Origin of the sequence: Ottowia sp., assembly GCF_016703145.1 — a bacterium.
In the GTDB taxonomy this organism is placed as follows: domain Bacteria; phylum Pseudomonadota; class Gammaproteobacteria; order Burkholderiales; family Burkholderiaceae_C; genus Ottowia.
This window is the reverse complement of sequence record NZ_JADJCO010000003.1, coordinates 1,124,304-1,178,806: the sequence shown is the minus strand read 5'-3', so window position 1 is coordinate 1,178,806 and position 54,503 is coordinate 1,124,304. Positions and strand designations below refer to the sequence as shown.

Genomic DNA, 54,503 nt, shown 5'->3' with positions numbered 1-54,503 from the left:
CTGTCGCAGGCTCTGCGCGCCCTGGCCGACGCCGCCTCGGCGGCCCCCGACCTGCCCGCGCGGTGCGCCGGGCTGGAGCAGCACGCCCTGCAGGCGCTCGCCGCGCTGGGCTGGCAGCCCGACTACCTGGCCGTGCGCCGCCGCGCCGACCTGCGGCCGCCCGCGCCCGGCGACGCCCCCGGCCACCTGGTGGCCCTGGGCGCCGCGCGCCTCGGCGGCACGCGGCTGATCGACAACCTGGAGTTCTGACAGCGCCTACAACCCGCGCCGCACGCCCCCATCAAAAGGCCGCGGAGCAGGCCATGCCAGCGACCGCCGCGGCCCGGCTTGGCCGGGCCGCTGGCGCTGCCCCTCGAGGGGGTGGCGCAACAACGCGGAGCGTGTGGAGCCTGGGGGTGGGCTATTTCACGAAGCAGTACATCAACCCGGCGCTGCCGCTCTGCGCCAGTTGCGGCAGGCTGCAGCCGCGCGTGCCGTGCGAGGCGTTCCACGACGCGTTGGCCACCGGGTCGGGGTTGAGGCCCTTGAGGTCGTGGTGGCCGACGATGGCCGAGCCGCCTTCGCCGCGCGTCCAGTTGCCGCAGGTGGTGTCCTTGCCAGGCTCGGGCACGGCCACGGTGCCGTCGGGGCGCGAGCCGGTGAGGATGTCGTGCCGGTTGACCGCGTCGCCGTAGCCGGGGACAGCCTCGCCCTTCTCCGTCAGCGAGGTGTCCTTGCCCAGCCTGGCGCCCGCGCTGTGCAGGTCGGCCACACTGGTGGCCACCGTCACGCCCTTGGCGTTGACCCACGGGCCGGGGCCGATGCGGTCGCGCGCGTTGACGGCCGGCCGGCCGGCCGCCGCCGTGGTGGACAGGTAGGCGCGCCAAGTCCTGCCGCCAGCGCCGACGCCACCGGCCAGCCGCTGGCACTGGGCGTCGGCCCCCGCCAGCCCGCCCAGGTTGCCGCCTTGGCCGGGGTTGGCGCTGGTGATGAAAAAGCTCATCGGGTGACCGCCGCCGGACGGCACCGAGGAGCAGGCGGCCAGCAGGGCCGCGGCCGTGCAGGCGGGCCAGAGCAGGGGTCGGGTGAAGCGCATGGAAGTCTCCTGGGATCGGGTTGAGCGTGCCGCGCTCAGGGCGCGACACGCCCGAGTGTGGGGAGGGATGCACGCCGGCGTCAACCTTCGGCGCGGGGCGGTGGTATCGTGCGGGCGCCTTGCCGTCGTGGCACCAGGGGCTTCTTGATGACTTCACTGATCCTGACACTGCTGAGGCTGCTGCGCGCCATTCGGGGCGCGTGGGCGCTGCCGGACTTCCGCAACGTGCTGCTGTTGGTGGCCCTGACGCTGACCTCGGGCACGATCTTCTTTCACACCGTCGAGGGGTGGAGCTGGGTGGACGCCTTCTACTTCAGCGCCACCACCATCGCCACCGTGGGCCACGGCGACCTGGCGCCGCGCACCGACTTCGGCAAGCTGTTCACGGTGCTGTACATCGTCGTGGGCGTGGGCTTGTTCATCACCCTGGCGACTCTCCTGTCGCGCGGCCTGGTCAACGGCGACCGGAACAAGGACACCGCCGAAAGCCGGAATTCGAAGCGTGGCTCCAGGCGCGAATCCATCAAAAAGTAGAGCAGCCTGTGCAATACCGGCGCGGGCTGGAGGCCAAAAAGACCTAAAGAATCTCGCCCTTCGGGTCGCGCCCCATGAGCGCGGCGACGGCTTCGACGGGCTTGAGCTGGCCATCCAGCAGGCCGACCACGCAGTCGGTGATGGGCATGTCCACCCCCAGGTGGCGGGCGCGCCGCGCCACGGTGCGGGCGCTGTACACGCCCTCGGCCACGTGGCCGAGCGACTGCACGGCGTCCTGCAGGCTCTTGCCCTGCGCCAGCAGCAGGCCGACCTGGCGGTTGCGGCTGAGGTCGCCCGTGGCGGTAAGCACCAGGTCGCCCAAGCCCGACAGGCCCATGAAGGTCTCGGCGCGCGCGCCCAGCGCCAGCCCCAGGCGCGAGATCTCGGTCAGGCCGCGCGTGATGAGCGCGGCGCGCGCGTTCAGCCCCAGGTTCAGGCCGTCGGCCAAGCCGGTGGCGATGGCCAGCACGTTCTTGACCGCGCCGCCCACCTCGACGCCCACCAGGTCGTCGTTGCCGTACACCCTCAGCGTGGGGCCGTGAAAGGCGTCCACCAGCGCTTGCACCACCCGCGGATGGCGGCTGGCCGCGACCAGCGCGGTGGGCTGGCCGCGCGCCACTTCCTGCGCGAAGCTGGGGCCGCTGAGTGCGCCGGCCAGCAGCCGCGGCGCCACCTGGCGCTGGATTTCGTGCGGCATCAGGCCGGTGGCGCCGGCCGGCGCGCCCTCCGGCACCGCCTCGAAGCCCTTGCACAGCCAGCCGACGGGCACCGGCGCGTCGTGCAGCAGCGCCAGCGTGGCGCGCAGGCCGGCCACGGGCGTGGCGATGACCAGCAGGTCGGCCTGCGGCACGGCCTCCAGCAGCTCCTGCACCTGGCCGCTGCGCACCGCCAGCTCGCGCGGCAGCGGGATACCCGGCAGGTAGCGCGCGTTCTCGCGCTGCGCGGCCATGGCCTGCGCCTGGGCGCCGTCGCGCGCCCACAGCACCACCTGGTTGCCGGCCGGATTGCGCACGGCGCTGACGGCCAGCGCCGTGCCCCAGGCACCGGCACCGATTACTATGATTTTCATAGCTTATGGCGCAATACTGGCACGGGCTTTCGGCCTATTTGGCTTGAAACTACTGCGTGACGGCCGGGGTCCCAGCCTGGGCCGCCTGCTGCTGCTCGTACATAGCCTGGAAGTTGATCTCCGCCATGTGCACGGGCGGAAAGCCGGCGCGCTGGATCAGGTCGGCCACGTTGCCGCGCAGGTAGGGGTAGACGATCTGCGGGCAAGCGACGCCGATGACGCCGCCCATCTGCTCCTCGGGCAGGTTGCGGATTTCGAAGATGCCGGCCTGCTTGCACTCGACCAGGAACACGGTGCGGTCCTGGATCTTGGTCTGCACGGTGGCGGTGATGCTGACTTCGAACACGCCCTCGGCCACGTTCTCGGCGTTCACGCCCAGGTTGATGTCCAGCGACGGCTGCTCCTGCTCCAGCAGGATGGCGGGCGAATTGGGCTGCTCCAGCGACGCTTCCTTCAGGTAGACGCGCTGGATGTTGAACACGGGATCCTGGTCGGCCATGTGATGTCTCGGTTGGGGAAAGAAAAAATGGAAAGGCGCGCGCTACCCGCAGGGCGCCGGCAGCGCGATCGCCGGGATTATCTCAGGCGGCCGACAGCAGGGGATCGAGGGCGCCCTGCTGATCCAGCGCGACCAGGTCGTCGCAACCGCCGACGTGCGTTTGGCCGATGAAGATCTGCGGCACCGTGCGGCGGCCCGTGAGTTCCATCATGTGCTGGCGCTCGGCCGGGTCGAGGTCGACGCGGATCTCCTCGATCTCGGCCACGCCCTTGGCCTTGAGCACCTGCTTGGCGCGGATGCAGTAGGGGCAGGTGGCGGTGGTGTACATGGTCACGGCGGGCATGGAGAGGGATTCCTTCTCAGCTGGCCACGGCGCCGCGCGCCACCCGCCACCCATCCAACCCAAAGGATCGAAAGGCCGCGGAGCAGGCCACGCCAGTGCACCCGTGGCCGGGCTCTGCCCGGCCAGTGGGTGCACCCCCTTGAGGGGAAAGGCGCAACATCGCGCAGCGAGTGGAGCCACGGGGGTGGGTCATTTCTCGATGGGAAGATTGGCCTGGCGCCAGCTCTTGAGGCCGCCGGCCAGCGAATCCGCCTGCTCGTAGCCCAGCTTGCGGGCGATGGCCACCGCGCGCCCGGAGCGCATGCCCGAGGCGCACACCAGCACCAGCGGCGTGGCCTTGTTCTTGACCACGCCCGGCAGCTTGGCCTGCAGCTCGCCCAGCGGGATACTGCGCGCGCCGACGATGTGGCCGGCGGCGTATTCTGCCGGCTCGCAGATGTCGATCACCACCGCTTTCTCGCGGTTGATGCGCTGCACCGCCGCCTCCGGCGAGAGGCCGCCCCCGCCGCCACCGCGCAGCATGGGCCAGAACAACATGCTGCCCGACACCAGGGCCAGCAGGACGAGCGTCCAGTTCGCGATCACGAAATCCACGTCGAAAATCCTTTGCTTGCGATGCGTCGCGCGGCCTGATCGGACCCGAATGGGCCGGCCGCCGCCGCGCGGAATTCTAGAATGTCCGGTTGGCGCCCACCGCGAAGGCGGGTATTGCCGCCGCCAGGCCCCTTTTTTTCCAACTCTCCGCCCCATGCACAAGCTCGTCCTCATCCGCCACGGCGAATCCACCTGGAACCTCGAAAACCGCTTCACCGGCTGGACCGACGTGGATCTCACGCCCACCGGCGTCGAACAGGCCCGCAACGCCGGCCGGCTGCTCAAGGCCGAGGGCTACGAGTTCGACCTGGCCTACACCAGCGTGCTCAAGCGCGCCATCCGCACCCTGTGGCACTGCCTCGACGAGATGGACCGGATGTGGCTGCCCACCCTCAAGCACTGGCGCCTGAACGAGCGCCACTACGGCGCCCTGCAGGGCCTGAACAAGGCCGACACGGCGGCCAAGTTCGGCGACGAGCAGGTGCTGGTCTGGCGCCGCAGCTACGACACCCCGCCGCCCGCGCTGGAGCGCGGCGACCCGCGCGGCGAGCGGGGCGATCCGCGCTACGCCAGGCTCCGGCCCGAGGACGTCCCGCTCACCGAATGCCTGAAGGACACGGTGGCGCGCGTGATGCCGTTCTGGACCGAATCCATGGCGCCCGCCATCTCGGCCGGCAAGCGCCTGGTGGTGTCGGCGCACGGCAACTCGATCCGCGCGCTGATGAAATACCTGGACGGCGTCTCCGACGGCGACATCGTCGGCCTGAACATCCCCAACGGCATTCCGCTGGTGTACGAGTTGGACGCTGGCCTCAAGCCGATCCGCCACTACTACCTGGGCGACGCCGAGGCCGCCGCCCGCGCCGCCGCGGCGGTGGCCAGCCAAGGCAAGGGCTGAGGGCGCACTCTTTCTGCGGAACTTCGGCGCGCCGGCGCACCCGAAAGCTGCAGGCCATGTATATTGACCGCCCATTTCCAGGATGTCCCGCACCATGAGTCAGAAAACCAAGATCGCCGGATGGATTGCCGTGGGCGCGCTCGCCGGCGCGCTGACCACGGTGTCGCTGCAGACGGTGGCGCGGGGCACGCTCGCGCCACTGCCGCTGGAAGAGCTGCAGCAACTGGCCGCCGTGTTCGGGATGATCAAGTCGGACTACGTGGAGCCGGTGGACGAGAAGAAGCTCATCACCGACGCCATCTCCGGCATGGTGGCCAGCCTGGACCCGCACTCGCAGTACTTCGACAAAAAGACCTTCAAGGAATTCCGCGAGGGCACGACCGGCCGCTTCGTCGGCGTGGGCATCGAGATCACGCAGGAAGATGGCCTGGTCCGCGTGGTCTCGCCCATCGAGGGCTCGCCCGCCGACCGCGCCGGCCTCAAGCCGGGTGACCTGATCACCCGGGTGGACGACACGGCCGTCAAGGGCCTGTCGCTGAACGAGGCCGTCAAGCGCATGCGCGGCGAGCCCGGCACCAAGGTGCTGCTCACCATCCTGCGGCGCGACGAGGACAACCGCACCTTCCCCGTGAGCATCACGCGCGAGGAAATCCGCACCCAGTCGGTCAAGAGCAAAATCATCGAGCCCGGCTACGCTTGGCTGCGCCTGTCGCAATTCCAGGAGCGCACGGTGGACGACTTCGTCGCCAAGGTGGAAGACATCTACAAGCGCGAGCCCAACCTGAAGGGCTTGGTGCTCGACCTGCGCAACGACCCGGGCGGCCTGCTGGACGCGGCGGTGGCCGTGTCGGCCGCCTTCCTGCCCGAGAACGTGACCGTCGTGTCCACCAACGGCCAGATCGAGGAAAGCAAGTCGATCTACAAGACCCGGCCCGAGGACTACCTGCGCCGCCGCGGCAGCGACCCGCTCAAGCGCCTGCCGGCAGCGCTCAAGACGGTGCCAATGGTGGTGCTGGTCAACGAGGGATCGGCCTCGGCCAGCGAGATCGTCGCCGGCGCGCTGCAGGACCACAAGCGCGCCGTGGTGATGGGCAGCCAGACCTTCGGCAAGGGCTCGGTGCAGACCGTGCGTCCGCTCGGCCCGGACACGGCGCTCAAGATCACCACCGCGCGCTACTACACGCCCAGCGGCAAGACCATCCAGGCCAAGGGCATCGTGCCCGACATCATGATCGACGACACCGCCGAGGGCAGCCCCTTCGCGGTGCTGCGCATGCGCGAGGCCGACCTCGACAAGCACCTGGGCGGCAGCGAGCCCGAGGTCAAGGACCCGGCGCTGAGCAAGGAGCGCGAGGCCGCCCTCCAACGCCTGGAGGAAGAGTCGCGCAAGCCCGCCTCGCAGCGTCGCCCGCCGGAATACGGCAGCGACAAGGACTTCCCGCTGCTGCAGGCGCTGGCCAAGCTCAAGGGGCAGCCGGTCAAGGTCAGCAAGACCCTGGTGGAACGCAAGGACGAGCCCAAGGCCGAGTGAGCGGGGGCGCCCACGCGCCCGCGCGATGCAGCGATGGATGACCGGCAACTGCTGCGCTATTCGCGCCACCTGCTGCTCGACGACCTGGGCGTCGAGGGCCAGGAGAAGCTGCTTGCCGCGCACGCCCTGATCCTGGGCGCCGGCGGCCTGGGCTCGCCGGTGGCGCTGTACCTGGCCAGCGCCGGCGTGGGTCGCCTCACGATCGTGGACGACGACACGGTCGACCTGACCAACCTGCAGCGCCAGATCATGCACACCGAGGCGCGCATCGGCCAGCCCAAGGTCGATTCCGCGCGGCAGGCCATCGCGGCCATCAATCCCGGCGTGCAGGTGCGCGCGCTGGCGCGGCGCGCCGATGAGGCGCTGCTCCAGGGACTGGTGGCCGATGCCGACGTGGTGCTGGACTGCGGCGACAATTTCGCCACCCGGCAGGCCCTGAACGCCGCCTGCGTGCACCACCGCCGGCCGCTGGTGTCCGGCGCGGCCATCGGCTTCGACGGCCAGGTGTCGGTGTTCGATCTGCGGCGGGACGATTCGCCGTGCTACGCCTGCGTCTTTCCGCCTTCGCAGGCCGTGGAAGAAGCGCGCTGCGCCACGATGGGCGTGTTCGCGCCGCTGGTGGGGCTGGTGGGCGCGCTGCAGGCCATCGAGGCGCTCAAGCTGCTGTGCGGCATCGGCCAGCCGCTGACGGGCCGCCTGCTGATGGTTGATGCGCGGCGCACTGAATTCACCGAGGTGCGCGTGCGGCGGCAGCACGACTGCCCGACCTGTGCCGCGATGTAGGATGTGTCCTACACGGACGTGGAGCGGGCTCTGGCACGATCAACCCTCCCCGCCCCCTAGACTCGAAGCTGTCACAGAACGTCCTTGCGCGCTCCGCGGAACCCGCCTCCGCGACCCTTCTCCTCCCCTCGCCCACCCCATGTCCGGCCGCCACCCCGTGCGAACCTACATCGTCGAAGACAACGCGACGATCCGCGAGAACCTCATCGCGACGCTGGAGGAACTGGGGGGCGTCGCCTCGATCGGCTATGCAGAGACCGAACAGCAGGGCAGCGACTGGCTGACCGGCCAGGACGCGCCCTGGGACCTGGCCATCGTCGATCTGTTCCTCAAGCAGGGCAGCGGCCTCGGCGTGCTGCAGGCCTGCCAGGGACGCACGCCGCGGCAGAAGATCGTCGTCCTCACCAACTACGCCACGCCGGACATCCGCTCGCGCTGCCGGCAACTGGGGGTGGACGCGGTGTTCGACAAATCCACCGACATCGACGCGCTGATCGCCTACTGCCTCAAGTTGCGCGGCAACGCCGGGCACTGACCTCCGGCAGCCATGGCCCACTCCTCGCCCGGCCGTGTCGCGGAATCAATCGATCAGCTTGTTCTTGAGCGCGTAGTAGGTCAGGTCGCTGTTCGAACTGAGCGCCATCTTCTCCATCAGGCGCGTGCGGTAGGTGCTCACGGTCTTCACCGACAGCGACAGCGCTTCGGCGATGTCGCCCGCCGTCTGGCCCCGGGCCAGCTTCAGGAACACCTGGAACTCGCGCTCGGACAGTTGCTCGTGGGGCGGCGCGTCGCTCTTGCGGCCCAGTTGCTGGGCCAGCAGTTGGGCCACCGACGGGGTGATGTAGCGCTTGCCCAGCGCGATGGTGCGGATGGCCTCGACGATCTCCAGGGGCTCGCACTCCTTGTTCAGGTAGCCGCTGGCGCCCTGGCGGATCAGGTTCATGGCGTAGTGCGCCTCGGGGTAGCCCGACAGGATCAGCACGCCCACGTCCGGCGCCTTGGCGCGGATCATGGCCAGCGCGTCGATCCCGCTCTGACCCGGCATGGACAGGTCCATCACCAGCACGTCCATCTCGGTCGTGCGCACCAAGTCGATGGCCTCGCGGCCGCTGGCCGCCTCGCCCACCACGCGCAGATCGACGTGCTCGGAGAAATACTGCTTGAGCCCCGACCGCACGATGGCATGGTCATCCACAATACCGATTCTGATCATCGCGCGCCCTCTTCTCCTGGCCTGAAGGCCGCCGCGCACGGCGGCGGGACATGGCCCCCCCATTCTAGGCCCCGCAGCCCATGCCGAACCTGACAGCCGCCACATTTGCCGCCGCTGAGCGGAAGCGGCGCGCGTTGTCGCCGCGCGTGACCCTGATCGTGGCCGCGGCCTGCGCGATCGTCATGGTGTGGCTGAGCGAGAACGCCTACCGGCGCATGACCGACGTCATCGTCGAGCTACAGCACACGCACATCGTCCGCACCTCGATCAACACGCTGGTGCGCGACCTGGTGGTGGCCGAGTCCAGCCAGCGCGGCTTCCTCCTCACGGGCGACAGCCAATACCTGGCGCCATACCAGAAGGCGGTGACCGGCATGATCGGCCTGCTGAAGCAACTGGACGTCCGGACACCGCAGGCCATGCGCGAATCGGACGCCATGGTCAGCTTCAAGACCTTGCTGGCCCAGAAGCTGGGCGAGATGTCGCTGACGCTGCGCATGCGCGAGCAGGACCGGCCCGAGGTGGCCAACTTCGTCATCAGTTCCAACGTCGGGCTCGAACAGATGGAGGCGTTCCGTCAGCAGGGCGACGCGCTGGCCGCCCAGGTCGAGGCGCTGTTGGCAACCAAGCGCGGCGAGCTGTACCGGTTGCTGAACGTGGCGCGCTTCGGCCTGGTGGTCGGCGTGCTGGCGGCGCTGCTGGCCTTCGTCCTGTACGTGCGCCAGGCGCGCGCGCTGCAGCAGGCGGACATCCGCCAGAAGCAGCGGCTGGAGGCCGAGCGCGACGCGCTGGAATCCCAGGTGCGCGAGCGCACGCTGCGCCTGACCGAACTGGCCACCCACCTGCAGCAGGCGGTGGAAGACGAGCGTGCCCACTTGGCGCGCGAGCTGCACGACGAGTTGGGCGCACTGCTGACCGCGGCCAAGCTTGACATCGCGCGCCTGAAGTCCCGCCTGTCCGGCGAAGCGGACGACCTGGGCACCCGCCTCGACCACCTGAACAAGACGCTGAACCAGGTGATCGCGCTCAAGCGCCGCATCATCGAGGATCTGCGCCCCTCCTCGCTGTCCAACCTGGGACTGGTGGCTTCGCTCGAAATCCTGGTGCGCGAGTTCAGCGAGCGCTCGGGCATCGACGTGCAGACGGTCCTGGAGCCGGTGGACCTGGACGCGGCCCGCGAACTGACGATCTTCCGCCTGGTGCAGGAGGCGCTGACCAACATCGGCAAATACGCCAACCCCACCAAGGTCACCGTGACGCTGAAGAACTACGTCTACCACGCCGAGGTCTCGGTGGTGGACGATGGCGTGGGCTTCGATGCCACGCACCTGCCGCAGGCCTCCCACGGGCTGGTGGGCATGCACCACCGGGTCGAGGCCAGCGGCGGGCGGCTCGACCTCACCTCCGCGCCGGGACACGGCACGCGCATCACCGGCACCATCCCGCGCCGCCAAGCCAAGGCACAAAGCGCGCTGGCCGACGCGATGGACGCGGCGACGGTGTCGGCCCCGTCCTACGACGCGCGCAAGCCACCGCTGACACCGCCGGCCGCCGGCCGCTGATGCGCCGCCAGCACGAACTGGCTTTATCCTTGCATCCAAGCCGGCTGGCGATGGCCTCCCTGCCACCGCCCCGGCGACAACCCGCCCTCCACCCCCCATTCGGGCCCACGCGCCCGGCGAGAGAACCCATGAGCACATCGAAGCAGCCGATCGACCAGATCGCCGACAGCGCCACCGCCGCCACCGAGAAGGTCGCCGACCGGGCCGAGCGCGCGGTGGACGCCACCCGCGCCTTCGCCAACGAGGCGTTGGACAAGGCCAATGCCAAGGTCCACAGCCTGCGCGAGGATGTGCAGCCCGCCATCGACGCCCTCTCCGCCCGCGTGCACGACATGGCCGCGCGCGGCAAGGCCGTGGCCGCCGACACCACCGCCCAGACGCGCGAGAAGCTGGGCGAAGTCACCGACAAGACCAGCGCCTACGTGGCCGAGAAACCGCTGCAGTCCATGGCCATCGCCGCCGCCGCCGGCGCCGTTCTGGCCCTGCTGCTGGGCCGCCGCCGCTGAAGGCCGCGCAGACCGTTCACCCCCAAAGAAAGAAGGAGCCCGTACCATGAAACCCGTCCGTACCCTCATCGTGGCCGCCATGACCGGCCTGACTCTCGTCGCCACCGGCTGCGCCGTGGTGCGCGGCCAGCAATCGGCCGGCGCCTATGTGGACGACGCGAGCATCACCACCTCGGTGAAAGCCAAGTTCGTCGAGGACAAGACCGTCGATGCAGGCGCCATCAACGTGCAGACGCTCAACGGCGAGGTCTCTCTCAACGGTTTCGCCAAGAACACCGCCGAGCGCACCCGGGCCGAGCAAATCGCGCGCGGCGTGAACGGCGTACGCAGTGTGCGCAACAACCTCGTCGTGCGCTGAACCCGGCTACCACGGCGCGGCAACCCGGCCCTGCATGCCTGGCATGCAGGGTTTTTTGCTATTATTTATATATCTATCAACATAGTATCCATGCGGGATTCAGCCCATTTTTGCTTGAATTCCTGCTTGTCTGGGCCAGACTTGCCCAAACCGTCAGCCTCGCCCCGCCTACCGCAACGGCATGGGCTCTGTCCCCGGTGCGTCTGGGCGCGCGGTGGCCCTGGCTGGCCGCAGGCCAGGGGCGCGCGGTGCGGATCTGCGCCTCGGTGGCGCCGCGGCAACGGTGGGCTATCGTAGAGTCTCCACCTTTGGAACGCCCGGGACGCCGCCGCGCTGACGTACCATCGCCGCATCATCGTGCGCCCCTCTTTCGCATCATGCCCATGCCGCCCCAACTGATCCGCATCCTGCCCTTCCTGCGCTGGCCGCGCCCCTCGGCCGCGCTGCTGCGCGGCGAGGCGATGGCGGGGCTGACGGTGGGGCTGATGGTCATCCCGCAGGGTGTGGCCTACGCGCAACTGGCGGGCATGCCGCTGGTGACGGGCATCTACGCGTCGATGCTGCCGGCGCTGGTGGCGGTGCTGTTCTCGGCCTCGACGCGGCTGTCGGTCGGGCCAACGGCGCTGTCCAGCCTGTTGATCGCCGCCTCGCTCACGCCACTGGCCACGCCGGGCAGCGCGCAGTGGGTGGCGCTGGCGGTGTGGCTGGCGCTGCTGTCGGGCCTGCTGCAGGTGGTGCTGGGCTGCGCGCGCTTCGGCTGGCTGCTGAACGTGGTTAATTCGCCGGTGCTGATGGCGTTCACGCAGGCCGCGGCGGTGCTGATCCTCGCCTCGCAGTTGCCGGCGTTGCTGGGCTTGCGGGGCAACTGGGCGCAGATGCTGCAGGCGCCGTCGATCCACCTGGGGGCGGCGGCGTTCGGGCTGGTGGCGCTGGCGCTGCTGATGCTGGCGCGGCGCTGGCGGCCGACGTTTCCCACCGTACTGGTGATCGTGCTGGCTGCCGCCGGGCTGGGCTGGGCCACGGGCTTCGAAGGCACGGGCGGCCAAGTGGTGGGGCCGCTGCCGCAGGGCCTGCCGGCGCCCTACCTGCCGGGCTGGCCGGGCTGGGACACGCTGGGGCAACTGGTGCTGCCGACGCTGGTGATCACGCTGGTGAGCTTTCTGGAAACCGCCTCCAGCGCCAAGGTGGACAGCCAGGGCAAGGGCGAGCGCTGGGACCAGGATCAGGATCTGATCGGCCAAGGGCTGGCCAAGATCGCTTCGGGCCTGTCGGGCGCGTTCCCCACCAGCTCGTCGTTCTCTCGCTCGGCGCTGAACCTGTACGCGGGCGCGCAGACGGGCTGGGCGACGATCTTCTCGGTGGCGGTGGTGCTGCTGGCGCTGCTGCTGTTCACGCCGCTGCTGCGCCACGTGCCGCAGTCGGTGCTGGCGGCGATCGTGGTGGCGGCGGTGGTGGGCCTGCTCAAGCCGCGCGAGTTCACGCGGCTGTGGCGCATCTCGCGCGTGGAGGGGGTGATCGCTGCCCTCACCTTCGCCATCACCCTGGCCGCCGCGCCGGCGCTGTACTGGGGCGTGCTGGCGGGCGTGCTGATGTCGCTGTCGTACTTCCTCTACCTGCGCCTGCACCCGCGCATCATCGAGGTCGGCCTGCACGTGGACGGCAGCCTGCGCGACCGCCATCTGTGGCAGTTGCCGCCGTTGGCGCCCGACACCTTCGCGCTGCGCATGGACGCGGCGCTGGACTTCGCCAGCGCCGGCCAGTTCGAGCGCCATGTGGTCGAGCACCTGGCGACGCGCCCCGGCACGCGCCACGTGTGCCTGTTCGCCCAGCCCATCAACCGCATCGACGCCACGGGGGTCGAGGTGTTCGGGCGCGTGCTGGGGCAGTTGCGCCAGCGCGGGGCCGCGCTGCACGTCAGCGGCATGAAGCTGCCGGTGGAGCGGGTGCTGACGTCCGCCGGCATCCTGGCGGCGCACCCACTGCTGCACCTGTACCGCACCGACGCCGAAATCCTGGCCGCGCTGCGCGCCCTGGCCGACGCCGACGAACCGCTGCCCGTGGACATCGCGGCGATGCACATCTGAGCCCGTTACTATCAAAACCGGAGCTATCGGCGCATATCCGGCGCGGACAACTGGCCTATATGACCTGAAACCCGCCCTGCCGCCTCAGGTGTGGCCGACGATGCTGGCCGTGGCCATCAGCTCCTCCAGCAGCGCCATCGACACCTTGCCGGACACGGTGTAAGGGTCGAGCGCCGCGCGCTCGGAGTACTTGAGCACCACGCTGGCGTTGACGCGGTCCAGGTCGACCAGGCCCATGGTCCAGCTGCCGAAGCGGCGCTCCAGGATTTCCTCGTAGTGCAGCAGCGCCACGTCCGTGTGGCGCGGGTCGCGCTGGATGGCGCCGTACAGGTCGCTGACGACCTGACGCCCGCCCTCGATGGCCTGCATGAAGATGCCGCCGCCGTAGACGAGGATGCCGGTCACGCCGAGCTGGTGGTTATGCTGGCGCGCGGAGGAAAGGATGCCTTGGATCACCGGCTGCGCGGAATCGACGGCGCGGCTGGCGTAGAGCAGGCGAACGAGCATGGTGGAGCCCCCGGGCGTTCAGGTTTTTTGCGGGATGAGGGAGAGGAATTCGCGCCGCAGATTGGCGTCCTTGAGGAACACGCCGCGCATGACGGAGTTGATCATCTTGCTGTCCATGTCCTTGACGCCGCGCCAGGCCATGCAGTAATGCGTGGCCTGCATGACCAGCGCCAGCCCGTCGGGCTTGGTCTTGTGCTGGATCAGATCGGCCAGTTGCACGACGGCCTCTTCCTGAATCTGCGGCCGGCCCATGATCCACTCGGCCAGGCGCGCGTACTTGGACAGGCCGATGACGTTGGTGTGCTCGTTGGGCAGCACGCCGATCCACAACTGGCCGATGACGGGGCAGAAATGGTGGCTGCAGGCCGAGCGCACGGTGATCGGGCCGACGATCATCAGCTCGTTCAGCCGCTCGGCGTTGGGAAACTCGGTGATGGCGGGCGGCTTGACGTAGCGGCCCTTGAAGACCTCGCTCACATACATCTTGGCCACGCGCCGGGCGGTGTCGCCGGTGTTGTGGTCGCGCTCGGTGTCGATCACCAGGCTGTCGAGCACGCCCTGCATCTTGCCGGTCACCTCGTCCAGCAGGCGCTCCAGCTCGCCGGGCTGGATGAACTCGGCGATGTTGTCGTTGGCGTTGAAGCGCTGGCCCGCGGCCCGGATCCGCTCGCGGATCTTGACCGAGACGGGCGTGCCTTCGTCGTCGGGCGCGGCGGGAAGGGGAAGGTCGGGTTGGGGTTTCATGGTCTGCCACCGATGGTAGCAGCAAAAGTTTTGAATGATTTCAGGCTGCAGTCCGCGTCCCCATTGCGCCATAAGCTATTTTTTATATAGCAATCAAGGGGCGCGGCGTCATGCCGCCAGCCTGAACTCGGCGATCAGCGGCAGGTGGTCGGACATGCGGCTCCACACCCGCCCGCGCGGCGCCGCCAGGCTGAGCGGCCGCATGCCGCGGGCGTAGATGTGGTCGAGCTGCGCCACCGGGAAGCGCGAGGGGTAGGTGAACGTGCGCGGCCCCTCGAAGGCCTGCAGCGCATCGACGCGCAGCAGCCGGCGCACGCGCGTGCCCCAGTCGTTGAAGTCGCCCGCCACCAGCAGCGGCGCGCCGGGCGGCACCTCGCGCGCGATGTAGCACTTGAGCTGGTCGGTCTGGCGCAGGCGGCTGGCGGGGATGAGGCCGAAGTGGACCACGATGACGTGCATGGGCATCCCCATGGCCAGCACCTCGACGTGCAGCAGCCCACGCTGCTCGAAGCGGTGGTCGGACATGTCCTCGTGCTGGTGGCGGACGATGGGCCAGCGCGACAGCAGCGCGTTGCCGTGCTCGCCGTGGCGGGTGACGGCGTTGGTGCGGTACACGGCCTCGTAGCCCTCGGGCGCCAGGAAGTCGGCCTGCGGCAGCTCGGGCCAGCCGGTGAAATACTCGGCCTCGCGCCGGTCCTCGGCGCGCACCTCCTGCAGGCAGATGATGTCGGCGTCCAGCGTCTCGACGGCCAGCGCGAGGTTGTGGATCTCCAGCCGCCGGCTCGGACCGATGCCTTGCACGCCCTTGTGGATGTTGTAGGTTGCCACCCGCAGCACCTGCGGGTCGCCGGTGTCGTGGCCGTCCGGATTCACCGAGTCACCTTCCGCGCATCCGATTCGGCGGCGAACCGGGGCAGCAGCAGACAGGCCTCGGCGTTGGAGGGGAAAAGCAGCGGTCGGCGGCCTCGCGCCAAGGCAGCCAGACGAGGTCGGTGTGCTCGCGCGGGTTCAGCCGCACGGCGGCACCCGGAGGCACGCGCAGGCCGAACACGCGCTCGACGTTGCGCGTGACGCCGGGGGCGTAGCGCCAGCGCCAGCGCGGGTAGATGTCGTACACGTTCCGCACCCGCCAGTCCGCCAGAAGGCAGCCGGGAGCGGCGGCGTCGAGGCCGGTTTCCTCCCACACCTCGCGCGCGGCGGTGGCGGCGAAGGGCTCGTCCTCGGCGTCCTTGCTGCCGGTGACCGACTGCCAGTGGTCGGCCTCGGCGTCGGCGCGGCGGATCAGCAACACGTCCAGCGCGGCGGTGTGGATCACCACCAGCACGGACTGCGGAATCTTGTGGCGCGGCGGTGAGGGTGGCGCGGCGGCGTCCATGGTTGTCGAAAGCCGCCCGCGGCCCGGAAAAACTAGATCTGGCGCAGCACACTGTTGACCAGCGGCCGCACGCGCTGGAACACCTGCCAGCCGGACCAGACGCGCATGCCCAGGTTGACCATCATGCGCGGACGCACCAGCACGGCGCCGGCCAGGGCGGCCCCGCCCAGCAGCAGGATCGCCCGGTTGTCGCGCACCGACGCGACGCCGCTGCGCACGCGGTCGGCGGCGCTGAACGCCGGCCGCAGCACGGTGGAGCGGGTGGTCAACTGCTCGCGCAACTGAGCCGAGCGCAGCAGCAACTGCTCGCGCCGAACGGCGAGGTCGGCGGTATCCCGCAGGTCGCTGGAGGTCATGAGCGCAGCCGCTCCTGGTCGCGCCGCAACTCGTTCAGGCTGGCGCGGAACAGCCGCAGGCCGCGCCGCACGCGCTGCCAGGCCAGCACGCCCAGCACCAAGCCGCCGACGAGAAACAGCGCGGTGAACACGCCCAGCGCCAGCAGGCGCTGCGACTCCCACAGCAGCACCGTCACGAACACGGACAGGAAGATCAGCCCGAAGCTGGCCAGCACCACGGCCAGCGCGCCCTGCACCGCCATCGTGATGAGCTGGCCCAAGTCCTCGCGCGCCTCGACGGTGAACAACTCCAGCCGCACCTGCGCCAGTTCGAGCAGGTCGGCAAACAGCCCACGCACGCGCGTGGCCGCACCTTCGGGACGCGGATTCACGGCATCCAGTCGGCCGGGCCGGTTCAGCGGCGGCCCAACAGCACGCCGATCAGCATGCCGAGAGCCGCCGCGGCGCCGATCGACGACCAGGGGTTGTCGTGCACGTACTCGTCGGTGACGGTGGCGGCACGACGGGCGCTGGCGCGCAGGGCGGCGTCGGCCTCGGCCAGCTTGTCGCGCGCGACCGACAGGTTCTGGCGCGCGCGGGCGCGCAGTTCGGCGATCTTGCTGTCGGTCTGGCCGGCCGTGGCGGCGAGCAGATCCTCGGCGTCGGAGATCACGCGGCGCAGGTTGACGACGAGTTCTTCCTTGGTTTCAACGGCGGATTCCGCCAGTTCCGAAATGTTCGACATGGGTGCTTCTCCTGGTGGCAAAAAATCATCGTAGCAGAGCGCGCGCCGCCGCCCGCGTAGGACGGTGCCGTCGCCGGCCGTGTGTCATGCGGGTTGCGGGTTGCGCAGGCGAATGTGCAGCTCGCGCAACTGCTTCTCGTCCACCGCGCTCGGCGCCTGGGTGAGCAGGCACTGCGCGCGCTGCGTCTTGGGAAAGGCGATCACGTCGCGGATGGACTCGGCCCGGGTCATCAGCGTGACCAGGCGGTCGAGGCCGAAGGCCAGCCCACCGTGCGGCGGCGCGCCGTACTGCAGCGCGTCCAGCAGAAAGCCGAACTTGAGCTGCGCGTCCTCGGGCCCGATCTTGAGCGCTTCGAAGACCTTGCTCTGGACGTCGGCGCGGTGGATGCGCACCGAGCCGCCGCCCAGCTCCCAGCCATTGAGCACCATGTCGTAGGCCTTGGCGACGCACTTGCCGGGGTCGGAGTCCATGTAGTCCTCGTGCCCGTCCTTCGGCGCCGTGAAGGGGTGGTGCACGGCGTTCCAGCGCAGTTGGTCCTCGTCGTATTCGAACATCGGGAAATCGACCACCCACAGCGGCGCCCAGTGGTCCTCGAACAGGCCGGTCTTGCGGGCGAATTCGCCATGGCCGATCTTCAGGCGCAGCGCGCCGATGGCGTCGTTGACTATTTTTTGCTTGTCGGCGCCGAAGAACAGGATGTCGCCGCTCTGCGCGCCGGTGCGCTCCAGGATGGCGGCGATGGCCGCGTTGTGCAGGTTCTTGACGATGGGCGATTGCAGGCCCTCGCGCCCGGCGGCGGCGTCATTGACCTTGATCCAGGCCAGGCCCTTGGCGCCGTAGATCTTGACGAACTCGGTGTAGCCGTCGATCTCGCCGCGGCTCATCTCGGCGCCGCCGGGCACGCGCAGGGCGACGACGCGGCCGCCCGGCGTGGTGGCGGGGCCGCTGAAGACCTTGAAGTCCACGTCGCGCATCAGGTCGGTGAGTTCGGTGAAGCGCAGCTTCACGCGCAGGTCGGGCTTGTCCGAGCCGTAGACGTGCATCGCCTCGGCGTAGGGCATGACCGGAAAGTCACCCAGATCGACACCCAGCGCCTTCTGGAACACGTGGGTGATCATGCGCTGGAACAGGTCCCGGATCTCCTGCTCGCCCAGGAACGAAGTCTCGATATCGATCTGGGTGAACTCGGGCTGGCGGTCGGCGCGCAGGTCCTCGTCGCGGAAGCACTTGGTGATCTGGTAGTAGCGGTCGTAGCCGGCCACCATCAGCAGTTGCTTGAACAGTTGCGGCGACTGCGGTAGCGCGAAGAACTGGCCGTCGTGCACGCGGCTGGGCACTAGGTAGTCGCGCGCGCCCTCGGGCGTACTCTTGGTGAGCATGGGCGTCTCGATGTCGACGAAGCCGTGCTCGTCCAGGAACTTGCGCACCTCCATCGCCACGCGGTAGCGCAGCATCAAGTTGTTCTGCATGTAGGGGCGGCGCAGGTCGAGCACGCGGTGCGTCAGGCGCGTGGTTTCCGACAGGTTCTCGTCGTCGAGCTGGAATGGGGGCGTGACCGAGGGGTTCAGCACGGTCAGTTCGTGGCACAGCACCTCGATCTTGCCGCTCTTCAGGCCGTCGTTGGTGGTGCCCTCGGGCCGCGCGCGCACCAGGCCCACGACCCGCACGCAGAACTCGTTGCGCAGGTCCTCGGCCACCTTGAACATCTCGGCCCGATCGGGGTCGCACACCACCTGCACGTAGCCCTCGCGATCGCGCAGGTCGACGAAGATCACGCCGCCATGGTCGCGCCGCCGGTTGACCCAGCCGCACAGGCTCACGGTCTGGCCGATCAGGGCCTCGGTAACGAGGCCGCAGTAGTGGGAGCGCAGGGACATACGGAGGTTCGCTTTCAGATCTTCAGAGTTCGGGCCGGGCGGCGGCCGGGTCGGCCAGCGGATGGGTGGCGGGGGCCGGCGCGGCCGGCGGCACTGCGTCGGCCGCGTCCAGCGCCGGTTCGACCGGGTGCGGCTCGCGCGCGGGCGGCACCACCACGCCCATCGAGATGATGTACTTGAGCGCCTCGTCCACGCTCATCTTCAGCTCCACCACGTCGGCGCGCGGCACCATCAGGAAGAAGCCCGAGGTGGGGTTGGGCGTGGTCGGGACATAGACGCTCAGGTAGTCGCCGTCCAGGTGGCGCGCCACCTCGCCGCCAGGCTTGCCGGTCAGGAAGGCGATGGTCCACGCGCCTTGGCGCGGGTACTGGATGAGCAGGGCCTGCGAGAACGCCTGGCCGGAGCCAGAGAACAGCGTGTCCGACACTTGCTTGACGCTCGAATAGATGCTGCGCACCACGGGGATGCGCGTCATCATGCGGTCCCACTGGCGCAGCCACCACTGGCCGAACATGTTGGCCACGAACACGCCCGTGCCGAAGATGCCGATGGCCACCAGGATCACGCCCAGGCCGGGCACGTGGCGCACCTGATCGGCCAGGGGCTGCAGGCCCGGGATCATGGCCTCGGCCGCCGCCAACACGCCCAGGAAGATGGCGTCCAGGATGCCCACCAGCCACAGCAGCACCCAGACCGTCACGCCCATGGGCAGCCACACCACCAAGCCGGTGATGAAGTATTGCCGCAGGCGGGACATCATGGGCGCGGTCTTCGGGCCGGCGTCAGGGAGTCGAGGTGCCGCCGCCGCTCGCCGGGGCGGGCGCGGCCGGCGCCGGCGCGGGGCTGGCGGCGGGCGCAGGAGCCGGCCCATCGCCCTTGGCGCCGCCGTCGGCCGACTCGGGCTTGGCGTCCTTGGCGGCGCCGCTCTTGCCACCGTCGCGGAAATCGGTGGCGTACCAGCCCGAGCCCTTGAGCTGAAAGCCCGCGGCCGTGACCTGCTTGGCGAGCGCGGCTTCGCCGCAGGACGGGCAGACCGTCAGCGGCGCATCGGAGATTTTCTGCAGGACGTCCTTGGCAAAGCCGCAGGATCCGCACTTGTAGGCATAGATGGGCATGGCGTCGCGACCAGAACAGCGCAAAACCCTAAATTATAGGCTGGCATCCTCCGGCGCGCCGGCCGATGGCACGATTGCCTGACTCAGTTCGGGCTGAGTTCGTAGTGGCGCGGGTGCCCCTTGTGGTCGGCCAGCCACTGCGGCACCAGGGAGCCGAAGACCATGCCGGCGACGGCCGCCAGCACGCCGGCGAGCTGCGCGGGGAAGGACTCGCCCCAGGCCATGGCGTGGCCGGCGATCCACACGCCGATGCCCAGCGCCACGGCGCACACGGCGCCCTGGGTGGTGGCCCGGCGCCAGTACAGCCCGAACACCAGCGGAACGAAGGCCCCCACCAGCGGCACCTGGTAGGCGCTCGACACCAGCTCGTAGATCGGCGTGCCTTCCATCCGGATGGCATAGGCCAGCACGGCCGCCGAGAACACCAGCACGCTGATGCGCATGGTCAGCAGGGTCTCGCGGTCGCTGCCGTGGGTGCGGAACTGGCGCCAGATGTTCTCGGTGAAGGTGACGCTGGGCGCCAGCAGCGTGGCCGACGCGCACGACTTGATGGCCGAGAGCAGCGCACCGAAGAACAGCACCTGCATCACGAAAGGCATCTTCTCCATCACCAACGTGGGCAGCACCTTCTGCGGGTCGTCGGCCAGCAGTTCGGCCGCCCGCTCGGGCATGATGAGCAGCGCGCTGGTCACCAGGAACATGGGCACGAAGGCGAAGAGGATGTAGGCGCTGCCGCCGATGACGGTGCCGTGCGTGGCCGCCTTCACGCTGTTGGCCGACATCACGCGCTGGAACACATCCTGCTGCGGGATGGAGCCCAGCATCATGGTGATGGCGGCGGCGAAGAAGAAGACGATGTCGTGCCAGCTCGGCTCGGGCCAGAAGCGGAACAGGTCGCGGCTGGTGGCCAGGTCGATCACCTGCCCCGCCCCGCCCGCCATGCCGCTGGCGAACACCGCCAGCACCAGCAGCCCCACCACCAGGATGATCATCTGCAGGAAGTCGGTGACGGCCACCGACCACATGCCGCCGAAGAGCGTGTAGGCCAGGATGGACACCACGCCGATGGTCATGCCCCAGGGGATGCTCACCGCGCCCCCGGACAGCAGGTTGAACACCAGGCCCAGCGCCGTGACCTGCGCCGAAACCCAGCCCAGGTAGCTGAGCATGATGATCAGCGAGCAGGCGATCTCGATCGAGCGGCCATAGCGTTCGCGGTAGTAGTCGCTGATGGTCAGCAGCGTCATGCGGTAGAGCTTGCCAGCGAAGAACAGGCCGACCAGGATCAGACACATGCCCGCGCCGAAAGGGTCTTCCACCACGTTGCGCAGGCCGCCCTCGATGAACTTGGCGGGCACGCCGAGCACGATCTCGGAACCGAACCACGTCGCGAAGGTGGTCGTGATGATCATGTACATGGGCAGGTGGCGGCCCGCCACCGCGAAGTCGGCCGTGTTCTTCACGCGGCGCGCGGCGATCAGCCCGATGACGATGGTGATCAGCAGATAGAAGATGACCAGGGTCAGCAGCACGATGGTTTTCCTCCTCGTTGGACGGTGTGTTTCTCGTGGTTCAGAACAGGTGCGCCCGGACCAGCGCCTGCATCGCGAGCATTCCCAGGGCGAAGCCCACGCCCGCCCAGGCGATGGCCCGCAGCCCCCGATTGGCGCGCCGCTGCTCGGCCAGCAGCTCCCGCAGCTCGCGCCGCGCATCGCCGGCCGCGTCACGCTGCAGGTAGCCGTGCAGCAGCCTCGGCAGGTCGGGCAGCATGCGGGCGTAGTACGGCGCCTGCGCCTTCATCTCGCGCCACAGCCGCCTGGGGCCGACCTGGTCCAGCATCCACTTCTCCAGGAAGGGCTTGGCCGTGCTCCACAGGTCCAGGTCGGGGTCGAGCTGGCGGCCCAAGCCCTCGATGTTGAGCAAGGTCTTCTGCAGCAGCACCAACTGCGGCTGGATGACGACGTTGAAGCGCCGCGAGGTCTGGAACAGGCGCATCAGCACCATGCCGAGGGAGATCTCCTTCAGCGGGCGGTCGAAGTACGGCTCGCACACGCTGCGGATCGCCGCCTCCAGCTCGTTCACGCGGGTGCTGGCCGGCACCCAGCCGCTTTCGATGTGCAGCTCGGCCACGCGCTTGTAGTCGCGCCGGAAGAAGGCGGTGAAGTTCTGCGCCAGGTATTCCTTGTCGTACTCGGTCAGCGTGCCGACGATGCCGAAGTCCAGCGAGATGTAGCGCCCGAAGGTGGCCGGCTCCACGCTGACCATGATGTTGCCAGGATGCATGTCGGCGTGGAAGAAGCCGTCGCGGAACACCTGGGTGAAGAAGATCGTGACGCCGTCGCGCGCCAGTTGCTTCATGTCCACGCCGGCCGCGCGCAGCCGCTCGGTCTGGCCGATGGGGATGCCCGACATGCGCTCCATCACCATCACGTCGGGGCGGCACAGATCCCAGAACATCTCGGGGATGAGCACCAGATCCAGCCCCTCCATGTTGCGCCGCAGCTGGGCGGCATTGGCCGCCTCGCGCACCAGGTCCAGCTCGTCGTGCAGGTAGTTGTCGAACTCGGCCACCACCTCGCGGGGTTTCAGGCGCTTGCCGTCGGCCGACAGGCGCTCGATCCAACCGGCCATCGTGCGGATCAGGTCCAGATCCTGGTCGATGACCTTGAGCATGCCGGGTCGCAGCACCTTGACCGCCGCCTCGCGCTCGCCCCCGTGCGGCTCGCGCAGCGTGGCGAAGTGCACCTGCGCGATGGAGGCGCTGGCCACCGGCTCGCGCTCGAAGCTGGTGAAGATCTCGCCGATGGGCTTGCGGAACGCGTGCTCGATGGTGGTGATGGCCACCTCGGCCGGGAAAGGCGGCACGCGGTCCTGCAGCAGGGCCAGCTCATCGGCGATGTCGGCCGGCAGCAGGTCGCGCCGGGTAGACAGCACCTGCCCGAACTTGACGAAGATGGGGCCGAGCTGCTGCAGCGCCTCGCGCAAGCGCTGGCCGCGCGGCGCCGACAAGTCGCGCCCCACGGAGGCGATGCGCGCCACCAACCGCACGCCGGGGTGCTGGAAGCTGGTCAGCACCAGCTCGTCCAGCCCGTAGCGCAAGGCCACCCACGCGATGTAGGTGGCGCGCAGCAGGCGCGTCATGGGCGGGCCTTGTCCTGGCCCGGCAGCTTGCCGACGAAGGTCCGCAGCGCCTGCGCCATGCCGCGCCCGATGCCGGCGATGGTGTGCGCCGGCGCGTCGCCGACCAGGCGGGAGAGGTCTTCCTCGGCGTCCCAGCGCACGTGGTCGACCAGCCAGTTGACCTCGGCGGCGAACTGCACGTCGCCCTCGATGCGCACCGCTGGCCGGTCGCCGCGCAGCGCGCCGCGGGCCAGGTCGAGCGGCGAGCTGTCGGTGACGGTCAGCAGCAGATCGGGCTCGGCCACGGGCGCCAGCTCGCACAGCCCCGCCGGCGTGGCGGCCAGTTGCATCGAGAAGCCGCGCCACTGCACGCGCACCACGCGTCCCCGCTGGCGCACCAGCCGGGCCTGGGCCTCGGGCTCCTGCATCAGCACGTGGTTGAGGAACAGCACCAGGCGATGCTGCAGCTCATCCACCAGCCAGGAGGGCGCCTTCAGGCTCCCGGCGAGCTGGCCGAGAGCGCCGGCCAGCAAAGAAAAAGGGGACTGTGTTGCCATAGTCCCCGATTATTGATGACAAACGGCCTGGGCGAAGCCCGGGCCGCCTGGGTCACGGCGTCACTGCAGCGCCTGCACGCCCGCCACCAGCCAGCCGCCGCGGCCGCTCCTGGGCTTGGTCATGTTCCAGACCTCGCGGAAGGGGCTGGGGCCGGCGGACGGCTCCTCGCGGATCATGCCGCTGAACTCGACGCTGGCCATGAACATGTCGTCCTGCTCCTCGATGCCGAGCAACTGGGCTTCCAGCATCACCACCTCGGTCTGGTTCGCCTGGCCGGGGGCTGTGCGCTCGCGCTCGGCCAGTTGGCCGCGGATCTCGTCCAGCATGCTGTCGGTCATCATGGCGCGCAGGGCCGGGATGTCGGAACGGTCCCAGGCCTGCTGCAGGGTGATGAAGTTGCGCTTGGCGGCCTCGGTGAAACCGGCAACGTCGAAGTCGGCCGGGATGCCCCAGTTCTGCGATCCGCGCAGGGCCGAGCCGATCATCGAGCCGCCCTGCGCCGCGCCAGCGTCGAACTGCGCGCCCTGCGCCTCCCAGGGCCGGGCCGAGGCGTCGTTGCCGATCTTGGTGGCGTTGTACTGCCGCGGCGTGACCGGCTGGGCCGCGCCGGCGCCCTGGTAGGCCATGCCGCCCGCGGCCTGCCCGCCCTGGCGCGAGCGCCGAATCAGGCCAACGACCACCAGCACGGCCACCACCAGCAGCCCGATGAGCAGCAGGTTGGCGAAGGCCGGGCCCAGGCCCAGAGAATGCGCCAGCCAAGCAAGCCCCAGGCCCGCCGCCAGGCCGCCCAGCATGCCGGCCCAGGGTTTGCGGGCAGCACCGGCCGCGGCCGTGCCGGCGCCCGCCGCGCCGGCGGTGGCACTGGACTGGCCCGGCGCGGTGGGCGGCGCGGCCTCGCGCTGGGTCACGTTGCTGGACTGGCGGCCCATCGACTTGCCGCCGCCCAGCCGCCGGGCCTCGGCCTCGAACGTGAACATGCCGACCAGCACCACCGACAGCAGCAGGGTGAGGAAGCGCGATCCGATGTGGCTCAGTTTCATCCGGGAAAATCTCCTGATTTGAAGGGTGGGATGTGAAGGAATGCGTACGCGGGACACTAACCGCATTTGATGCCGACGTGAAGAGCAACAACCCCAGCCGTCATGTTGTGATAGTCCACGTGCCCAAACCCATTGATCTTCATGAGGGCCTTGAGTTCCTCTTGATTGGGGTGCATGCGGATCGACTCGGCCAGGTAGCGGTAGCTGCCCTCGTCGCCCGCCACCAGCCGGCCCAGATGCGGCAGCACCTTGAAGGAGTACAGGTCGTAGGCGCCGCGCAGCGGCCGGGCGACCTGCGAGAACTCCAGCACCAGCAGCCGGCCGCCGGCCTTGAGCACGCGGGCCATCTCGCGCAGGGCCGAGTCCTTGTGCGTCATGTTGCGCAGGCCGAAGGCGACGCTGACGAGGTCGAAATGGCCGTCGGGAAACGGCAGCTTCTCGGCGTCGCACACCAGGGTCGGCAGGATGACGCCCGCGTCCAGCAGTCGGTCGCGGCCGGTGCGCAGCATGGCCTCGTTGATGTCGGTGTGCACCACCTGGCCGGTGCGGCCCGCCTTCCTGGCGAAGGCCAGCGCCAGGTCGCCCGTGCCGCCGGCGATGTCGAGCACGCGCTGGCCCTCCTGCACGTTGGCGACCAGGGCGGTGTAGGCCTTCCAGGCGCGGTGCAGGCCGCCCGACATGAGGTCGTTCATCAGGTCGTAGCGCGAGGCGACGGAGTCGAACACGCCGCGCACGCGGCGCGCCTTGTCCTGCTCGTCGACCGATTCGTATCCGAAGTGCGTGGTGACCATGTCGAGGCGCATCCTAGTCGGTTGGGGGAGCGGGTGAACTACCCAAGGTGAGGGGGATGCCGCCGGATTTCAAGAGAAATCACCATCCAGCCCATATGGATATTACGCTGAAAGCTATTAAAATCATAGCTTCCTCGGCCTGGGATCAAGGGTGGCCGCAGGCGCCGCCCGCCTTGGGCGCCATGGGCGCGTCGCGGTCCAGGCCGGCGGCGGCCAGGCGGGCCTCGTAGTCCCGCCACAGCTCGTCCTGCCGCGAGCCCAGGTGGTGCAGGTAGTCCCAGGTGAAGATGCCGCTGTCGTGCCCGTCGGAGAAGGTGGGCTGCACGCCATAGTTGCCCACCGGCGCCAGCGCGGTGATGGCGACCTCGCGCTTGCCGGTCTGCAGCGTCTCCTGGCCGGGGCCGTGGCCCTGCACCTCGGCCGAGGGCGAACACACGCGCAGCAACTCGAACGGCAGCCGGTGCACGGCGCCGCCGGGCCAGGCCAGCTCCAGCACGCGCGATCGGGCGTGCAGCGTCAGGGATTCGGGCGGGGCGCGGGAAGCGGTGGTCGCGGCCATGGCGTGCAAAACAGCGGCAAAGCTGGGGTCGGTCGGGTCAGCGCCCGATTGTGCCCGCGCCGCGCACCCGGCCCGCCGCGCAAGGGTATAGTGGGCGCCCCGTCATGCACACCCCTGCCCTGCAACGCGCCGTCTTCCTGCTGCTGCTGGCCGGCGTGACCGGCGGCGTTCCTGTGGGTGCTGGCGCCCTTCTTCGGCGCGGTGATGTGGGCGGTGACGCTGGCGCTGCTGTTCCACCCACTGCACCAGCGCATCCTGCGCCGCGTGGGCGGGCGCGCCACGCTGGCGGCGCTGCTGACGCTGGCCGTGTGCCTGGTGATCGTGATCCTGCCCATGATCATGGTCGGCACCTCCATGGCGGCCGACGTCACTGTCTTCGTGCAGCGCGTGCGCTCGGGCGACATCAGCTTTCGCACTTACTTCCAGCAGATCGTGGCCGCGCTGCCGGGATGGGTGACCGAATGGCTCAACCGCTTCGGCTTCGTCAACCTCGAAAGCCTGCTGGACAAGCTCTCCAGCGGCCTGCTGCAGGGTGGCCAACTGGTGGCCACGCATGCGCTGGAGCTGGGGCAGAACACCTTCCAGTTCCTGGTCAACTTCGTGGTCATGATGTACCTGCTGTTCTTCCTGCTGCGCGACGGCCTGGCGCTGTCGCGCCTGGTGCGCGAATCGGTGCCGCTGGAGCGCGGCCACACGCATTACCTGCTGAACAAGTTCTCCACCGTGGTGCGCGCCACCGTCAAGGGCAACGTGGTGGTGGCCATCGTGCAGGGCATCCTGGGCGGGGTGGCGCTGTGGGTGCTGGGCATCGGCGGCGCCGTCTTCTGGGGCGTGGTGATGGCGCTGCTGTCGCTGCTGCCGGCCGTGGGCGCCGCCCTGGTGTGGGGGCCGGTGGCCATCTACCTGCTGGCCACCGGCGCCGGCTGGCAGGGCGTGGCGCTCATCGTCTGGGGTGTGGTGGCCATCGGCCTGTCGGACAACGTGCTGCGCCCCATCCTGGTCGGCAAGGACACCAAGCTGCCGGACTACGTGGTGCTGGTGTTCACCATCGGCGGCATGTCGCTGTTCGGCATCAACGGCTTCGTCATCGGGCCGACCATCGCGGCCATGTTCATGGCCTGCTGGGCAGTGTTCAACCGGGACGAGGAAGAGCCCGAGGACGAGGGCGCGCCGCCGGCCAGTTCATAAGAAAAACAGGCTGAAAACCCGCACGAATATTGCGTATACAGCTATAAAAATAGAGGCAAATCAGCGACTCGCCAGCGCCATCTGGTCGAGCCGGCAGCCCGCGTCGGTCACACGATGCGCGGCGTGGGAGTAGGAGAGAATTCTCACCCGACCCGATGTCTCCCCGAGCAGGCAAGTCCGCGCCATGGCCAGCCAACCCCACATTCGCTTCTGCACGTCCTCGGATGGCACCCGGCTCGCTTCGGCGCAGTTCGGCTCCGGGCCCGTCCTGGTGAAGGCGGCCACGTGGCTGACCCATATCGGGCACGCGCCCGCCGGCAGCGTCCACGCCGCGCTGATCGACGAGTTCAGCAGGAATGGCACCTACCTCCACTACGACACCCGCGGATGCGGGCTCTCGCAGCGGCGCGTGCACGACATCTCCTTCGAAGCCTGGGTGAAGGACCTCGAATGCGTCGTGGACACCTACGGGCACGAGCGTTTTGCCTTGCTGGGCTTCACCTGCGCGGCGGGCGTGGCCGTCGAGTACGCGGCGCGCCACCCCGAACGGGTATCCCACCTGATCCTTTTCGGCGGGTTTGCCACCTCGTACCACAGCACGAGCCACCCGGACCCCGCCGTTCGCCGCGAGGGCGACCTCCTGGTCGAACTGGCGGCCGTCGGCTGGGGCAACAGCTCGCCGTCCTTCAGGCAGGTCTTTGCCTCGCGCTTCATGCCCGATGCCACGCCTGCCCAATGGAACTCCTTCGATCAGGCCCAGCGCGAGACCGCCACCCCCGACGTGGCCGTGCGCCAGTTGCAGGCGATGTACGCGGTGAACGTGAAGGACAGCTGCGCGCGGGTTCGCTGCCCCACGCTGGTGCTGCATCGGAAGGGTGACCAGATGGTCCCGTTCAAGCAAGGCCGGCGCCTGGCCAGCCTGATCCCCGGGGCCCGCTTCGTCGCGTTGGAGGGCAACAACCACGTCCCGTTCACGCATGAAGCCGCGTGGACGACATTCGTCGACGAGGCCCTGGCCTTCCTGGACGCGGCGCCCCGCGCGAAGGCCCGAGGCGAGCAGCCCGCGGCCCCGGTTCATCTGACGCCGCGCCAGCACGAGGTGCTGCGGCTCGTGGCCAAGGGCCGGACCAGCAAGCAGATCGCGCAGCAGCTGGGCTTGAGCCCGAGAACGGTGGAAATGCACGTCAATGGCGCGCTGGCCGCGCTGGGATGCAGGACGCGCGCGGAGGCCACGCACCGCGCCGGGCAAGAGGGATTGCTTTAGGCCCAATACTGTTCAGATACGCAGTACTGGCGTGGGCTGATGTCGCTGGTGGAGCAACGCGCCGCGATGGCGGACGGTGAAGCTGCTCATCTTGCGCTTGACTCCGCGCGGGTTGAGGCGTCCGCGGCTACTAACGCAGCGACCACGGGCAATCTCGGCCAGCAGGGACTCACGCCAGCTTTCGAGGCGCTCAGGGGGGAACGGCCGCGGCTTGCGGCATCTTGCGTTTGATCACGCGCCGCGTGGCTGAAGCTCAGGCGATCCGGGTCGAGTGCGCGCTGCCAAGCCGCTTGTGCCATGAGTTGGCGGATGGCGAAGTGCGCCAGCAGCAGCCCCCACGGTTCCTGCTTCACCAGATCGGGCGTCTTGCTGCGCAGCACGGTGCTGCTGGCGCGCAGGTGCGTCTTGAACTCATCGAACACACCTCGATCTCCCAGCGCTCGTGGTACAGCGCCGCCAATTCTTGGCCGGGCGCCTGCTCGGGGTCGAGCAAAGTGGTCACCAGGCGGTAGCTGTCCTTTGTGGGGACGGCCAAGTCGCGCAGCGTGTACTCGATGACGCGCACCGTGCGGCCATGCCGCCGGGCGCTGTCTTCACTGTCGAAGACGGTGCTCAGGTACGAGCCATCGGGCAGGACCTGCTGCGCCGCCAGCTTGATGTTGGAACTCACGCGCCACAGCAGCGTGGCGCCGCTGTCGCAAGCGAGCGCCCAGAGCTTGAAGCTGTAGAAGCCCCGGTCGGCCATTACCAACATGTCCTTGCGCAGCCAGCCCGGCAGCAGTTCCGTGGCCATCGCCTTCTCGCTGCGTGCGTACGCGGCGATGCCGGCGGCCACGATGGCGTGCGTGCCGCACTCGACCAGGCCGAGCAGGCGCGCCTGCGGGAAGGCGCTCTGGCCGCGTACGGCTGTGGGGTAGCCGATTGCGCTGACTGCCTCGCCCTGTCTCGGCCAGCACCTCGTCGATCAGAGGCCTCGAACACACGCTTGCCAGTACACCTGTGCTGATCAGGTGGGCGACATCGACCTGGTGCGGCAGTACCTTGCGCGTTCTTGCCATCGGCTCCGTCCTCCATGGATTGGATGGAGCCGAATTATGCTGGCCATTTGTCTATCTGAACAGTATTGGCTTTAGGCTCCCGCCGGTCCGCGCAGTACCGTCGGACAGCGGTAGGGTGCCCCGCCCCTACCGTAAATCAGCCACTGGTGCGCCCGGGTCGAGCTCAACAGAATCCTTTTTTCGATCAACCAGACGTTGAGGAAAAGGACCCATGGAACTTCAAATCGCGGATTCACCGAGGCCGGGCGCATCCCCTACGGCGCACGATCCCTTCGACGATGGCCGTGCGTTGCAGGACCGCCTGCAGGTGCATTGCTTCGGATGCGGCACGCTCAATGCTCATGGCTTGCACATCAAGAGCCGCTGGAAGGACGACGCGTTCGTCTGTGTCTGGCAACCCAGGGCCGAGCACATCGGATTCCCGGGCTACGTCTACGGCGGCACCATCGCGTCGGTGGTGGATTGCCACGCCATCTGGGCTTCGCTGTCCATGCATTGCCGCGAGGCCGGCCACGACCTGAGCAGCGGCCCGCCCCCTTTCAGCGTGGTGACGGGCAGCCTGCGCGTGACCTACCTCAAGCCGGCCCTCGTCGACTGGGCGCTGGAACTGCGCGCGCGCATGGTCGCGCATGGGGAGCGCAAGTCGGTCGTCGCCTGCAGCGTCAGGCAGGGTCTGGTGGAATGCGCCACGGCCGAAGTCATCACCGTGCGCGTGAAGGCGGTGGGCTGAGATGCGCGCCGTCATTTGCAGAGGCTTCGAGGGCATCGAAGCGCTCGAATTCGGCGAGCTGGCGGACCCCGTCCCCGGCCCGGACCAGGTGCTGATCGACGTCCATGCGGCTGCGTTGAGCTTCATGGACACGCTGATGGTGGCCGGCCGCTACCAGATGAGGCCCGCCCTGCCTTTCGTGCCGGGCAGCGATGCCGCGGGGGTGGTGCTGGCCGTTGGCGAGGACGTCCGGCGTGTGCGCGTGGGCGACCGCGTAGCCTGCAGCCACTGGCACGGCGGCATGGCCGAGCGCATGCTGGCGCCCGAGTCGAACGCCGTGAAACTGCCCGACAGCGTGGGTTTCGAGATCGGCTCGACCATTCGCTACGCCTACGGCACGGCGCACTACGCGCTGGCGACCCGCGCGCGACTGCGCCCGGGCGAAACCGTCTTCGTCAGCGGCGCGGCGGGTGGCGTCGGCCTGGCCGCCGTGGACGTGGCGCGCCAGATGGGCGCGACAGTCATCGGGGGAACCAGCTCGGCAGCAAAGGGTGAAGTGGCGCGCAAGCAGGGCGCGGCCCACGTCATCGACTACGCGCGCGAACCGGTGCGCGACCGCTTGCTCGAACTGACCGAGGGCCGTGGCGTGGACGTGTTCTTCGACAACGTCGGCGGCTCCTTGTTCGGCACCGTGTCGCGGGTGATGGCCTGGGACGGCCGCATGCTGCCGATCGGATTCACGAGCGGCGAGGTCCCGGCCCTCGCCATGAACCTGCCGCTGCTCAAGAACTACAGCGTGGTGGGGTGCTACTGGGGCGCCTGGGCGCAGCGGCACCCGCACGAGAACCGTGCCGCTGACGAACGGCTCTTCGCCGCAGTGGCGCAAGGCCACCTTCGGCCTCCAGTCCCGGACGTGCTGCCGATGTCGTCGTTTGCCGACGGCCTGCAGCGACTCGCACGCCGCCAGGCGATGGGGCGCATCGTCCTGCGCGCAAAGCACGGCCCGTCACGGGCCAACACCGAAACCGGAGCCTCCCCATGAGAATCGTCATCTTCATCTACGGCATGGTCAGCTATGCGCTCGGCACCGCGTCCCTGCTGTACCTGATCGGCTTCCTCGGCAACATCGTGGTGCCGAAGAGCATCGACTCCCCGCCGGAGGGCGCGGCGGCGCCAGCGGTACTGATCGATCTGATCCTGATCGCCCTCTTCGCCTTCCAGCACAGCCTGATGGCCCGTCCGGCATTCAAGGAGCGCTGGACCTGCATCGTGCCCAAGCCCGCCGAACGCAGCACCTACGTGCTGGCCACGGCCCTGATGCTGGCGTTGCTGTTTTGGCAGTGGCGACCCATCCCGGGGGTCGTCTGGAATGTCGAACACCCGGTCGGCAAAGGTCTGCTTCAGGGTCTGTTCTGGCTGGGCTGGCTGATCCTCTTCGCATCGACCTTCATGATCAACCATTTCGACCTGTTCGGGCTGCGTCAGGTGTACCTGCGCCTGAAGGGCACGCCCTACCGGCCCGTGCCGTTCGTCCAGGTGGCGCTGTACCGCTTCGTGCGGCACCCCATCATGCTCGGGCTCCTGATGGGATTTTGGGCAACGCCCTCCATGAGCCTGGGACACCTGTTGTTCGCCGCCGCCACCACGGCCTACGTCTTCCTCGGCATCCTCTTGGAAGAACACGACACGCGGCAAGCCCTGGGCGAGGACTACGAGCACTACCGGCGCAAGACGTCGATGATCGTGCCGCTGCCGCGCGGCAAGTCCTAGTCTTACTGTGTTACAAGCGTAGTCTTGCGTTTGCCCGCAGGCAGCACGGACACCTGGGCAGCGTCTTGAGCAAGGCTGCGGCGATACGCAGCCGCAAGCTCGTGATGGACGATGGGACGTGGCGCTGCGTGCGCGGGCTGCCGCGAGGCTTGTAATGCGTGGGTAGGGCAGGTTCTTGGCTTCGTGCAGCGTTTTTTTACCCGCACCCTCGGGATGGCGCAGTTGCTGGGCCGTCAGGAAGCCATAGGCGGCAATGCTCAGGCTGGCGTGGTGATGGAACCCCCGCCAGCCCCGGCCCTCGTAGTGCCCCAGTCCCAGCTCCTGCTTGAGATCCTGGTAGTCGCGCTCGATGCGCCAGCGCATCTTGGCCTCGTAGACCATGCGCTCAAGCAGCACATCCTCATCCAGCGTGGACAGCCAGTATTTCATTGGCTCCTTGTGGCCTTCTGGCCACTCGATGAGCAGCCACTCCTCGGGTCGCTGCTCGGTGCGCAGGTGCTCACGATGGGCCGCCCGCACGCGCACGCGGGCAAAGCGCGAGCGCAGCGTGAAGTTCGTGCCTTCTCGCCATTCGATGTTCTGCCATTGATCGGCTGCCAACCCGAAGGCCACTTCCTTGACCGACAGGGGCTGCTCGTGCCGGACGTCACCCCGCCGCAGCCGGGTGGGCACGTGGCCCCGGCCGCTGTACGGCTTGGGCGGCAGCGGCGCATGCCCGGGGGGCCACACCGTCACCTGGCCTGTCACGCCCACTGCGTACGCCAGACCCATCTGGCCGAGGCGCTCGCGAAACGCCGTGTCCACGCCGTAGCCAGCATCGGCCAGCACGCAGTGCCTGGGCGCACCCTGCGCCATCAGGTGCTCGATCTGCGCCAGCGCAATCGCCGGCTTGGTGGCGAACTCCACCTCTTGCGGAACACCAGCCTTCTCGCGTCGCGGCAGGTCCTCGGCCCACCCTGGGGCAGGTACAGCTGACAGGCGACCGGCAGGCTGCCCGCCTGGCAGGCCAGACTGACGCTGACGGCCACCTGGCAGTTGTCCTGTTTGCCCAGCATGCCGCAGTACTGGCGGGCCACGCCCACCGAATGCCGGCCTTGCTTGGGAAAGCCGGTGTCGTCCACGATCCACCAGCCGCCATCGGAAAAATCCATCGCCGGCACCACCCATTGCGCCACGCGCAGCAGCATCTGCTCGTCCGACCAGGCCGAGTCGGCCACGAAGTGGTGCAACGACTGATGGCGCGAGCGCGTGGCCGAGGGCGCCAGGTGCGCGGCCATCGGCTCCACGCTCTTGCGCTTGAGCGGGGCCATCAGCCCGGTGCAATACCCACGCAGTCCACCCTGCCGGTCGGCATGGCCCAGTCCCTCGCCCAGATGCGCCATGTAGCGCTCAAATTCCTGCAGATCCTTCATAAGGCTCACCTCCTGCTCGAAGATGTGCGCATAATGCCTTGAATTTGTTCAAATTACTAACACAGTAAGACTAGCGGTCCGACAACAGATGAGCGCCCAGGCCGACGACGAGACAGGCCAGCGCCACGAGGTCCGCGGTGACGACGCGGCCGACCTGGGCGTTGTAGCCCCCGACCGACCAGGCCAGCCCCAGGAAGGACAGCACGCTCCCGAAACCGGCCACGAAGGCCATCATCCGGAGCGCCGGACTGAAGGCCGCCACGAGCAGGAACAGGCCGAGCAGCCCGAACAGCACGGCCCGATGCCGCATGAGGATGGCCAGGTTCGGCTCATCGAACGGAAGGCCATACAGCGCCGAGAGGCGCCCGCCGCCAAGGACGCCCGCGAGCGGCAGCAGATGAATGATGGCGACGACGATCAGCGTGAGGGTGGCGACGTGGCGCATGGCGGTCTCCTGCAAAATTCCTGGCGTGGCGGGTCCAGCCCAGGTCACACGCGCCCCGTCCGCCGCCGGGCGGCGGGCGAACGCTCTTCTCCGCCCTCGGGGCGTGGTTCAGCCACCTCCGCCGCGCCCTGCACCTGGCCCGGCAGGTGCGCCAGCGCTTCCTGCGCCGCCTGCGCCAGCACCTGGCGCAGCCACACGTGGGCCGGCGACCCGTGCAGCCGGCGGTGCCACAGCACGTCGACGTGGATCGTCGGCAGGGCCAGCGGCGGCTCGTGCACGACGAGGTCGGTGCCCATGCCCCACATGTCCACGAAGTGCAGGGGCAGCACCGTCAGCAGGTCCGACCCGGCCACCACCCGCCCGGCGGTGAAAAGCTGGTTGGCCGTCAGCACGACCCGCCGCTGCCGGCCGATGGCGGCCAGCGCCTCGTCCACGAAGCCCCAGGGGCGGCCCGAGAAGCTGACCAGCAGGTGGCGGGCGGCGCAGTAGTCGTCCAGCGTCAGCGGTGCGCGCGCCAGCGGGTGGCCGCGCCGCATCACGCACGCGTAGCGGCCGACGTAGAGCCGGTGCGCCTCGAAGGCCATCGCCTCCCCGGCCTGGGCGCGGGCGGTGAGGTCGGCCATCACGGCGGGGAAGTAGCCCACCGCCAGATCCACCTCTTCCTCCGCCAGCAGGCGGCGCGGGTCGTGGGTGGTCAGCGGCACCACCCGCAAGGAGACGCCGGGCGCCTCGCTGGCGAACCGCCGCGCCACGCTGGGCAGCAGCTCCACCGCGGTGGCGTCGGCCGTGGCCAGGGTGAACACGTTGTCCGCCTCCGCCGGCTCGAACACCGCCGGCGCCAGCGAATGCTCCAGATGGCGCAGCGCGTCGCGCACCACCGGCCACAGGGCCAGGGCGCGCGGCGTGGGCTCCAGGCCGAGGCCGGCGCGGCGCACCAGCTCGTCGCCCAGCGCCTGGCGCAGCCGCCGCAGGGCATTGCTGGCGGCCGGCTGGGTCATCGACAGGTTGCGCGCCGCCCGGGTGATGCTGCGCTCGGCCATCACCTCGTCGAAGACGCGCAGCAGGTTCAGGTCCAGCGTGCGGAAGTTGACATCCATCACCATCATAAATGAGACAAATAACCAATATAAAGTTGAAAAACACTAGTGAAAACCCTAATATCTGATCACCGGCTTCGGCCATCGTCCCCAAGGAGGGCACATCATGACGACCCATTACGTTTCCATCGATCAATCGATTCTTCAACACCCCGGCGTGGCGCGCGCCGAGGACGTGTTCGCCTACGTCGGCGAACTGCACCGCAAGACCGGCTGGACTCGCGTGCTGGCGGCGGTCCTGCTGGCAGCGCTGGTGGCCACGCTCGCGGCCGGCAGTTCGCTGACGTCCTGGCTGGTGGTGTGGACGGCCGGCTTCCTCGCCGTGGCCGTGTTCGCCGAGCCGGTCCTGTCGCTGGCGACGGGCTCGGCGCAGGGCTGGCAGGCCATGCAGCGCCGGGCGGCGCAAGCCAGTGAGGACGCCCGGCTGCTGGCCACGGCCGAGAACGACCCGCGCGTGATGAGCGAGCTGCAGGTCGCCCTCACCCGCCGCGCGCTGGCCGAGGACGTGGCCTCGCCCGTCGCCGCCCCGGCCGAAGCGGTGCGCGCGCCGGTGAACGACGAAGAGCTGAAGCGCCTGAACAACGACGGCTATTACTGATCCCTTGATCGGGTGATGCCGGCGCCAGGCGCCGGCCAGCACGACGAGAGCCGCCCCCGGGGCGGCTCTTTTTCATTGCGGGCTCCCCTGCCGAGTGTCAGGCAGGTCAGCGATTTGATTCTATTTTTATAGCTACCAGCGCTTTATCTGCGCGGGCTGGAGGCCAACAATACCTCGGACGCGCCCACCCCGCTACACCAGCACCCGCTCGATCCCGCCCGCGTTGGCCCGCGCCACGTACTGCGGCAGCCAGTTCTCGCCCAGGATGTGGCGCGCCATCTCGACCACGATGTAGTCGGCCTCCAGCAGGCCGTTCGTCAGGTCGTCCTCGTAGCGCTTGAGCCCTTGCAGGCAGCTCGGGCAACTGGTGAGGATCTTGACGTTGGCCTTCTCAGCCACGGCGCCGCTGGCGCGCAGCTCGGCCTCGCCCTGGCGGATTTCCTCTTCCTTGCGGAAGCGCACCTGGGTGGACACGTCGGGCCGCGTCACGCCCAGCGTGCCGCTCTCGCCGCAGCAGCGGTTGCTTTTCAGCACCTGCTCGCCCACCAGCGCCTTCACGGTCTTGGTGGAGTCCTGCAGCTTCATGGGGTTGTGGCAGGGTTCGTGGTACAGGTAGGCGCCCTGGCCTTGGAGCCGGATGCCTTTTTCGAGCAGGTATTCGTGGATGTCGATGATGCGGCTGCCGGGGAAGATCTTGTCGAATTCGTAGCCGGCGATCTGGTCGTAGCAGGTGCCGCAGCTCACCACCACGGTCTTGATGTCGAGGTAGTTGAGGGTGTTGGCCACGCGGTGCAGCAGCACGCGGTTGTCGGTGATCATCTTCTCGGCCTTGTCGAACTGGCCGCTGCCGCGCTGCGGGTAGCCGCAGCACACGTAGCCGGGCGGCAACACGGTCTGCACGCCGGCGTGCCACAGCATGGCCTGCGTGGCCAGGCCGACCTGGCTGAACAGGCGCTCGGAGCCGCAGCCGGGGAAGTAGAACACCGCTTCGGTGTCCACCGAGGTGGCCTTGGGGTCGCGGATGACGGGCACGTAGGCGCTGTCCTCGATGTCGAGCAGCGCGCGCGCCGTGCGCTTGGGCAGGCCGCCGGGCATCTTCTTGTTGACGAAGTGGATCACCTGCTCGCGGACGGGCGCCGGCCCCACGGTGGCGGGTGGGTGCCGGGTCTGCCGGCGGCCGGCGACCTTCAGCAGATCGACCGCCGCGCGCTGCGCCTTGAAGGCCACGCCGGTCATGGCGGCGCGGGTGGCGTTGATGACGCGCGGGTCGGTGGCGTTCAAAAAGAACATGGCCGCCGCGTTGCCGGGGCGGAAGCTCTTCTTGCCCATCTTGCGCAGCAGGTTGCGCATGTTCATGGTGACGTCGCCGAAGTCGATCTTCACCGGGCACGGCGACAGGCACTTGTGGCACACGGTGCAGTGGTCGGCCACGTCCTCGAACTCCTCCCAGTGCTTGAGGCTGACGCCGCGGCGCGTCTGCTCCTCGTACAGGAAAGCCTCGACCAGCAGCGAGGTGGCCAGGATCTTGTTGCGCGGGCTGTACAGCAGGTTGGCGCGCGGCACGTGGGTGCTGCACACGGGCTTGCACTTGCCGCAGCGCAGGCAGTCCTTGACCGAGTCGGCGATGGCGCCGATGTCGCTCTGCTGCATGATGATGGACTCGTGCCCCATCAGGCCGAAGCTGGGCGTGTAGGCATTGGTCAAATCGGCCTTCAGCCCGCGTCCCGCCTGCGCCGGCAGCTCATTATTTCGCAGCAACTTACCGCGGTTGAAGCGCCCCTCGGGATCGACGCGGCGCTTGTACTCGGCGAACGGGGCCAGCTCGGCGTCGCTCAGGTATTCGAGCTTGGTGATGCCGATGCCGTGCTCGCCGGAGATCACGCCGTCGAGGCTGCGCGCCAGCGCCATGATGCGGTCCACCGCCTCGTGGGCGGTTTGCAGCATCTGGTAGTTGTCGCTGTTGACGGGGATGTTGGTGTGCACGTTGCCGTCGCCGGCGTGCATGTGCAGCGCCACCCACACGCGGCCCTTGAGCACGCGCTGCTGGATGTCCGCCAGCGCCGCCATCAGGGGCTCGAAAGCGGCGCCGGTGAAGATGCTGCGCAGCGGCTGGCGGATCTGCGCCTTCCAGCTCGCGCGCAGGCTGTGGTCCTGCAACCGCGGGAACAGCCGGTCCACATCGCGCAGCCAGCCCTGCCACAGCGCGCGCACCTCGCGCACCAGCGCCAGCGCCTGCTCCACGCGCTCGGCCAGCAACTCGGGCGGGGGCGGCTCGGCGCCGGCCTCGGCCTTGCCCAGCGGCAGGTTGCCGCCGGCCAGGAACGATTCGAGCGCGTCGGCCAACTCGATCTTGTTGCGCAGGGACAGCTCGATGTTGATGCGCTCGATGCCGTCGGTGTATTCGGCCATGCGCGGCAGCGGGATCACCACGTCCTCGTTGATCTTGAAGGCGTTGGTGTGGCGGCTGATGGCGGCGGTCTTCTTGCGGTCGGCCCAGAACTTCTTGCGCGCGTCGGCGGCGACGGCGGTGAAGCCCTCGCCCGAGCGCGAGTTGGCGATGCGCACCACCTCGCTGGCGGCGCGCGCCACGGCGTCGGGGTCGTCGCCGGCGATGTCGCCGATCAGCACCATCTTGGGCAGGCCGCCGCGCTTGCTCTTGGTGGTGTAGCCCACGGCGCGCAGGTAGCGGTCGTCCAGGTGTTCAAGCCCCGCCAGCAGCACGCCCGTGCGCCTGGCTTCGGCGAACATGAAGTCCTTGATCTCGACGATGGACGGCACCGCGTCCTTGGCGTTGCCGAAGAATTCGAGGCAGACGGTGCGCGTGTGCTCGGGCATGCGGTGCAGCACCCAGCGCGCGCTGGTGATGAGGCCGTCGCAGCCCTCCTTCTGCACGCCGGGCAGGCCGGCGAGGAACTTGTCGGTCACGTCCTTGCCCAGGCCGGCCTTGCGGAAGGTGGCGCCGGGGATGTCCAGGCGCTCGCGGCGCAGTTCCTTCTTGCCGCTGGCGTCGAAATAGGCCAGTTCGAAGCTGGCCACCTCGGCGTCGTGGATCTTGCCCAGGTTGTGGCCGACGCGCGTGACCTCCAGCCACTCGCCGTCGGGCGTGACCATGCGCCAGCTCGCCAGGTTGTCGAGCGCGGTGCCCCACAGCACGGCCTTCTTGCCGCCGGCGTTCATGGCGATGTTGCCGCCGATGCAGCTGGCCTCGGCGCTGGTGGGGTCGCAGGCGAACACCAGGCCCGCGTCCTCGGCCGCGTCGGCCACGCGCTGGGTGACGACGCCGGCCTCGGTCCAGACGGTGGCCACGTCGTGGTCGAGCCCGGGCAGGCGCAGGCGCTCGACCTTGCCCAGGGTGATGAGCTTCTCGGTGTTGATGACGGCGCTCTTCCAGTCCAGCGGGATGGCGCCGCCGGTGTAGCCGGTGCCGCCGCCGCGCGGGATGATGGTCAGGCCCAGCTCGATGCAGCCCTTGACCAGCGCGGCCATCTCGGCCTCGGTGTCGGGGGTGAGCACGACCAGCGGGAACTCGACGCGCCAGTCGGTGGCGTCGGTGACGTGGCTGACGCGCGAAAAGCCGTCGAACTTGATGTTGTCCTTGTGCGTGTGCTTCCCCAGCGCGCGCGCGGCGCGGCGGCGCAGCTCGCGCACCGTGCCGAACGAGCGGTCGAAGGCCTCGACCACGCGGCGCGCGGCCACCAGCAGCTCGCCCACCAGGGCATCGCGGGCGCCGTCGTCGCCGGGGGTGCGGCGCTTCTCGATCTCGGCCAGGCGGTGGTGCAGCGCCTCCACCAGCAGGCGGCGGCGCTTGGGGTTGTCCAGCAGGTCGTCCTGCAGGTAGGGATTGCGGCGGACCACCCAGATGTCGCCCAGCACTTCGTACAGCATGCGCGCGGAGCGGCCGGTGTGGCGCTCGGCGCGCAGCGACTGCAGGATGTCCCAGGCCCGCTCGCCCAGCAGGCGCAAGGCGATCTCGCGGTCGGAGAAGCTGGTGTAGTTGTACGGAATCTCGCGCAGGCGCGGCGCCGCGTCGGCGGCGGCCAGGAGGTGATGGAGCGTGGCGGGAGCGTTCATGTGGGTGGCCCAGCGCGGCGCGAAAAGGGTCAGGGGCACATGGCAGACGCGGCGTCCGGCTGGGCGGCGATTTTACTGCGCTGCAGCATTTTCGACGGGCGGCCGGCCACAACCCACAATCAGGCCCATGGCAATACCGCCACGCCGCAACCGCTGCCTTGGGGCAGCGGCCGGGCCGTGTGCCGCCAGTCGGCAGGAAACTCCTGTTTTGATAGCTTCAGGCGCAATATCCACGCTGGCCAATGCCCATTTCGACCATGAACACCACCGCACCCTGGCCCTACCCCTTCTGGATCGCCCACCGCGGCGCCGGCCGGCTGGCGCCCGAGAACACGCTGGCCGCCTTCCGGCTGGGCGCGCGGCACGGCTGGCGCATGTTCGAGTGCGACGCCAGGCTGTCGGCCGACGGCGTGCCCTTCCTGCTGCACGACGACACGCTGGAGCGCACCACCAGCGGCCGCGGCGTGGCCGGCGGGCTGCCCTGGGGCGAGCTGGCCCGGCTCGATGCCGGCGCCTGGCATTCGCGCGCCCATGCCGGCGAGCCCCTCCCCACGCTGGAGAACGTCGCGCGCTTCTGCCTGGCCAACCGCTACCTACTCGACATCGAGATCAAGCCCACGCCCGGCACCGAGGAGCGCACCGGCCGAGCTGTCGCCGAACTGGCCGCCCGCCTGTGGCCAGCGGGCACCAGCGCGCCGCCCCTGCTCACCTCGTTCGCGCCCGACGCGCTGCGCGGCGCCCAGACCGCCGCCCCGCACCTGCCGCGCGGGCTGCTGCTGGACGCCCTGCGGGACGGCTGGCTGGACACGGCCCGGCAACTGCGCTGCGCCGCCATCGTCTGCCACCACGCGCTGTGGGACGCCGCCCTGGTCGCGCAGGTCAAGGCCGCCGGCTGGCGCGCCCTGAGCTACACCGTGAACGACGAGTGGGCGGCCGAGCGGCTGATCCGGCTCGGCACCGACGGGATCGTGACCGACCGCGTGGACCTGTTCAGTCCCGCCTGACCTTCACCGGCGGGCGCCCCCGCTGCAGCCACGCCTGGCAGGCCGCGCTGGCCAGCACCAGCGCCGCGTAGGTGCCCATGCGCCCGTCATGCCCCGTGACCACGAGGCCGCCCAGCAGCGCGGCCAGGCAGACCCCAAAATTGATAGCAGCCTGGGCAATCAGGGTGCGGGCTGAAACCGATTTTTGCCCAATAATCTGGCTGACCAGCACCAGCGCCGGCGCCAGCACCAGCGCGGGCGCCATGAAACCGGCGAGGTGCCAGAAGAGGTCGGAGAAGTCCATGATCTTGATGCCCGTCAAGTCCGCGCCACTTGGCCGCACCCGAAACGGGCACGAATTTTATAATCCACCCTCATGGCCGTCTGGGCGCTTGGACTCAATCACAACACCGCGCCGCTCGATCTGCGCGGCCGGTTCGCGTTCGCGCTCGACCAGATCGCCCCCGCGCTGGCCGGGCTGCGCCAGTCGCACGCGCGCCACCCCGAGGCCGCCATCCTGTCCACCTGCAACCGCACCGAGGTGTACTGCGCGTCGGACAACCCCCAGATCGACCACACCCTGGGCTGGCTCGCCCGCTCGGGCGACGTGCCCGCCGACGCCCTGCGCGAGCACACCTACGTGCTGCAGGACGGCCAGGCCGCGCGCCACGCCTTCCGCGTCGCCAGCGGGCTGGACAGCATGGTGCTGGGCGAGCCACAGATCCTGGGCCAGATGAAGAGCGCCGTGCGCGCCGCCGAGGACGCCGGCGCCCTGGGCACCACGCTGAACCAGCTCTTCCAGCGCAGCTTCGCCGTCGCCAAGGAAGTGCGCAGCTCCACCGAGATCGGCGCGCACTCCATCAGCATGGCCGCCGCCGCCGTGCGGCTGGCCGGGCAGTTGTTCGAGGACCTGGGGCGCATCAAGGTGCTGTTCGTCGGCGCCGGCGAGATGATCGAGTTGGCGGCCACCCACTTCGCCGCCCGCAACCCGCAGTCCATCGCCATCGCCAACCGCACGCTGGAACGCGGCGAGAAGCTGGCCAGCCGCTTCGGCGGCGAGGTCATGCGCCTGGCCGACCTGCCCGAGCGCCTGGCCGAATTCGACGCCGTGGTGAGCTGCACCGCCAGCACCCTGCCCATCATCGGCCTGGGCGCCGTCGAGCGCGCGCTGAAGAAACGCCGCCACCGCCCCATGTTCATGGTCGACCTGGCCGTGCCGCGCGACATCGAGCCCGAGGTCAGGCAGCTTGCCGACGTGTACGTCTACACCGTGGACGACCTGGCCCAAGTGGTGCAGACCGGCCACGCCAACCGCCAGGCCGCCGTGGCGCAGGCCGAGGCCATCATCGACGCCGGCGTGCAGAGCTTCATGCACTGGATGGGCCAGCGCGACCCGGCCGGCGGCGTGGTGTCCCTCATCCGCCAGCTCAACGCCCAGGCCGACGAGTGGCGCGCGCTGGAAGTCGCCCGCGCGCGCAAGCGCCTGGCCCGCGGCGAGGACGTCGAGGCGGTGCTCGACGCCCTGTCGCGCGGGCTGACGCAGAAGATGCTGCACGGGGCGATGGCGGAACTGCACGCCGGGGACGCCGGCCATCGGGCGCACATGTCGGAGGCGGTGGCGCGGCTGTTTTTGCGCTCGAATCGAACGAGCCGCGAATAGGCGCTCAGCAGGCGTCGATGCCGGTGCCGCAGATGCGCGTGCGCCCAATCCTGTTGAACACCACGCAGCGGTCGCGGCCCGTGACGGTCGACTTCAGCGGGATGCCGCCCTCGATCAACCCGCCGCCGGTTTTCAGGAATCCTGCCGTTCTGTACACAAACCTGCCCTGCCTGGTGCAGTTGGCAACACCCGAGTTCATGGCAATCGTCTCCGGCAGGGGTGGGCTGAAGGCGATCAACTCGTCGGTGGCCGCTTCGAAGGTGCTGTTGCCGTTCTTGTCCACATAGACACGCCAGCCCGAGAGCCAATCGACGCCATCTTCCGGCTCGATCACCGTCTCGGCGTTGCGGCCGATGGCCGCCGCGCGCGCAGTCATGCTGGCGCCCATCAGGTCGGAGGTGGCACCCGCCAGCGCCTGATTGGCGGCGAAGTCGCGCAGCGACGGCGCGGCCAGGGCCAGCAGGATGGCCCCCAGGGCCACCACCACCATCAGCTCGATCAAGGTGAAGCCCCTTGGCCCAGCGCCTGCGCTCAGCCGGCGACTGACTACCAGCACGACTTCTCCGTGGTGGTGCGTGTGCCGCCGACCGAGCATCCGCGCTCGCCCTCGCTGGTCACGTAGAGGTAATCGATCTTCCTGGGATCGGTGTAGGTCGGCGTCGCGCGCACCTCCACGCATCGGTCCAGCGCGCTGTCGGCACATGCGGCGGCGCTGAAGGTGCAGGCGCTCTCGGTCGGCTTGTCACCCGAGAAAGTCTTGACCTTGGCGGGCGCCGACACGCCGCCGGCGGCCTCCACGTAGACGTTGTACTGGGAAAAGTAGCGCTCCTCCTGCTGCATGGTCTGCAGTGCGCCCGACCGGCACTCCGTCCGCTTGCCCTTCACGATCTGCTCGATGAAGGATGGATAGGCCACCGCCGCCAGGATGCCCACGATCGCCACCGTGATCATCACTTCGATGAGCGTGAACCCCTTGAGCCGGCATGGATTCCTCACACACACTCCTCATTTCTCAAAATTCTTGATCTCGCGCCAGCCGACGCGGCCGGCGGGAATCTTCATGGACACCATCGGACCTTGCGACAGGGACGACTCCTGGGCGCCCACGCCCCCGACGCCGCTGACCGGCCGCGAATGAATCGTCAGGTCGCGCCGGCCGGTGGCCGTGCGCGCCGTGTAGGTGGTCGCATCGGCGGCCGACATGTCCAGCGCGACGATGCGCGGCTTGCCGAGCGGCCGCAGCCGGTGGTCGCGTGCGCTGCGGCTCGTGCCGTACAGGTTGTCGAACGTCATCATCACGCCCGTCCCACTGGCCGCGCAATCCGCGGGCGGCACAAAGGAGTTGACGGCGGTATAGCCCAACCGGGTATCCGGGTCCATCACCACGCGCTCGCCGGTGAGCGGTAAATCCAGGCGCCAGCCGCGATATTGCCCGGTGCCCTTGCCGAATTGGAACGTCGCAGCACCGGTCGCGAGGCTGGTCGCGGCGTGGAAGCTGCGGGCGTACAACTTGGCGCGGGTGACTCCATGGTCGCTGTCGGCGCTGGTGCCGAGGTTGTCCCAGATGCCATAGACGCTGTGGCCTTCGGTGGTGTTGGCGTCGCCCATTTCGATGTACTTGCCGGTGCCGAAGATCACCATGTACCCGCCGTCCAGGCCGGGCGCCACCTGCGGCACCGTGGTGACCGGCTGAACCTTGCCGGCGGCATCTTTCAGATAGGCCAGCGGCTTCGTCTTGACCGCGTCGCGGGCGTTTTCGGCGTTCACGCCGGACTGGAAATCGAACTTCCACAGATTGCCCTGCGTGTCGCCGGCGTAGAAGATGATGGCGTTGCCCATGGCATCGGTGGCCACGCCCGGGTTCGCCAAGGCCGCCGCGCGGTTGTTCGTGGGCTTGGGCAGCTTCATCTTGAAGTAGTTGGTGTTCTCCTGCCAGGCGTCGATGGCGGGTTTGTCCACGCTCAATAGAAACAGGGCCTGCGCCCCGTCGCCGCTGGCGCGATCAGCGCCATCGGCCCGGTAGTTGTTGTAGCCGCTGCTCACCGCCACGAACCAGCGGTATTCGTCCGCCTGGCCCGGCGTCGCGCTGGGCACCCTCATGCGCACCAGCTGCGGCGCGGCCACCACGTTGCCCATGTCTCGGTCGTCGGCGTCGGTGAATTCGAACAGCACGCCGTCTTTCGAGAAATTGTCCGGGTCGGTCACATCCAGCGCAAAAACCCCCTGCGCGCCGCCCCCCATGCCGGACACCAGCAGCGTCCTCCACTGCAGCGCACGGGCTCCATCGAGCCGCTGAGCCTCGCCCACCATCGGCACGGCATCCACGTAGGGACGATGCACGTAATCGGGATCGGCAAGCTGGTGCACGCTCTCTGCGACGGCCCGAGGCATGTAGGCGAACAACTCCTTGCCGTTGCCGGCCTTGAAGGCGTGCAGAAACCCATCGTCCGCTCCCACATAGACGGCGGCGGTTCGCGTTTTCTGCGCCGCCGCGAAGGCCGAGAATCCCGGCCCCGTCACCTCGTCGCTCACCCCCTGCTTGTAAACCGGGCTGGAGTTGACGATGGCTCCCAGCACCGATGTCCTGGCGCGCAGGTAACCGTCAGCGGTACCGGCCTCGAGCGAACGGTCGCCGCGCAGCCAGTCGATGGCTGCGTTCTGCATCGCCGCGTCGGATGTTCCCGCGGGCGCGCTGCCGGGCTTGGTGGCCAACGCGGTCAGCACCGCCGGATCCAGCTTGCCCTTCTCGGCCACGGAAAAAATCTGCCCGCCCCGGTTGGCGCCCTCACGGGAGTAGGTGAACAGCTTGCGGTCCGCCGGCTTCACCTGCGGATCGGTCACCGCGCCAGAGGCCACCGACGCGTCGGTCAGTATCTTGGCCGCGTCCCATGTGGTCGACGCGACGGCAACATCTCCCGTGGCCTGGTTGAAATGCATTGTCGCCTTCAGCAGACGCCCCGCCCAGGTCTTGGGATCGAACTGGGGCACGAACAGGTCGCCATCGGGGGATGTGGTGCTGAGATCGAGCGAACTCATGCCGGTGCCCGAGGCCGCCCTGACACTGCTGCTGCCGCCAAGGGCGTTGAAGAAGCGCGCCACCCCCTCGATCATCTTCTTCGCCTGGCTGGCGACCACGTAGCCGTCCGGCGTGTTCGGCTCGCCCGCATATTCCCAGCGGCTGTTGTCCAACGCGCCGGTCAGCACGTTGCGGAAAGGGTGGCCGTCCAACTGCTCGTTGGCATGCAACGCGCCCGCAGGCAAGGGCTCCAGGCGACTGGCCCTGGTGGCATCGGCATTGTTGAACCAGCCATACTTGCCGGCCAGATAGAAACTGCTGCGCCTTGGCTTGATGCCCCTCGGGTTGGTGTCCTCGACCGACCCGTTGCCACCCTCGTCGACGTCGATGGCGAAGGTGTTGACGCGCACCGGGCTTTTGCTCCTGCCATGGGCGTCGGTGTCGTTACGGATGGGCTGGGTATGCGCCCAGTACGCGGCGCCAGCCCAGTAGTAGGCCGCCCGGCCACCTGAGCCCGTCGTCTTGGAGGCGAGATCGTTGTTACCCGCAGTGGGATTGGGATTGCCCTTGGTCGACACGCTGACGCCGAACGAATTGGTATAGGTGCTGTTCGTGTCCGTCTCGAAGCGGGCAATGACTTTTGTCCAGTCGGCTGCATTGAACGTGCCGCTCCCCAGCAGGCTCTCGGCAGAGCGCGCGGGGTCCAGTGTGGTCCCCGCGAGGGCGCCCGACCCGCCATGTCCCGGCAGTTGGCGGTCGTAGTGGGTGTTCACGTCGCCAATGGTCAGGATGTAGTTCTTGCGGTAGCAGGCGTTTTCAATGGGATCCGTCCAATTGGTGTAGACAGGAAATCCATCTTCCTTGCCCGCAAAGCTGGCGACCGCTGCCGCGGTGGGACCGAGACCCATGAAATACCGCAGCGCCTCGTAATAAAGCTCACCCACAGGATCCAGGCTCTTGTAATAGCCTTTCGTTCCCGTGGTCCCGAACCTGTTCACATAGTTGATGACACCACTGTAGGCATAGGGCCCGTTTCTGGGGTTTTCAACGAAAACACCTGTGCTCTGATTCCATTCCTTCTCGATATTGGCGATCATGCCGACACCGGCCGCGTTGGGCTTGGTGGGTCCCACGTAGCCCATCGGCGCGCGCAGGACTCCACCGTAGCGCGTATTGCTGTCATCGGCCAGATAGCCAAAGACAGATATCTTGATGCCATCCGATTTTTTCTGAATCTGGCCAATGGGTTTGTAGTTGCCACTGGGATAGCGTGCACACAACCCTCCCCGAGATGTGGCTTCGGAACCCGCGCACACCTTGACACGGCCGAACATGGGCAAGGGCTCGTTGTCGGCGTCTTTCGGGTTCAGATCGCCGTGATGGAACACGGTCGCCGCAGTTTGCGTAGGATGGTCGCAATTCAGATGGTCGGCCGTTCGCGTCCCAAACCATATTTTATCCTTGCAACTGCCCGCATAGATAAAGTCGCCCGTCGTCGTGACCGGGGCGTTTGGAACGACCTTGCCCAAGAAGGCTTTGTTGATGCTTCGGCGCGGAAAATAAGTGGGTTGGTTCAATCCCCAATCGCTGTACAGGTAGGCCCGCTCCAAAACCGTCGTTGAGGCCGTATCCACCACACGATGGCCGCCCGTCAAAGCCAGGCGCAGGATATCGATGGTGGAAGTGGCCACGTAGTTCAGCAAATTGCCACTGTAGGCGTTGGAGCAATACCCTTCGCCATTGGCGGTGCCCACCCGGTAGAAATACTCACCCGCCAGGGTCGAGGTGTCGCCAGAGTCCTTGTACTGATAGCAGCCCCGGATGTCCCAATAGCCGAGGTAGGGCGCATGGGCCAGGTCATGGACGTATTCCGCCCCTCGGTACACGGCACCCATGGTGGTGAAGTCGATCGACAGCGCCAGCGCCACGTTGGATGGCTCTTCCAGCTTGGCAGCGGGTGACGAATCGAGGTCCACCAGCGGAGGCAAGGCATCTTGCGAGGATGCCCACTTCATGTTCCCGGCGCACGCAGCCAGCAGCAGCGCCCATCGGAACGCTCGGCGAACGGCGGTCGATGGGGGCACACAGCGGACAACAGGCACAGGTTTCATGGAACTCATCGCTGCTCTTCAGCTTCCGCACGACTTCTCGACGACGGGTTTGTAGACCTCGCCTTCCAACATGACCTTGGTGTTGGGGTTGACGCCGTAGCCCAGCGCATAGATCTTGTAGGCGGCCTCGATGCTGACGACCTGACGCTGGCCCTGCGGCATGATCTGAAGCTTGGCCGGCGACGAGCGCACGATGATGTACTTGGGCGGCTTGGCGGGCGTGGGCGGTTTGACCGTGGAGCCGGCCGAACCGTCGCCGGTGGCGAACTCGGCGCTTCGGCCCGTGAATTCGCCGTATTTGACGTAGACGCGCTCCGAATCGTTGGCTTCCTCCCAATCGATCAGCTTGTACATGGGCTTTGCTCCGGATGCCGCCTGAAGCGGCATCTCGCAATACCCGCGGCGCTCGGCGGTCGCGTTGCACCCTGCCGCATCGGGCAAGAAGGCCGCGCGCGGGTTGCCAAACTTGCATCCCCGCGCCAGGGAGTTCGGCTCCAGGGCCAAAGCCGCGTCCATGATGTCGAGTTCGGCATCGTTCAGCGCCAATTCGGCCGCCTGGAAAGCGACCTGCCGGTCGCGGTCGTTGCGCGACGCCTTGTCGCCCAGCAGCGTCAGCCGCGCGGCGAACAGGGCGGCCGAGATGGCGATCACCATCATGAGCAGGACGAAGACCAGGGCGATGCCCTGCTGGGCCGGCCGGCTGCCGAGGAAACGCCTGTGTTTGTTCATGGCGCCCATCACACCGAGTTGCGCAGCAGGAAGGTGGTGGTGTAGGCCCGCCGCAGCCGCCCATCGAGGGGTGGAGTGAAGACCAGGCCGGTTTCGCTCAGGTCACCCGTGAAGTCCTTGCCCAGCGGATACAGCTTGTCGCCCGACGCCGCCTGGGCACTGCCCGGCGGGCCGCGCAGGATCAACCCGATGCGGATGGCCTTGACGTGGCGCCAGTTCGCCACACCCACGCCGGCGGCGCTGACCCAGCGGTCGGGCACGCCGTCGCGCACGCAGGGCGTGCCCCGGCAATCAACGGCGTACATGACCTGGAAGCTCTCCACGCCACGGCCGATGGGCTCGTTCTTCGTGCCATTTCCCCACGTGCAGTAGAGCTCCGGCTCGCCCGCCAGGGTTTTCACCGAGAAAACGCTGAGCCCCAGTTCCGCATCCACGGTGGCCACCGGCACCGCCGTGCCGCTGCAGTTCTGCACGCTCCCATCCGCGGTGGTGCCGTCCCTGCGGCCCACCCCATTGAACCGGAAGGCGACGCTGTCGCTGGCGTTGACGCCCACGCTGCCGGCCGAAACCACGTTGAGGGAACCCACCGAAGGGCGGGAGTTGTCGAAACCCAGCACTGGGCAAGGCGTGGTGCCGGCACTGGCCTCGCAGGCGTCGAAGAGATTGGCCAACGTGTAGCGGGTGGCGCCCTGCTCGCTTTCGACCGGCACGGCGCCAAGGTATCCGGCGTTGTGGACCGCCTGCCCCACCAGCTCGAACACGAAGCGGGCGGTGTCGTCCAGGCTTTGCGAGGCATCGATGGTGCGCTTGCTGGACGAGTTGGTGGTGTAGAGCGCCACGGTGGCCAAGGTGACCATGAACATCAGCACGATGGCGACCAGCATCTCGACCAGCGTCAGGCCGCGCTGGCGCCGGGATGAAGCGGACAAGGGTCTCATGGCGTGGCTCCGGCCGCGGGCGGGGTGACGTAGTCGCGCAGGTTGCCCATGACGGACACCGCGAAGCGGGGCCGGTCGCTGGTCATCCAGCGGGTGTCCACGCCGCTGCCCGAGCCGACCGGCTTCTTGCCCAGCCAGCCCATCTTGACCAGCACGGTGTCGCCGGCTTCGTCGCAGCCGCCCCACTCCAGTTCGCCGGCGGCGTTGCGCGGCGTCGCATCGCGGCACACCACGGCGCGCCCCTGGGGCAGGGCCTGGGTGGACTTGACGCGCAGCGCCCAGTCGTCGCGCGCGGCGGCCAGCAGATCCGTGGCCGAGCAGTTCTTGCCCGCGCCGGTGCAGGCGCTGGCGTTGCCGGACGTGATGCCGTCGGTATCGACCATGAGGGTGTTGGCCGACGACGACGTCGCCAACGAGGTGCCCGACACGCCGTCGGGAATCATCTGCATCAGCTCCCCGTATTCGCGCGCCAGGGTGCTGGCGACGACCGAATTGGACGAATACTGCGTCGCCTGCATGGACGACAGCAGCAACCCCACCGACGCCAGCAGGCCGAAGGCGAAGATGACCAAGGCCACCAGGATCTCGACCAAGGTGAATCCGCGCTGCGGGCGGAATGCATGCATCTTCATGGCCTCGCAATCTGCCCACCAAGCCACCCAGTGACGAGGTTCGCGAGACAGACGGACCGCGACACCCGATGAGCGGCACACCTGCAGCCGCTCACCAGCCCCGCCAGCGCGAAACCGGCGACAATCGCCCGCTTTCCTCGTCCATGAAACCCTTCCTCCGCGACCAACTCCAGCGCTACGCCGCCCGCCTCGGCGAGCTGGACTTCCTGCTGTCGCGCCCGGACATCATGGCCGACATGGCCCAGTTCCTGAAGCTCTCGCGCGAGCACACGGACGTGGCGGCCATCGCCGGGCGCTGGGCGCGTTTCGGGCAGCGCGAGGCCGACCTGGCCGCCGCGCGGGAGCTGCTGCAGGACGCCGACATGGCCGAGCTGGCGCGCGAGGAAATCGCCGCGGCCGAGGCCGAGCTGGCCGAGCTGGAGGCCGAGCTGCAGCGCATGCTGCTGCCCAAGGACCCCGACGACGCGCGCAACGCCTTCCTGGAGATCCGCGCCGGCACGGGCGGCGACGAGTCGGCGCTGTTCGCGGGCGACCTGGCGCGCCTGTACACGCGCTACGCCACCGGCCGCGGCTGGCGCGTGGAGGTGATGAGCGAGTCGCCGGCCGAGCTGGGCGGCTACAAGGAGCTGGTGCTGCGCATCGCGGGCGACGGGGTTTACAACGCGCTGCGCTTCGAGTCCGGCGGCCACCGCGTGCAGCGCGTGCCGGCGACCGAGACCCAGGGCCGCATCCACACCAGCGCCGCCACCGTGGCGGTGATGCCCGAGCCCGACGAGGCCGAGGCCATCACCCTCAACCCCGCCGACCTGCGCATCGACACCTTCCGCGCCAGCGGCGCCGGCGGCCAGCACATCAACAAGACGGATTCCGCCGTGCGCGTGGTGCACCTGCCCACCGGCATCGTGGCCGAATGCCAGGACGGCCGCAGCCAGCACGCCAACAAGGCCCAGGCGCTGCGCGTGCTGCAGGCCCGGCTGCAGGAGAAGGAGCGCAGCGAGCGCGCCGCCAAGGAGGCGGCCACGCGCAAGGGCCTGATCGGCTCGGGCGACCGCAGCGACCGCATCCGCACTTACAACTTCCCCCAGGGCCGCCTGACCGACCACCGCATCAACCTCACGCTGTACAAGCTGGCGCTGGTGATGGAAGGCGACCTGCAGGACGTGGTGGACGCCCTGCGCGCCGCGCGCGAGGCCGAGCTGATGGCCGAGTTGGAAGTGCGGGCCTGACGGCCCCAGTCCTTCACTATCATGGGCCAGGGGCCCGCCGTCCCCGCTGTCCAAGGAGACTCGACATGCCTTCTACCGCTTCCTCGCGCTCCCGCGCTGCCCTGGCGCTGGCCGGCGCCGCCGCCCTGCTCGCCGCCTGCGCGGGCGGCACGCCCTGGGGCGCCACGCCGCAGCACATCCCGGTACTACCGCCGCTGCCCCGGCTGGAGCAGGTGCCGGCGCACATCGAGGCCGGCACCACGGCCGGCGCCCAGCGCATCGCCGAACGCGTGCGCGCCGCGCTGGCGGCCCAGCCCAGGCTGGCGCAGGCGGGCCTGCGGGTGCAAGGGCTGGAGGGCGGCGTGATGGTCGTCGAAGGCACCGTGGCCTCGCCCGACGACCGCGCGCTGGCCCTGGCCACGGCGCGCCAGGTGGCAGGCGTGCGCGACGTGGTGGACCGCATGGCCGGCCCTTGAATCACCGATTCCAATCCAAAAAAGCCTGAAGCCAGCGCCAATATTGCGCTAGAAGCTATATATTTAATAGCAATTCATGACCCTGGCCGACGCCCTGTGCGACGCCGAAAACGCCGGCCTGCCGCGCCACGAGGCGCGGATGCTGCTGCTGCACGCGCTGGGCCAGCCCACGCACGCGCGCGCCTGGCTGCTGGCGCACGACGGCGATGCGCTGGCGCCAGCGTGCGCCGAGCGCTTCAGCGCGCTGGCCGCGCGCCGCCTGCGGGGCGAGCCGGTGGCCTACCTCACCGGCCGCAAGGACTTCCACGGCCTGACGCTGCAGATCGATGCGCGCGTGCTCGACCCGCGCGACGACACCGAAACCCTGGTGGACTGGGCGCTCGACCTGCTGCCGCCCGGCCAGCCGGCCCACGTGCTGGACCTGGGCACGGGCAGCGGCGCCATCGCCCTGGCCATCGCGCACGCGCGGCCGGCGGCGCGGGTGTGGGCGGTGGACGCCAGCGCCGACGCGCTGGCCGTCGCGCAGGGCAACGCCGAGCGGCTGGGCCTGCCGGTGGCGCTGCGTCACGGCGACTGGTTCGCGCCCGTGGCGGACGAGGCGTTCGACGTGGTGGCCAGCAACCCGCCCTACATCGCGGCGGGCGATGCGCATCTGCCGGCGCTGCGGCACGAGCCACGGCAGTCGCTGGTGTCGGGCGCGGACGGGCTGGACGATCTGCGCCGCATCGTCGCCGGCGCGCCCGCGCACCTGCGCCCCGGCGGCTGGCTGCTGCTGGAGCACGGCTGGGACCAGGCGGCGGCGGTGCGCGCCCTGCTGGCCGGCGCGGGCTTCGAAGACGTGGCTTCGCGGCGCGACCTGGCGGGCATCGAGCGCTGCTCAGGCGGGCGCTGGCGCGGCGTCTAGCGCCGCGAAGCGCGTGGCCCGCAGCGACTGAAGGCCGAACTCCTCCAGCAAGGCCCGCAACCGCTCGGCCGCGCTGCGTTTGCGCTGGCCGGTCCAGCGGGCGATGATCAGCTCGTTTTTCAGGCTGTGCTCCCAGCCCACCAGCTCGGTCACCGTCACCTGGTAGCCCTGCGACTCCAGGTACAGGCAGCGCAGCACGTTGGTGAGCTGGCTGCCGATCTCGCGCGTGTGCAGCGGGTGGCGCCACAGCTCGGCCAGCGGCGTGCGCGCCAGGGCCAGCGCCTTGTGCTGGCGCAGGCAGGCGGCCACCTCGGCCTGGCAGCAGGGCACCAGCACCAGGGCCTGCGCGCGCTTGGCCAGGCCGAAGGCGATGGCGTCGTCGGTGGCGGTGTCGCAGGCGTGCAGCGCGGTCACCACGTCGATGCGTGGCGGCAGCGCCGCGTCGTGCGCCGAATCGGCCGCGCTGATGTTGAGAAAGCGCATGCGCTCGAAGCCCAGCCGCGCGGCCAGCGCGCGCGAGCGCTCGACCAGCTCGGGCCGCGTCTCGATGCCGTGGACGGTGCCGCGCCCGGCGGGCCGCAGCAGCAGGTCGTACAGGATGAAGCCCAGGTAGGATTTGCCAGCGCCGTGGTCGGCCAGCGTGGGCTCGCCGGCGTGGGGGGTGATGCGGCCCAGCTCGGCCTCGATGAACTGCACCAGGTGCTCGACCTGCTTGAGCTTGCGGCGCGAATCCTGGTTCATCCGCCCGTCGCGGGTGAGGATGTGCAGGGCTTTGAGCAGCTCGACCGACTGGCCGGGGCGCAGTTCGGCCAGCACCTCGGATTCTGAATGTTTTTGGCCGTCAGCCCGCGCTGGCACTTCGCCATTAGCTACTGAATAAGTAGCAATCCTGCGGCGTACGGGCTTCATGCGCCGCTCTCCCCGCCGGCGCCGACGCCCAGCGCGGCCCAGCCCCGCGGGCCCAACCGCTCCAGCGTCGCCATGTTGGCCTCGTAGATCGCCTCGGCCTCGGGGAAGGCGGCGACGGCGCGGTCGATGCTGGCCTCGCGCAGCAAGTGCAGCGTGGGGTACGGGGCGCGGTTGGTGGCGTTGGTGATGTCGTCCTCGCGCGTGCCGGCGAACTGAAAACGCGGGTGGAAGGGCGCGATCTGCAGCGCGCCCTCCAGCTCCAGATCGGTCAGCACTGCGTCGGCCTCGTCCAGGAAATCGTTGAAGTCCAGGAAGTCTGCCAGCAGGCCGGGCGCCATCAGCAGCGTGGTCTCGCGCCGCGCGGCATCCAGGGCGGCCAGGGCCTGCAGCTCGGCGCGCAGCGCGGCCCGCAGGTCGGCGGGGCTGGCGCCGGCGCACACGGCGTAGTGGATCTGCCCCTTGGCGTGGGGCGCCTTGGCGAAGGGGCACAGGTTGAGCCCGATCACGGCGCGCTCCAGCCAGCGGCGGGTGTCGGCGATGACGGCGGCTTGCGAGGGCATGGAGCGGATTAGACCAGCAGGCGCCGCCCAGTCAGCCGCTCGTGCTCGCGCAGGGCGAAGCGGTCGGTCATGCCGGCGATGTAGTCGGCCACGGCGCGCTGGTGGTCGGAGCGCTGGGCGAACTCGGCGCGCAGTTCGGCCGGGCGCGCCAGGTAGGCGGCGAACAGCCCGCGCACCACTTCGCGCGCCTGGTCCGTGGTGTGCGTGACCTGCGGGTGCCGGTAGAGGTTAGCGAACAGGAAGCGCTTGAGCGCGATGGATTGCGCGCGCATGTCGGCGCTGAAGCGCACCAGCGGGCCGGCGCGGCGGGCCGCGTCGGCGTCGGCGGGGCAGGCCCCGGCCAGGGCGGCGCGCGTGGCGTCGATGACGTCGTAGACCTGCGCCGAGAGCATGCGGCGGATGGCCTCGTACAGCACGCGCCGGCCCTGCAGCGCGGGGTGTTCGCGCAGGGTTTCGGCGTGGAAGCACGCGAACAGCGGCACGGCCCGCAGCTGCTCCAGCGTGATGAGGCCGGAGCGCACGCCGTCGTCGATGTCGTGCGCGTTGTAGGCGATCTCGTCGGCCAGGTTGGCCAGTTGCGCCTCCAGGCTGGGCTGGGTGCCGTCGATGAACCGATGGGCCACGCCGCCCGGCTCGGCCGCCTCCAGCGCGCGGGCGTTGGCGGCGGAGCAGTGCTTGAGGATGCCTTCGCGCGTCTCGAAGGTGAGGTTCAGGCCGTCGTGGTCGGGATAGCGGTGCTCCAGCTCATCGACCACGCGCAGGCTCTGCAGGTTGTGCTCGAAACCGCCGTGGGCGGCCATGCAGTCGTTCAATGCGTCCTGGCCGGCATGGCCGAAGGGGGTATGGCCCAGATCGTGCGCGAGGGCGATGGCCTCCACCAGGTCCTCGTTCAGCGCCAGCGAGCGGGCGATGGAGCGGCCCAGTTGCGCCACCTCCAGCGAATGCGTGAGGC

Annotated in this window: 54 protein-coding genes and 4 pseudogenes (2 of these 58 cut by a window edge); 21 read left to right on the top strand and 37 right to left on the bottom strand. The window is 68.9% G+C overall.

Going from position 1 to position 54,503, the window contains the following annotated elements:
- A protein-coding gene (gene panC, locus IPG65_RS09375; protein ID WP_293188946.1) for a pantoate--beta-alanine ligase crosses the window boundary here: on the top strand, positions 1-249 show its 3' portion. Its footprint begins 606 nt before the window's first position; 249 of the gene's 855 nt are visible here — the last part of the coding sequence; its start codon lies off the left edge, out of view; it ends in the stop codon at positions 247-249.
- Between the two features lie 151 nt (positions 250-400).
- Here the strand turns inward: panC and IPG65_RS09370 are convergent, their stop codons facing one another.
- Positions 401-1,075 (bottom strand): hypothetical protein, encoded by a 675-nt coding sequence (locus IPG65_RS09370; RefSeq protein WP_293188945.1) that lies wholly within the window; start codon positions 1,073-1,075, stop codon positions 401-403.
- Positions 1,076-1,222: 147 nt separating this feature from the next.
- Between IPG65_RS09370 and IPG65_RS09365 the strand changes: the two genes are divergently transcribed.
- Positions 1,223-1,609 (top strand): potassium channel family protein, encoded by a 387-nt coding sequence (locus IPG65_RS09365; RefSeq protein ID WP_293188944.1) that lies wholly within the window; start codon positions 1,223-1,225, stop codon positions 1,607-1,609.
- Positions 1,610-1,652: 43 nt separating this feature from the next.
- Here the strand turns inward: IPG65_RS09365 and IPG65_RS09360 are convergent, their stop codons facing one another.
- From IPG65_RS09360 to IPG65_RS09345, 4 genes are all read right to left on the bottom strand, one after another.
- Positions 1,653-2,678, bottom strand: a complete 1,026-nt coding sequence (locus IPG65_RS09360) for an NAD(P)H-dependent glycerol-3-phosphate dehydrogenase (protein WP_293188943.1) — start codon at positions 2,676-2,678, stop codon at positions 1,653-1,655.
- 49 nt (positions 2,679-2,727) lie between these two features.
- Complete coding sequence (gene secB, locus IPG65_RS09355; RefSeq protein ID WP_293188942.1) at positions 2,728-3,177, bottom strand: protein-export chaperone SecB; 450 nt, start codon at positions 3,175-3,177, stop codon at positions 2,728-2,730.
- Positions 3,178-3,259: 82 nt separating this feature from the next.
- Entirely contained in the window at positions 3,260-3,520 is a 261-nt protein-coding gene (gene grxC, locus IPG65_RS09350; protein WP_293188941.1) for a glutaredoxin 3, read from the bottom strand.
- A gap of 189 nt (positions 3,521-3,709) precedes the next feature.
- The gene (locus IPG65_RS09345; RefSeq protein WP_293188940.1) at positions 3,710-4,114 is read right to left on the bottom strand and encodes a rhodanese-like domain-containing protein; all 405 of its coding nucleotides are present in this window, start codon (positions 4,112-4,114) and stop codon (positions 3,710-3,712) included.
- 154 nt (positions 4,115-4,268) lie between these two features.
- Between IPG65_RS09345 and gpmA the strand changes: the two genes are divergently transcribed.
- From gpmA to IPG65_RS09325, 4 genes are all read left to right on the top strand, one after another.
- Positions 4,269-5,012: a 2,3-diphosphoglycerate-dependent phosphoglycerate mutase gene (gene gpmA / locus IPG65_RS09340; protein ID WP_293188939.1), complete on the top strand. Its 744-nt coding sequence runs from the start codon at positions 4,269-4,271 to the stop codon at positions 5,010-5,012.
- 94 nt (positions 5,013-5,106) lie between these two features.
- Positions 5,107-6,543, top strand: a complete 1,437-nt coding sequence (locus IPG65_RS09335) for a S41 family peptidase (protein ID WP_293188938.1) — start codon at positions 5,107-5,109, stop codon at positions 6,541-6,543.
- Between the two features lie 33 nt (positions 6,544-6,576).
- Complete coding sequence (locus IPG65_RS09330) at positions 6,577-7,326, top strand: HesA/MoeB/ThiF family protein (protein ID WP_293188937.1); 750 nt, start codon at positions 6,577-6,579, stop codon at positions 7,324-7,326.
- Between the two features lie 139 nt (positions 7,327-7,465).
- Positions 7,466-7,861 carry a response regulator gene (locus IPG65_RS09325; protein ID WP_293188936.1) on the top strand — a complete coding sequence of 132 codons (396 nt, stop codon included), beginning with the start codon at positions 7,466-7,468 and terminating at the stop codon, positions 7,859-7,861.
- Positions 7,862-7,906: 45 nt separating this feature from the next.
- Here the strand turns inward: IPG65_RS09325 and IPG65_RS09320 are convergent, their stop codons facing one another.
- Positions 7,907-8,539, bottom strand: a complete 633-nt coding sequence (locus IPG65_RS09320) for a response regulator transcription factor (RefSeq protein WP_293188935.1) — start codon at positions 8,537-8,539, stop codon at positions 7,907-7,909.
- 80 nt (positions 8,540-8,619) lie between these two features.
- Between IPG65_RS09320 and IPG65_RS09315 the strand changes: the two genes are divergently transcribed.
- The 4 genes from IPG65_RS09315 (at position 8,620) to IPG65_RS09300 (ending at position 13,049) form a co-directional block, all read left to right on the top strand.
- Complete coding sequence (locus tag IPG65_RS09315) at positions 8,620-10,101, top strand: CHASE3 domain-containing protein (protein WP_293188934.1); 1,482 nt, start codon at positions 8,620-8,622, stop codon at positions 10,099-10,101.
- A gap of 128 nt (positions 10,102-10,229) precedes the next feature.
- The gene (locus tag IPG65_RS09310; RefSeq protein WP_293188933.1) at positions 10,230-10,607 is read left to right on the top strand and encodes a hypothetical protein; all 378 of its coding nucleotides are present in this window, start codon (positions 10,230-10,232) and stop codon (positions 10,605-10,607) included.
- Positions 10,608-10,653: 46 nt separating this feature from the next.
- Positions 10,654-10,965, top strand: a complete 312-nt coding sequence (locus tag IPG65_RS09305) for a BON domain-containing protein (protein WP_293188932.1) — start codon at positions 10,654-10,656, stop codon at positions 10,963-10,965.
- Positions 10,966-11,342: 377 nt separating this feature from the next.
- Positions 11,343-13,049, top strand: a complete 1,707-nt coding sequence (locus tag IPG65_RS09300) for a SulP family inorganic anion transporter (protein ID WP_293188931.1) — start codon at positions 11,343-11,345, stop codon at positions 13,047-13,049.
- Positions 13,050-13,133: 84 nt separating this feature from the next.
- Here the strand turns inward: IPG65_RS09300 and IPG65_RS09295 are convergent, their stop codons facing one another.
- From IPG65_RS09295 to IPG65_RS09220, 16 genes and pseudogenes are all read right to left on the bottom strand, one after another.
- A complete protein-coding gene (locus IPG65_RS09295) occupies positions 13,134-13,556 on the bottom strand; it encodes a BLUF domain-containing protein (RefSeq protein ID WP_293188930.1) in 423 nt (140 codons plus the stop codon).
- Positions 13,557-13,574: 18 nt separating this feature from the next.
- The gene (folE, locus tag IPG65_RS09290; protein ID WP_293188929.1) at positions 13,575-14,300 is read right to left on the bottom strand and encodes a GTP cyclohydrolase I; all 726 of its coding nucleotides are present in this window, start codon (positions 14,298-14,300) and stop codon (positions 13,575-13,577) included.
- 108 nt (positions 14,301-14,408) lie between these two features.
- A complete protein-coding gene (locus tag IPG65_RS09285) occupies positions 14,409-15,173 on the bottom strand; it encodes an endonuclease/exonuclease/phosphatase family protein (RefSeq protein WP_293188928.1) in 765 nt (254 codons plus the stop codon).
- Positions 15,170-15,675, bottom strand: a pseudogene (gene nudB / locus IPG65_RS09280) (dihydroneopterin triphosphate diphosphatase). Before nudB ends, IPG65_RS09285 begins: the two are co-directional and overlap by 4 nt.
- Positions 15,676-15,707: 32 nt before the next feature.
- Positions 15,708-16,031, bottom strand: coding sequence for a YqjK family protein (locus tag IPG65_RS09275; RefSeq protein WP_293188927.1), 324 nt, complete (start codon positions 16,029-16,031; stop codon positions 15,708-15,710).
- Positions 16,028-16,402 carry a phage holin family protein gene (locus IPG65_RS09270; RefSeq protein WP_293188926.1) on the bottom strand — a complete coding sequence of 125 codons (375 nt, stop codon included), beginning with the start codon at positions 16,400-16,402 and terminating at the stop codon, positions 16,028-16,030. Before IPG65_RS09270 ends, IPG65_RS09275 begins: the two co-directional genes overlap by 4 nt.
- Before the next feature lie 23 nt (positions 16,403-16,425).
- Positions 16,426-16,755, bottom strand: a complete 330-nt coding sequence (locus tag IPG65_RS09265) for a DUF883 family protein (RefSeq protein WP_293188925.1) — start codon at positions 16,753-16,755, stop codon at positions 16,426-16,428.
- Positions 16,756-16,839: 84 nt separating this feature from the next.
- A complete protein-coding gene (aspS, locus tag IPG65_RS09260) occupies positions 16,840-18,633 on the bottom strand; it encodes an aspartate--tRNA ligase (RefSeq protein ID WP_293188924.1) in 1,794 nt (597 codons plus the stop codon).
- A 22-nt stretch (positions 18,634-18,655) separates the two neighbouring features.
- A complete protein-coding gene (locus IPG65_RS09255; protein WP_293188923.1) occupies positions 18,656-19,393 on the bottom strand; it encodes a DUF502 domain-containing protein in 738 nt (245 codons plus the stop codon).
- Positions 19,394-19,415: 22 nt separating this feature from the next.
- Entirely contained in the window at positions 19,416-19,748 is a 333-nt protein-coding gene (locus tag IPG65_RS09250; protein WP_293188922.1) for an FmdB family zinc ribbon protein, read from the bottom strand.
- A gap of 83 nt (positions 19,749-19,831) precedes the next feature.
- Positions 19,832-21,280 carry a sodium:solute symporter family protein gene (locus IPG65_RS09245; protein ID WP_293188921.1) on the bottom strand — a complete coding sequence of 483 codons (1,449 nt, stop codon included), beginning with the start codon at positions 21,278-21,280 and terminating at the stop codon, positions 19,832-19,834.
- A gap of 40 nt (positions 21,281-21,320) precedes the next feature.
- On the bottom strand, positions 21,321-22,889 hold the full coding sequence (ubiB, locus tag IPG65_RS09240) for a ubiquinone biosynthesis regulatory protein kinase UbiB (RefSeq protein ID WP_293188920.1): 1,569 nt from the start codon (positions 22,887-22,889) through the stop codon (positions 21,321-21,323).
- Positions 22,886-23,425, bottom strand: a complete 540-nt coding sequence (locus IPG65_RS09235) for a hypothetical protein (protein WP_293188919.1) — start codon at positions 23,423-23,425, stop codon at positions 22,886-22,888. The genes ubiB and IPG65_RS09235 overlap by 4 nt, the downstream gene beginning before the upstream one ends.
- A 60-nt stretch (positions 23,426-23,485) precedes the next feature.
- The gene (locus IPG65_RS09230; protein WP_293190020.1) at positions 23,486-24,403 is read right to left on the bottom strand and encodes a Tim44 domain-containing protein; all 918 of its coding nucleotides are present in this window, start codon (positions 24,401-24,403) and stop codon (positions 23,486-23,488) included.
- 119 nt (positions 24,404-24,522) lie between these two features.
- The gene (gene ubiE / locus IPG65_RS09225) at positions 24,523-25,257 is read right to left on the bottom strand and encodes a bifunctional demethylmenaquinone methyltransferase/2-methoxy-6-polyprenyl-1,4-benzoquinol methylase UbiE (protein ID WP_293188918.1); all 735 of its coding nucleotides are present in this window, start codon (positions 25,255-25,257) and stop codon (positions 24,523-24,525) included.
- A 145-nt stretch (positions 25,258-25,402) separates the two neighbouring features.
- Entirely contained in the window at positions 25,403-25,816 is a 414-nt protein-coding gene (locus tag IPG65_RS09220; protein WP_293188917.1) for a DUF971 domain-containing protein, read from the bottom strand.
- Positions 25,817-25,920: 104 nt separating this feature from the next.
- Between IPG65_RS09220 and IPG65_RS09215 the strand changes: the two are divergent.
- Positions 25,921-27,004 (top strand): annotated as a pseudogene (locus tag IPG65_RS09215) (AI-2E family transporter).
- A gap of 184 nt (positions 27,005-27,188) precedes the next feature.
- Entirely contained in the window at positions 27,189-28,268 is a 1,080-nt protein-coding gene (locus IPG65_RS09210; RefSeq protein WP_293188916.1) for an alpha/beta fold hydrolase, read from the top strand.
- A gap of 190 nt (positions 28,269-28,458) precedes the next feature.
- On the opposite strand, the pseudogene IPG65_RS09205 reads toward IPG65_RS09210, so the two are convergent.
- Positions 28,459-29,326, bottom strand: a pseudogene (locus tag IPG65_RS09205) (IS4 family transposase).
- Between the two features lie 211 nt (positions 29,327-29,537).
- On the opposite strand from IPG65_RS09205, the gene IPG65_RS09200 reads away from it, so the two are divergent.
- From IPG65_RS09200 to mddA, 3 genes are read left to right on the top strand one after another with little or no spacing between them, the layout of a single operon-like run.
- Positions 29,538-30,056, top strand: a complete 519-nt coding sequence (locus IPG65_RS09200; protein WP_293188915.1) for a PaaI family thioesterase — start codon at positions 29,538-29,540, stop codon at positions 30,054-30,056.
- Between the two features lies 1 nt (position 30,057).
- On the top strand, positions 30,058-31,077 hold the full coding sequence (locus IPG65_RS09195; protein WP_293188914.1) for an NADPH:quinone oxidoreductase family protein: 1,020 nt from the start codon (positions 30,058-30,060) through the stop codon (positions 31,075-31,077).
- On the top strand, positions 31,074-31,805 hold the full coding sequence (gene mddA / locus IPG65_RS09190; protein WP_293188913.1) for a methanethiol S-methyltransferase: 732 nt from the start codon (positions 31,074-31,076) through the stop codon (positions 31,803-31,805). The genes IPG65_RS09195 and mddA overlap by 4 nt, the downstream gene beginning before the upstream one ends.
- A 2-nt stretch (positions 31,806-31,807) precedes the next feature.
- Here the strand turns inward: mddA and IPG65_RS09185 are convergent.
- The 3 genes and pseudogenes from IPG65_RS09185 to IPG65_RS09175 all read right to left on the bottom strand — a co-directional run bounded on the left by IPG65_RS09185 (position 31,808) and on the right by IPG65_RS09175 (position 34,759).
- Positions 31,808-33,217, bottom strand: a pseudogene (locus IPG65_RS09185) (IS701 family transposase).
- 70 nt (positions 33,218-33,287) lie between these two features.
- The gene (locus IPG65_RS09180) at positions 33,288-33,662 is read right to left on the bottom strand and encodes a phosphopantetheine adenylyltransferase (protein ID WP_293188912.1); all 375 of its coding nucleotides are present in this window, start codon (positions 33,660-33,662) and stop codon (positions 33,288-33,290) included.
- A gap of 44 nt (positions 33,663-33,706) precedes the next feature.
- The gene (locus tag IPG65_RS09175; protein ID WP_293190018.1) at positions 33,707-34,759 is read right to left on the bottom strand and encodes a LysR family transcriptional regulator; all 1,053 of its coding nucleotides are present in this window, start codon (positions 34,757-34,759) and stop codon (positions 33,707-33,709) included.
- 106 nt (positions 34,760-34,865) lie between these two features.
- On the opposite strand from IPG65_RS09175, the gene IPG65_RS09170 reads away from it, so the two are divergent.
- Positions 34,866-35,357, top strand: coding sequence for a hypothetical protein (locus tag IPG65_RS09170; RefSeq protein ID WP_293188911.1), 492 nt, complete (start codon positions 34,866-34,868; stop codon positions 35,355-35,357).
- A gap of 192 nt (positions 35,358-35,549) precedes the next feature.
- On the opposite strand, the gene IPG65_RS09165 is transcribed toward IPG65_RS09170, so the two are convergent.
- Positions 35,550-39,428 carry an FAD/FMN-binding oxidoreductase gene (locus tag IPG65_RS09165; RefSeq protein ID WP_293188910.1) on the bottom strand — a complete coding sequence of 1,293 codons (3,879 nt, stop codon included), beginning with the start codon at positions 39,426-39,428 and terminating at the stop codon, positions 35,550-35,552.
- 257 nt (positions 39,429-39,685) lie between these two features.
- Here IPG65_RS09165 and ugpQ point away from each other — a divergent pair, with 257 nt between their 5' ends.
- Positions 39,686-40,432: a glycerophosphodiester phosphodiesterase gene (gene ugpQ / locus IPG65_RS09160; RefSeq protein WP_293188909.1), complete on the top strand. Its 747-nt coding sequence runs from the start codon at positions 39,686-39,688 to the stop codon at positions 40,430-40,432.
- Here ugpQ and IPG65_RS09155 read toward each other — a convergent pair.
- Entirely contained in the window at positions 40,419-40,715 is a 297-nt protein-coding gene (locus IPG65_RS09155) for a hypothetical protein (protein ID WP_293188908.1), read from the bottom strand. The two genes, ugpQ and IPG65_RS09155, sit on opposite strands and share 14 nt — an antisense overlap.
- Before the next feature lie 72 nt (positions 40,716-40,787).
- Between IPG65_RS09155 and hemA the strand changes: the two genes are divergently transcribed.
- A complete protein-coding gene (gene hemA, locus IPG65_RS09150; protein WP_293188907.1) occupies positions 40,788-42,071 on the top strand; it encodes a glutamyl-tRNA reductase in 1,284 nt (427 codons plus the stop codon).
- A 4-nt stretch (positions 42,072-42,075) separates the two neighbouring features.
- Here the strand turns inward: hemA and IPG65_RS09145 are convergent, their stop codons facing one another.
- The 6 genes from IPG65_RS09145 to pilV are packed head-to-tail and all read right to left on the bottom strand — an operon-like array spanning position 42,076 to position 49,497.
- Positions 42,076-42,666 carry a GspH/FimT family protein gene (locus IPG65_RS09145; protein WP_293188906.1) on the bottom strand — a complete coding sequence of 197 codons (591 nt, stop codon included), beginning with the start codon at positions 42,664-42,666 and terminating at the stop codon, positions 42,076-42,078.
- Positions 42,618-43,067 (bottom strand): type IV pilin protein, encoded by a 450-nt coding sequence (locus IPG65_RS09140; protein ID WP_293188905.1) that lies wholly within the window; start codon positions 43,065-43,067, stop codon positions 42,618-42,620. Before IPG65_RS09140 ends, IPG65_RS09145 begins: the two co-directional genes overlap by 49 nt.
- Before the next feature lie 9 nt (positions 43,068-43,076).
- Entirely contained in the window at positions 43,077-47,207 is a 4,131-nt protein-coding gene (locus IPG65_RS09135) for a PilC/PilY family type IV pilus protein (protein ID WP_293188904.1), read from the bottom strand.
- A 9-nt stretch (positions 47,208-47,216) separates the two neighbouring features.
- Positions 47,217-47,936, bottom strand: a complete 720-nt coding sequence (locus IPG65_RS09130; protein ID WP_293188903.1) for a PilX N-terminal domain-containing pilus assembly protein — start codon at positions 47,934-47,936, stop codon at positions 47,217-47,219.
- Entirely contained in the window at positions 47,936-48,865 is a 930-nt protein-coding gene (locus IPG65_RS09125) for a PilW family protein (protein ID WP_293188902.1), read from the bottom strand. Before IPG65_RS09125 ends, IPG65_RS09130 begins: the two co-directional genes overlap by 1 nt.
- The gene (gene pilV / locus IPG65_RS09120) at positions 48,862-49,497 is read right to left on the bottom strand and encodes a type IV pilus modification protein PilV (protein ID WP_293188901.1); all 636 of its coding nucleotides are present in this window, start codon (positions 49,495-49,497) and stop codon (positions 48,862-48,864) included. The genes IPG65_RS09125 and pilV overlap by 4 nt, the downstream gene beginning before the upstream one ends.
- A 143-nt stretch (positions 49,498-49,640) precedes the next feature.
- On the opposite strand from pilV, the gene prfA reads away from it, so the two are divergent.
- From prfA to prmC, 3 genes are all read left to right on the top strand, one after another.
- Positions 49,641-50,723 carry a peptide chain release factor 1 gene (gene prfA, locus IPG65_RS09115; protein WP_293188900.1) on the top strand — a complete coding sequence of 361 codons (1,083 nt, stop codon included), beginning with the start codon at positions 49,641-49,643 and terminating at the stop codon, positions 50,721-50,723.
- A gap of 65 nt (positions 50,724-50,788) precedes the next feature.
- Positions 50,789-51,178, top strand: a complete 390-nt coding sequence (locus tag IPG65_RS09110) for a BON domain-containing protein (RefSeq protein ID WP_293188899.1) — start codon at positions 50,789-50,791, stop codon at positions 51,176-51,178.
- Positions 51,179-51,254: 76 nt separating this feature from the next.
- Positions 51,255-52,082, top strand: a complete 828-nt coding sequence (prmC, locus tag IPG65_RS09105; RefSeq protein WP_293188898.1) for a peptide chain release factor N(5)-glutamine methyltransferase — start codon at positions 51,255-51,257, stop codon at positions 52,080-52,082.
- Here the strand turns inward: prmC and IPG65_RS09100 are convergent.
- The 3 genes in view from IPG65_RS09100 to IPG65_RS09090 are tightly spaced (at most 8 nt apart) and all read right to left on the bottom strand, a layout consistent with a single transcriptional unit that may run on beyond the window.
- Entirely contained in the window at positions 52,056-52,991 is a 936-nt protein-coding gene (locus IPG65_RS09100; RefSeq protein WP_293188897.1) for an SAM-dependent methyltransferase, read from the bottom strand. The genes prmC and IPG65_RS09100 overlap by 27 nt on opposite strands.
- On the bottom strand, positions 52,988-53,551 hold the full coding sequence (locus IPG65_RS09095; RefSeq protein ID WP_293188896.1) for a DUF1415 domain-containing protein: 564 nt from the start codon (positions 53,549-53,551) through the stop codon (positions 52,988-52,990). Before IPG65_RS09095 ends, IPG65_RS09100 begins: the two co-directional genes overlap by 4 nt.
- Before the next feature lie 8 nt (positions 53,552-53,559).
- On the bottom strand, positions 53,560-54,503 hold the 3' portion of the coding sequence (locus tag IPG65_RS09090; RefSeq protein ID WP_293188895.1) for a deoxyguanosinetriphosphate triphosphohydrolase. The gene runs 202 nt beyond the window's last position; the window shows 944 of its 1,146 coding nt (coding positions 203-1,146); its start codon lies beyond the right edge, outside the window — the gene reads right to left on this strand; it ends in the stop codon at positions 53,560-53,562.

Bases quoted from the DNA above. Each gene is read 5' to 3' on its own strand.
- IPG65_RS09370 (WP_293188945.1), bottom strand. From the start codon at position 1,075: ATGCGCTTCACCCGACCCCTGCTCTGGCCCGCCTGCACGGCCGCGGCC.
- IPG65_RS09365 (WP_293188944.1), top strand. From the start codon at position 1,223: ATGACTTCACTGATCCTGACACTGCTGAGGCTGCTGCGCGCCATTCGG.
- IPG65_RS09360 (WP_293188943.1), bottom strand. From the start codon at position 2,678: ATGAAAATCATAGTAATCGGTGCCGGTGCCTGGGGCACGGCGCTGGCC.
- secB (WP_293188942.1), bottom strand. From the start codon at position 3,177: ATGGCCGACCAGGATCCCGTGTTCAACATCCAGCGCGTCTACCTGAAG.
- grxC (WP_293188941.1), bottom strand. From the start codon at position 3,520: ATGCCCGCCGTGACCATGTACACCACCGCCACCTGCCCCTACTGCATC.
- gpmA (WP_293188939.1), top strand. From the start codon at position 4,269: ATGCACAAGCTCGTCCTCATCCGCCACGGCGAATCCACCTGGAACCTC.
- IPG65_RS09335 (WP_293188938.1), top strand. From the start codon at position 5,107: ATGAGTCAGAAAACCAAGATCGCCGGATGGATTGCCGTGGGCGCGCTC.
- IPG65_RS09330 (WP_293188937.1), top strand. From the start codon at position 6,577: ATGGATGACCGGCAACTGCTGCGCTATTCGCGCCACCTGCTGCTCGAC.
- IPG65_RS09325 (WP_293188936.1), top strand. From the start codon at position 7,466: ATGTCCGGCCGCCACCCCGTGCGAACCTACATCGTCGAAGACAACGCG.
- IPG65_RS09320 (WP_293188935.1), bottom strand. From the start codon at position 8,539: ATGATCAGAATCGGTATTGTGGATGACCATGCCATCGTGCGGTCGGGG.
- IPG65_RS09315 (WP_293188934.1), top strand. From the start codon at position 8,620: ATGCCGAACCTGACAGCCGCCACATTTGCCGCCGCTGAGCGGAAGCGG.
- IPG65_RS09310 (WP_293188933.1), top strand. From the start codon at position 10,230: ATGAGCACATCGAAGCAGCCGATCGACCAGATCGCCGACAGCGCCACC.
- IPG65_RS09305 (WP_293188932.1), top strand. From the start codon at position 10,654: ATGAAACCCGTCCGTACCCTCATCGTGGCCGCCATGACCGGCCTGACT.
- IPG65_RS09300 (WP_293188931.1), top strand. From the start codon at position 11,343: ATGCCCATGCCGCCCCAACTGATCCGCATCCTGCCCTTCCTGCGCTGG.
- IPG65_RS09295 (WP_293188930.1), bottom strand. From the start codon at position 13,556: ATGCTCGTTCGCCTGCTCTACGCCAGCCGCGCCGTCGATTCCGCGCAG.
- folE (WP_293188929.1), bottom strand. From the start codon at position 14,300: ATGAAACCCCAACCCGACCTTCCCCTTCCCGCCGCGCCCGACGACGAA.
- IPG65_RS09275 (WP_293188927.1), bottom strand. From the start codon at position 16,031: ATGACCTCCAGCGACCTGCGGGATACCGCCGACCTCGCCGTTCGGCGC.
- IPG65_RS09265 (WP_293188925.1), bottom strand. From the start codon at position 16,755: ATGTCGAACATTTCGGAACTGGCGGAATCCGCCGTTGAAACCAAGGAA.
- aspS (WP_293188924.1), bottom strand. From the start codon at position 18,633: ATGTCCCTGCGCTCCCACTACTGCGGCCTCGTTACCGAGGCCCTGATC.
- IPG65_RS09255 (WP_293188923.1), bottom strand. From the start codon at position 19,393: ATGATGTCCCGCCTGCGGCAATACTTCATCACCGGCTTGGTGGTGTGG.
- IPG65_RS09250 (WP_293188922.1), bottom strand. From the start codon at position 19,748: ATGCCCATCTATGCCTACAAGTGCGGATCCTGCGGCTTTGCCAAGGAC.
- ubiB (WP_293188920.1), bottom strand. From the start codon at position 22,889: ATGACGCGCCTGCTGCGCGCCACCTACATCGCGTGGGTGGCCTTGCGC.
- IPG65_RS09235 (WP_293188919.1), bottom strand. From the start codon at position 23,425: ATGGCAACACAGTCCCCTTTTTCTTTGCTGGCCGGCGCTCTCGGCCAG.
- IPG65_RS09230 (WP_293190020.1), bottom strand. From the start codon at position 24,403: ATGTTCACGTTCGAGGCCGAGGCCCGGCGGCTGGGCGGCGGCAAGTCG.
- ubiE (WP_293188918.1), bottom strand. From the start codon at position 25,257: ATGGTCACCACGCACTTCGGATACGAATCGGTCGACGAGCAGGACAAG.
- IPG65_RS09220 (WP_293188917.1), bottom strand. From the start codon at position 25,816: ATGGCCGCGACCACCGCTTCCCGCGCCCCGCCCGAATCCCTGACGCTG.
- IPG65_RS09210 (WP_293188916.1), top strand. From the start codon at position 27,189: ATGGCCAGCCAACCCCACATTCGCTTCTGCACGTCCTCGGATGGCACC.
- IPG65_RS09200 (WP_293188915.1), top strand. From the start codon at position 29,538: ATGGAACTTCAAATCGCGGATTCACCGAGGCCGGGCGCATCCCCTACG.
- IPG65_RS09195 (WP_293188914.1), top strand. From the start codon at position 30,058: ATGCGCGCCGTCATTTGCAGAGGCTTCGAGGGCATCGAAGCGCTCGAA.
- mddA (WP_293188913.1), top strand. From the start codon at position 31,074: ATGAGAATCGTCATCTTCATCTACGGCATGGTCAGCTATGCGCTCGGC.
- IPG65_RS09180 (WP_293188912.1), bottom strand. From the start codon at position 33,662: ATGCGCCACGTCGCCACCCTCACGCTGATCGTCGTCGCCATCATTCAT.
- IPG65_RS09175 (WP_293190018.1), bottom strand. From the start codon at position 34,759: ATGGATGTCAACTTCCGCACGCTGGACCTGAACCTGCTGCGCGTCTTC.
- IPG65_RS09170 (WP_293188911.1), top strand. From the start codon at position 34,866: ATGACGACCCATTACGTTTCCATCGATCAATCGATTCTTCAACACCCC.
- IPG65_RS09165 (WP_293188910.1), bottom strand. From the start codon at position 39,428: ATGAACGCTCCCGCCACGCTCCATCACCTCCTGGCCGCCGCCGACGCG.
- ugpQ (WP_293188909.1), top strand. From the start codon at position 39,686: ATGAACACCACCGCACCCTGGCCCTACCCCTTCTGGATCGCCCACCGC.
- IPG65_RS09155 (WP_293188908.1), bottom strand. From the start codon at position 40,715: ATGGACTTCTCCGACCTCTTCTGGCACCTCGCCGGTTTCATGGCGCCC.
- hemA (WP_293188907.1), top strand. From the start codon at position 40,788: ATGGCCGTCTGGGCGCTTGGACTCAATCACAACACCGCGCCGCTCGAT.
- IPG65_RS09145 (WP_293188906.1), bottom strand. From the start codon at position 42,666: ATGCTCGGTCGGCGGCACACGCACCACCACGGAGAAGTCGTGCTGGTA.
- IPG65_RS09135 (WP_293188904.1), bottom strand. From the start codon at position 47,207: ATGAGTTCCATGAAACCTGTGCCTGTTGTCCGCTGTGTGCCCCCATCG.
- IPG65_RS09130 (WP_293188903.1), bottom strand. From the start codon at position 47,936: ATGGGCGCCATGAACAAACACAGGCGTTTCCTCGGCAGCCGGCCGGCC.
- IPG65_RS09125 (WP_293188902.1), bottom strand. From the start codon at position 48,865: ATGAGACCCTTGTCCGCTTCATCCCGGCGCCAGCGCGGCCTGACGCTG.
- pilV (WP_293188901.1), bottom strand. From the start codon at position 49,497: ATGAAGATGCATGCATTCCGCCCGCAGCGCGGATTCACCTTGGTCGAG.
- prfA (WP_293188900.1), top strand. From the start codon at position 49,641: ATGAAACCCTTCCTCCGCGACCAACTCCAGCGCTACGCCGCCCGCCTC.
- IPG65_RS09110 (WP_293188899.1), top strand. From the start codon at position 50,789: ATGCCTTCTACCGCTTCCTCGCGCTCCCGCGCTGCCCTGGCGCTGGCC.
- prmC (WP_293188898.1), top strand. From the start codon at position 51,255: ATGACCCTGGCCGACGCCCTGTGCGACGCCGAAAACGCCGGCCTGCCG.
- IPG65_RS09100 (WP_293188897.1), bottom strand. From the start codon at position 52,991: ATGAAGCCCGTACGCCGCAGGATTGCTACTTATTCAGTAGCTAATGGC.
- IPG65_RS09095 (WP_293188896.1), bottom strand. From the start codon at position 53,551: ATGCCCTCGCAAGCCGCCGTCATCGCCGACACCCGCCGCTGGCTGGAG.